This window comes from Lactobacillus sp. X-49, from assembly GCF_057063645.1.
In genome coordinates this window covers 57672-110614 of the sequence record NZ_JBXSQM010000005.1, presented here as the reverse complement: position 1 = coordinate 110614, position 52943 = coordinate 57672, and the positions used below count along the sequence as shown (strand labels likewise).

55 protein-coding genes and 2 pseudogenes (1 of these 57 only partly in view) are annotated in these 52943 nt (G+C 34.6%); 10 read left to right on the top strand and 47 right to left on the bottom strand.

Annotated elements, in window-relative coordinates; translation table 11 throughout:
- The 3 genes and pseudogenes from ACYIAQ_RS04085 to ACYIAQ_RS04075 all read left to right on the top strand — a co-directional run.
- A pseudogene (locus ACYIAQ_RS04085) lies at positions 1-177 on the top strand (IS30 family transposase); the annotation flags it as partial.
- 109 nt (positions 178-286) lie between these two features.
- Positions 287-1438, top strand: coding sequence for an MFS transporter (locus ACYIAQ_RS04080; RefSeq protein WP_483562515.1), 1152 nt, complete (start codon positions 287-289; stop codon positions 1436-1438).
- Positions 1439-2409: 971 nt separating this feature from the next.
- Positions 2410-3678 carry an SLAP domain-containing protein gene (locus ACYIAQ_RS04075; RefSeq protein WP_483562516.1) on the top strand — a complete coding sequence of 423 codons (1269 nt, stop codon included), beginning with the start codon at positions 2410-2412 and terminating at the stop codon, positions 3676-3678.
- A 633-nt stretch (positions 3679-4311) separates the two neighbouring features.
- On the opposite strand, the gene ACYIAQ_RS04070 is transcribed toward ACYIAQ_RS04075, so the two are convergent.
- The 11 genes from ACYIAQ_RS04070 to ACYIAQ_RS04020 all read right to left on the bottom strand — a co-directional run bounded on the left by ACYIAQ_RS04070 (position 4312) and on the right by ACYIAQ_RS04020 (position 12783).
- The gene (locus ACYIAQ_RS04070) at positions 4312-4818 is read right to left on the bottom strand and encodes a GNAT family N-acetyltransferase (protein WP_483562517.1); all 507 of its coding nucleotides are present in this window, start codon (positions 4816-4818) and stop codon (positions 4312-4314) included.
- Positions 4819-5298: 480 nt separating this feature from the next.
- Positions 5299-6066: an ABC transporter permease gene (locus ACYIAQ_RS04065; protein ID WP_483562518.1), complete on the bottom strand. Its 768-nt coding sequence runs from the start codon at positions 6064-6066 to the stop codon at positions 5299-5301.
- Positions 6067-6085: 19 nt separating this feature from the next.
- Complete coding sequence (locus tag ACYIAQ_RS04060) at positions 6086-6841, bottom strand: ABC transporter permease (RefSeq protein ID WP_483562519.1); 756 nt, start codon at positions 6839-6841, stop codon at positions 6086-6088.
- Positions 6831-7718, bottom strand: a complete 888-nt coding sequence (locus ACYIAQ_RS04055) for an ABC transporter ATP-binding protein (protein WP_483562593.1) — start codon at positions 7716-7718, stop codon at positions 6831-6833. The genes ACYIAQ_RS04060 and ACYIAQ_RS04055 overlap by 11 nt, the downstream gene beginning before the upstream one ends.
- A gap of 1093 nt (positions 7719-8811) precedes the next feature.
- Positions 8812-8973 carry a hypothetical protein gene (locus ACYIAQ_RS04050; protein ID WP_483562520.1) on the bottom strand — a complete coding sequence of 54 codons (162 nt, stop codon included), beginning with the start codon at positions 8971-8973 and terminating at the stop codon, positions 8812-8814.
- Between the two features lie 146 nt (positions 8974-9119).
- Positions 9120-9425 carry a nucleoside triphosphate pyrophosphohydrolase gene (locus ACYIAQ_RS04045; RefSeq protein ID WP_483562521.1) on the bottom strand — a complete coding sequence of 102 codons (306 nt, stop codon included), beginning with the start codon at positions 9423-9425 and terminating at the stop codon, positions 9120-9122.
- A 113-nt stretch (positions 9426-9538) separates the two neighbouring features.
- Positions 9539-10078, bottom strand: a complete 540-nt coding sequence (gene hxlB / locus ACYIAQ_RS04040; RefSeq protein ID WP_483562522.1) for a 6-phospho-3-hexuloisomerase — start codon at positions 10076-10078, stop codon at positions 9539-9541.
- Positions 10079-10104: 26 nt separating this feature from the next.
- The gene (locus tag ACYIAQ_RS04035) at positions 10105-10557 is read right to left on the bottom strand and encodes a PTS sugar transporter subunit IIA (protein ID WP_090092807.1); all 453 of its coding nucleotides are present in this window, start codon (positions 10555-10557) and stop codon (positions 10105-10107) included.
- A gap of 11 nt (positions 10558-10568) precedes the next feature.
- The gene (locus ACYIAQ_RS04030) at positions 10569-10853 is read right to left on the bottom strand and encodes a PTS sugar transporter subunit IIB (protein WP_090092809.1); all 285 of its coding nucleotides are present in this window, start codon (positions 10851-10853) and stop codon (positions 10569-10571) included.
- 26 nt (positions 10854-10879) lie between these two features.
- Positions 10880-12250: a PTS galactitol transporter subunit IIC gene (locus ACYIAQ_RS04025; protein WP_483562523.1), complete on the bottom strand. Its 1371-nt coding sequence runs from the start codon at positions 12248-12250 to the stop codon at positions 10880-10882.
- A gap of 5 nt (positions 12251-12255) precedes the next feature.
- Positions 12256-12783: an RpiB/LacA/LacB family sugar-phosphate isomerase gene (locus ACYIAQ_RS04020; RefSeq protein WP_090092812.1), complete on the bottom strand. Its 528-nt coding sequence runs from the start codon at positions 12781-12783 to the stop codon at positions 12256-12258.
- A 228-nt stretch (positions 12784-13011) separates the two neighbouring features.
- On the opposite strand from ACYIAQ_RS04020, the gene ACYIAQ_RS04015 reads away from it, so the two are divergent.
- The gene (locus tag ACYIAQ_RS04015) at positions 13012-13767 is read left to right on the top strand and encodes a DeoR/GlpR family DNA-binding transcription regulator (protein ID WP_090092814.1); all 756 of its coding nucleotides are present in this window, start codon (positions 13012-13014) and stop codon (positions 13765-13767) included.
- A 178-nt stretch (positions 13768-13945) separates the two neighbouring features.
- On the opposite strand, the gene ACYIAQ_RS04010 is transcribed toward ACYIAQ_RS04015, so the two are convergent.
- Genes ACYIAQ_RS04010 through ACYIAQ_RS04000 form a run of 3 tightly spaced genes read right to left on the bottom strand, consistent with a single transcriptional unit; the run spans position 13946 to position 16107 of the window.
- Entirely contained in the window at positions 13946-14686 is a 741-nt protein-coding gene (locus ACYIAQ_RS04010; protein ID WP_483562524.1) for an ABC transporter permease, read from the bottom strand.
- Positions 14679-15410 carry a lantibiotic immunity ABC transporter MutE/EpiE family permease subunit gene (locus tag ACYIAQ_RS04005; protein ID WP_483562525.1) on the bottom strand — a complete coding sequence of 244 codons (732 nt, stop codon included), beginning with the start codon at positions 15408-15410 and terminating at the stop codon, positions 14679-14681. The genes ACYIAQ_RS04010 and ACYIAQ_RS04005 overlap by 8 nt, the downstream gene beginning before the upstream one ends.
- Positions 15403-16107 (bottom strand): lantibiotic protection ABC transporter ATP-binding subunit, encoded by a 705-nt coding sequence (locus tag ACYIAQ_RS04000; RefSeq protein WP_483562526.1) that lies wholly within the window; start codon positions 16105-16107, stop codon positions 15403-15405. Before ACYIAQ_RS04000 ends, ACYIAQ_RS04005 begins: the two co-directional genes overlap by 8 nt.
- 844 nt (positions 16108-16951) lie before the next feature.
- On the opposite strand from ACYIAQ_RS04000, the gene ACYIAQ_RS03995 reads away from it, so the two are divergent.
- Together ACYIAQ_RS03995 and ACYIAQ_RS03990 are read left to right on the top strand one after the other, a co-directional pair.
- Positions 16952-18559: an ATP-binding cassette domain-containing protein gene (locus ACYIAQ_RS03995; protein WP_483562527.1), complete on the top strand. Its 1608-nt coding sequence runs from the start codon at positions 16952-16954 to the stop codon at positions 18557-18559.
- Positions 18560-18892: 333 nt separating this feature from the next.
- Positions 18893-19066 carry a hypothetical protein gene (locus ACYIAQ_RS03990; protein WP_483562598.1) on the top strand — a complete coding sequence of 58 codons (174 nt, stop codon included), beginning with the start codon at positions 18893-18895 and terminating at the stop codon, positions 19064-19066.
- A gap of 258 nt (positions 19067-19324) precedes the next feature.
- On the opposite strand, the gene ACYIAQ_RS03985 is transcribed toward ACYIAQ_RS03990, so the two are convergent.
- Positions 19325-19582 carry a hypothetical protein gene (locus ACYIAQ_RS03985; RefSeq protein ID WP_483562528.1) on the bottom strand — a complete coding sequence of 86 codons (258 nt, stop codon included), beginning with the start codon at positions 19580-19582 and terminating at the stop codon, positions 19325-19327.
- 307 nt (positions 19583-19889) lie between these two features.
- Between ACYIAQ_RS03985 and ACYIAQ_RS03980 the strand changes: the two genes are divergently transcribed.
- Complete coding sequence (locus tag ACYIAQ_RS03980) at positions 19890-20024, top strand: hypothetical protein (protein WP_483562529.1); 135 nt, start codon at positions 19890-19892, stop codon at positions 20022-20024.
- Positions 20025-20430: 406 nt separating this feature from the next.
- On the opposite strand, the gene ACYIAQ_RS03975 is transcribed toward ACYIAQ_RS03980, so the two are convergent.
- The 21 genes and pseudogenes from ACYIAQ_RS03975 to ACYIAQ_RS03875 form a co-directional block, all read right to left on the bottom strand.
- Positions 20431-20991, bottom strand: a complete 561-nt coding sequence (locus ACYIAQ_RS03975) for a hypothetical protein (RefSeq protein ID WP_483562530.1) — start codon at positions 20989-20991, stop codon at positions 20431-20433.
- The gene (locus ACYIAQ_RS03970; RefSeq protein WP_483562531.1) at positions 20957-21703 is read right to left on the bottom strand and encodes a hypothetical protein; all 747 of its coding nucleotides are present in this window, start codon (positions 21701-21703) and stop codon (positions 20957-20959) included. Before ACYIAQ_RS03970 ends, ACYIAQ_RS03975 begins: the two co-directional genes overlap by 35 nt.
- Entirely contained in the window at positions 21684-22346 is a 663-nt protein-coding gene (locus tag ACYIAQ_RS03965) for an FtsX-like permease family protein (protein WP_483562532.1), read from the bottom strand. Before ACYIAQ_RS03965 ends, ACYIAQ_RS03970 begins: the two co-directional genes overlap by 20 nt.
- A 33-nt stretch (positions 22347-22379) precedes the next feature.
- Positions 22380-23099, bottom strand: a complete 720-nt coding sequence (locus tag ACYIAQ_RS03960; RefSeq protein WP_483562533.1) for an ABC transporter ATP-binding protein — start codon at positions 23097-23099, stop codon at positions 22380-22382.
- A gap of 473 nt (positions 23100-23572) precedes the next feature.
- Positions 23573-24202, bottom strand: a complete 630-nt coding sequence (locus ACYIAQ_RS03955) for an ABC transporter ATP-binding protein (RefSeq protein WP_483562534.1) — start codon at positions 24200-24202, stop codon at positions 23573-23575.
- Between the two features lie 4 nt (positions 24203-24206).
- A complete protein-coding gene (locus ACYIAQ_RS03950) occupies positions 24207-26240 on the bottom strand; it encodes a DUF1430 domain-containing protein (protein ID WP_483562535.1) in 2034 nt (677 codons plus the stop codon).
- Between the two features lie 215 nt (positions 26241-26455).
- A complete protein-coding gene (locus tag ACYIAQ_RS03945) occupies positions 26456-26719 on the bottom strand; it encodes a lactococcin 972 family bacteriocin (protein WP_483562594.1) in 264 nt (87 codons plus the stop codon).
- 191 nt (positions 26720-26910) lie between these two features.
- Positions 26911-27105 carry a hypothetical protein gene (locus ACYIAQ_RS03940; protein ID WP_483562536.1) on the bottom strand — a complete coding sequence of 65 codons (195 nt, stop codon included), beginning with the start codon at positions 27103-27105 and terminating at the stop codon, positions 26911-26913.
- A 272-nt stretch (positions 27106-27377) separates the two neighbouring features.
- Entirely contained in the window at positions 27378-27869 is a 492-nt protein-coding gene (locus tag ACYIAQ_RS03935) for a hypothetical protein (protein ID WP_483562537.1), read from the bottom strand.
- Entirely contained in the window at positions 27859-28458 is a 600-nt protein-coding gene (locus ACYIAQ_RS03930; protein ID WP_483562538.1) for an ATP-binding cassette domain-containing protein, read from the bottom strand. The genes ACYIAQ_RS03935 and ACYIAQ_RS03930 overlap by 11 nt, the downstream gene beginning before the upstream one ends.
- A 12-nt stretch (positions 28459-28470) precedes the next feature.
- Positions 28471-29055, bottom strand: a complete 585-nt coding sequence (locus ACYIAQ_RS03925; RefSeq protein ID WP_483562539.1) for a hypothetical protein — start codon at positions 29053-29055, stop codon at positions 28471-28473.
- A 2-nt stretch (positions 29056-29057) separates the two neighbouring features.
- The gene (locus ACYIAQ_RS03920; RefSeq protein WP_483562540.1) at positions 29058-29876 is read right to left on the bottom strand and encodes a hypothetical protein; all 819 of its coding nucleotides are present in this window, start codon (positions 29874-29876) and stop codon (positions 29058-29060) included.
- Between the two features lie 6 nt (positions 29877-29882).
- A pseudogene (locus ACYIAQ_RS03915) lies at positions 29883-30743 on the bottom strand (transposase); the annotation flags it as partial.
- Between the two features lie 182 nt (positions 30744-30925).
- Positions 30926-31216: a type II toxin-antitoxin system mRNA interferase toxin, RelE/StbE family gene (locus ACYIAQ_RS03910; RefSeq protein ID WP_483562541.1), complete on the bottom strand. Its 291-nt coding sequence runs from the start codon at positions 31214-31216 to the stop codon at positions 30926-30928.
- Complete coding sequence (locus ACYIAQ_RS03905; protein WP_122018486.1) at positions 31206-31532, bottom strand: toxin-antitoxin system; 327 nt, start codon at positions 31530-31532, stop codon at positions 31206-31208. Before ACYIAQ_RS03905 ends, ACYIAQ_RS03910 begins: the two co-directional genes overlap by 11 nt.
- Before the next feature lie 276 nt (positions 31533-31808).
- Positions 31809-34991 carry a carbamoyl-phosphate synthase large subunit gene (carB, locus tag ACYIAQ_RS03900; protein ID WP_483562542.1) on the bottom strand — a complete coding sequence of 1061 codons (3183 nt, stop codon included), beginning with the start codon at positions 34989-34991 and terminating at the stop codon, positions 31809-31811.
- Complete coding sequence (locus ACYIAQ_RS03895; protein WP_483562543.1) at positions 34984-36069, bottom strand: carbamoyl phosphate synthase small subunit; 1086 nt, start codon at positions 36067-36069, stop codon at positions 34984-34986. The genes carB and ACYIAQ_RS03895 overlap by 8 nt, the downstream gene beginning before the upstream one ends.
- Positions 36070-37344, bottom strand: coding sequence for a dihydroorotase (locus tag ACYIAQ_RS03890; protein ID WP_483562544.1), 1275 nt, complete (start codon positions 37342-37344; stop codon positions 36070-36072).
- Positions 37344-38300, bottom strand: coding sequence for an aspartate carbamoyltransferase catalytic subunit (locus tag ACYIAQ_RS03885; protein ID WP_483562545.1), 957 nt, complete (start codon positions 38298-38300; stop codon positions 37344-37346). Before ACYIAQ_RS03885 ends, ACYIAQ_RS03890 begins: the two co-directional genes overlap by 1 nt.
- A 168-nt stretch (positions 38301-38468) precedes the next feature.
- Positions 38469-39008, bottom strand: coding sequence for a bifunctional pyr operon transcriptional regulator/uracil phosphoribosyltransferase PyrR (gene pyrR, locus ACYIAQ_RS03880; RefSeq protein WP_122018491.1), 540 nt, complete (start codon positions 39006-39008; stop codon positions 38469-38471).
- 173 nt (positions 39009-39181) lie between these two features.
- Positions 39182-40105 carry a dihydroorotate dehydrogenase gene (locus tag ACYIAQ_RS03875; protein ID WP_483562546.1) on the bottom strand — a complete coding sequence of 308 codons (924 nt, stop codon included), beginning with the start codon at positions 40103-40105 and terminating at the stop codon, positions 39182-39184.
- Between the two features lie 242 nt (positions 40106-40347).
- On the opposite strand from ACYIAQ_RS03875, the gene pyrF reads away from it, so the two are divergent.
- Together pyrF and pyrE are read left to right on the top strand one after the other, a co-directional pair.
- Complete coding sequence (gene pyrF, locus ACYIAQ_RS03870; protein WP_483562547.1) at positions 40348-41055, top strand: orotidine-5'-phosphate decarboxylase; 708 nt, start codon at positions 40348-40350, stop codon at positions 41053-41055.
- Entirely contained in the window at positions 41056-41691 is a 636-nt protein-coding gene (pyrE, locus tag ACYIAQ_RS03865; protein WP_483562548.1) for an orotate phosphoribosyltransferase, read from the top strand.
- 108 nt (positions 41692-41799) lie between these two features.
- Here the strand turns inward: pyrE and glnA are convergent, their stop codons facing one another.
- The 9 genes from glnA to ACYIAQ_RS03820 all read right to left on the bottom strand — a co-directional run bounded on the left by glnA (position 41800) and on the right by ACYIAQ_RS03820 (position 49796).
- A complete protein-coding gene (gene glnA, locus ACYIAQ_RS03860; RefSeq protein ID WP_122018495.1) occupies positions 41800-43137 on the bottom strand; it encodes a type I glutamate--ammonia ligase in 1338 nt (445 codons plus the stop codon).
- Between the two features lie 177 nt (positions 43138-43314).
- Positions 43315-44556 carry a methionine gamma-lyase family protein gene (locus tag ACYIAQ_RS03855; protein ID WP_483562549.1) on the bottom strand — a complete coding sequence of 414 codons (1242 nt, stop codon included), beginning with the start codon at positions 44554-44556 and terminating at the stop codon, positions 43315-43317.
- Positions 44549-45469, bottom strand: a complete 921-nt coding sequence (miaA, locus tag ACYIAQ_RS03850; RefSeq protein ID WP_483562550.1) for a tRNA (adenosine(37)-N6)-dimethylallyltransferase MiaA — start codon at positions 45467-45469, stop codon at positions 44549-44551. The genes ACYIAQ_RS03855 and miaA overlap by 8 nt, the downstream gene beginning before the upstream one ends.
- 72 nt (positions 45470-45541) lie before the next feature.
- The gene (locus ACYIAQ_RS03845; protein ID WP_483562551.1) at positions 45542-45946 is read right to left on the bottom strand and encodes a rhodanese-like domain-containing protein; all 405 of its coding nucleotides are present in this window, start codon (positions 45944-45946) and stop codon (positions 45542-45544) included.
- Positions 45947-46000: 54 nt separating this feature from the next.
- A complete protein-coding gene (locus tag ACYIAQ_RS03840) occupies positions 46001-46219 on the bottom strand; it encodes a YqgQ family protein (RefSeq protein ID WP_122018499.1) in 219 nt (72 codons plus the stop codon).
- The gene (locus tag ACYIAQ_RS03835; protein WP_122018500.1) at positions 46219-46899 is read right to left on the bottom strand and encodes a rhomboid family intramembrane serine protease; all 681 of its coding nucleotides are present in this window, start codon (positions 46897-46899) and stop codon (positions 46219-46221) included. The genes ACYIAQ_RS03840 and ACYIAQ_RS03835 overlap by 1 nt, the downstream gene beginning before the upstream one ends.
- A gap of 10 nt (positions 46900-46909) precedes the next feature.
- Positions 46910-47482, bottom strand: coding sequence for a 5-formyltetrahydrofolate cyclo-ligase (locus ACYIAQ_RS03830; RefSeq protein WP_483562552.1), 573 nt, complete (start codon positions 47480-47482; stop codon positions 46910-46912).
- A 54-nt stretch (positions 47483-47536) separates the two neighbouring features.
- Entirely contained in the window at positions 47537-47686 is a 150-nt protein-coding gene (gene rpmG / locus ACYIAQ_RS03825) for a 50S ribosomal protein L33 (RefSeq protein WP_081945351.1), read from the bottom strand.
- Between the two features lie 82 nt (positions 47687-47768).
- Entirely contained in the window at positions 47769-49796 is a 2028-nt protein-coding gene (locus ACYIAQ_RS03820) for a peptidoglycan D,D-transpeptidase FtsI family protein (protein ID WP_483562595.1), read from the bottom strand.
- 286 nt (positions 49797-50082) lie between these two features.
- Here ACYIAQ_RS03820 and ACYIAQ_RS03815 point away from each other — a divergent pair, with 286 nt between their 5' ends.
- Positions 50083-50997, top strand: coding sequence for an N-acetylglucosamine kinase (locus ACYIAQ_RS03815; protein WP_483562553.1), 915 nt, complete (start codon positions 50083-50085; stop codon positions 50995-50997).
- Positions 50998-51121: 124 nt separating this feature from the next.
- Here ACYIAQ_RS03815 and greA read toward each other — a convergent pair whose 3' ends face one another.
- Positions 51122-51598, bottom strand: a complete 477-nt coding sequence (gene greA / locus ACYIAQ_RS03810; RefSeq protein ID WP_122018504.1) for a transcription elongation factor GreA — start codon at positions 51596-51598, stop codon at positions 51122-51124.
- Positions 51599-51678: 80 nt separating this feature from the next.
- Positions 51679-52943 carry the 3' portion of a phenylalanine--tRNA ligase subunit beta gene (gene pheT, locus ACYIAQ_RS03805; RefSeq protein ID WP_483562554.1) on the bottom strand. The gene runs 1153 nt beyond the window's last position, so 1265 of the gene's 2418 nt are visible here — the last part of the coding sequence; the start codon falls outside the window, past its right edge — the gene reads right to left on this strand; its stop codon occupies positions 51679-51681.

Genomic DNA, 52943 nt, shown 5'->3' with positions numbered 1-52943 from the left:
CACAACCGGTTAATCAGGCGCTTCATTCCTAAAGGCAAATACATCAAGGATTATGATATGATCCAAATCTACGGCATTGAGGAATGGTGCAATAACCTGCCGCGCAAAATCTTAGCCTACCACACTCCCGATGAATTATATGAGAAAAGATTAGATTGCATCTATCAAATCAAGTAGGGTGTTCAACTTAAAATTGCAATTTTCGAAAGATTAACATATAAAGATTTTCAGGAATATCATGCTCTAATCGATGACTACAGCGAAGAATACTTAAGGAGACTGAAAAATGAAAAGTAAGAATTTATTACTAATTAGTAAAGTACTCAATGAAACTGGCGATTGGTTTTACTATTTCGTTATTGTTCTTATTGTTTTTTCGGTTTCACATGACCCGATTTATTTAGGCTTATTATCTGCATCATATACTTTACCTAATCTTATTTTTAGCAACCTAATTTCAAATATTTCTTCAAAGTTTAACTCAAAAAAATTAATTATATTTACCGAAATGTTGCGATTTATCTTACTTGTATTAATGTTCTTAGCCACTAATGTTGTCCTTCTGCTTTTGTTAGTTTCTAGTGAGCAAATGCTTGCCATTGCGAGTGATTTAAACTATCAAAATTTAGTAGTTAATGTAGTCAAAGGTAAAACGGCTCTAAAACTTTTTAACAAAAATACGAACACCTGGTCGTCAGTTGCCAGATTACTGGTTATACCCACTTATATGATACTAACCAAAATCATTAGCAATCGGGAGGTTTTACTACTTGATGCAGTTCTTACTATAGTTTCTGGAATATTGATTCTCCCTATTAGTTACATACGTAATTTACAAAAGGAGCATAAGGCTCCACATATAGAAAAAAAGAAAACTTTTACCTTTAATAAAAGCATATGCTTAATATTGCTTGTTGGGGTTCTAAATTTAGTAATCGGTTTCTCTGATTCATATGCAATTTCATACATTAATTTAAATAACAATAAGCTAGGGATAGGCTACTCTGTATTTGTCTTTTTAATGACTTTAGCTGAATTTGTAGCTAGTATACTTTCTAAAAAATTTGATGACGTAATAGAAAAAGACTTTACTGGCAAAGCTCTATCACTGTGTTCATTAATTATTTTTGTGTTTTTAGTTGCCGCCTCTTTATTTCATAACGTTGCATTCTTTATATTTTCGATGGCAGCAAGTAGAATGATTTACATGTGGATTAAACTATTTTCTTTATATTCATACCAAGATCGAAACAAAGATCATATAATGGATTATGTGGCATTACAAAATGTTGTAATGGGCTGTTTTTTAGTCTTTAATTCTTCAATTGGCTCAATTTTAATCAAATTATCCAATATTTATATATATATGATATTTATAAGTTTACTGATTTTTACAACTACATTGATCTTTAAATCTCTATATAAAAGGACCAATTAATATGAAATACTCAGTTATCAAAGGATTTCCAACAAATATACAGACTCCAACAATCAATTATATATTTTATATTCAGAACTTTTTAAAAATTATTTTTATAAAATGTGTATTTATCGTAAGTAAGCAAAAGACCCGCAAAAGCTGGCTTTTTATTTTCCCTTTACGAGAAGTCAGCCAACTTTCCAAGATGGTGCACATAATGTACTTATTCATTTTACCGGAATTGGCAATCATGGTTTACTTAAGCTATTAAGGTAGTATGTTTAACATGCAACATGACGTGCAAAGCAAGTTCAGTCACTTGCAAGACAGCTGAGTGATTCTCAAAAGGATTGCTTTCTTGTTTCTTTTAAAAAAGCGTATTAAAAATGGGATTTTACCAAGCTATCTACTTACCTTGGGGAAGTGATAGCAGTCCTTCCCTTATGCTCTTCACTAAAAGTTTGTGAAAAATAGGCGATTTTAATTTATTCATATAGCAATTTTACTTTTAAATAGTTAAAATGATTTGAACGCATTAAGCAACATCTCAACTAACAGCAAGAACACCACAGATCTCAATCTGACTATCACAATTATTATCTACAACATAACCAAAACCAAGATTTGAATAGTTAAGGTCACCATTAGTATACTAGACCACGTCCTGCTTAATTCCCAGCTATTCCTTGATCTGCTCCTCCAATACTAAACCTAATCACTACCGCTATACCCTCCAGTGGGGCCACACCACACTCCATAAAGGATACTTAGCTGCAACAGCTGTCCAGTCTTTTGATAGACATAGTCTAACCATTGTTCAACATTAACAGTAGTCCATTTATTAAGAGCAGTTGCTTCATAATCAAGTATTGGAATTGCTTGACCAACATAAGGCTTGAATGCTTGGAGAAAACAGTTATTGTTTAAACTTAGTTTGCTATTGAACTATAATGGGTATAATTATTATTTCTATTTATGAGGTGAAATACATGAAATTAAGTAAAAAAATCTTTCTTGGATCTATTGCTGGTATTTTAATTTTAGGGGCTGGATTCTCGGCGTTACAACAACTTAAATCTACCCCTATTACTGCAGCAACAACATCTAACAATAACACTCTAAAATTAATTCACGGTGCCTATGTCTATAATAAAAAAGGTAGGCGTCTTAAAAAATATTGTGGCAGTTGGTCTAACACTCACTTACGCAAAGGAACCAATGTACAATATTCCGGCACAGTCCAACCAATTGAAAAAGACAGCAAACAATACTATCTACTAAATGATGACAACTACAATCAATCATGGTTGCCTTATAAAAAAATCAAGGGTAAATATTATTACAGCATTGGTCATGGCGGTTACATTAATGCAGCTAACGTTAACGAAATTGACGGTCAACCACTTTATGTGGCAAATGCTACTGTTACTCTTAAGCCCGCAAATATTCATACTGGTTTAACTGGGGGATATATTGGATCAGGAACGAGCAGAACTTTAGTTAAACCTGGTCAGGAATTGAAAGTTGATTGTATTACTAAAATTCCAGATGGTAATTCAAGGTCAAAAGTTTACCGTATAGCTGGTACGACTGACGCTTTTATTTATATTGGAAATATAAAAACTCAACCTAGACAAAAATTAGCAACTTACACGATGTATACTTATGTTGGTTTAAAGCAAAATAGTAATACTTACAATATTGCAACAATTCTTAATCCAAAAACTACTAATAAAAATGTTACTCTTGCAAAAGATGAAGATATTCCCGTAATCAGAGAAATTTATGTTTGGGTACCTAACGACAATAAAGCAGAATTATTTTATCGTTTAAATTATTACACTCCTGAAGCTACAAGTGATTTTCATAAAACAATTGCTAATCAACTGTTTTATATTAAAGCAGCTGATACAATGTACTTATCGGGTCCACAATTAACACCAGCAAATACCCCCGAAGAAGCTTACACAGACGCTAAAGTTGCAACAATCACTGATAAGCAAGACTTACAAAAATTAATTGATCAAGCAAAAACAATTACAGCTAGTGCTAACTATAAAAATGAACTTTATGTAAATACTTATAAAGCTCGTTATGATGAAGCTTTAGAACAAGCTAAAACCGTCAATTCTTCAACTTCCGCAAGTATTATTGAAGTTAAAGAAGCCGTTTGGTATTTAACTACACAACAGCAAGCTTTATTGAACGCTTCAAAATTTGGCAATGGAGTTATTGAAGACACTATGCCTGTCAACTAAAGTTTAAGCGAAATTAGGTCATCTGACCTAATTTTTTTATGCCTTTCCCAAACATATGTTTGCCGAACATGCGTTTGGGTGATACATTAATCACGATTTCGAGATCATATTAACTTGTTTTTAAATTTTATTTTATAGTTTGAAAAGATTGAAAATATGAATGTTATTACTAACCCAGATGTATCATTAAAAACAGTTTTAAAGACTGGTGGCAGTAAAGGTGTATATTCGAAATTTAATGGTAATTTTGTTAAATACCCAAGAAAAAGCAGCTAGTAGCTGCTTTTTCTATCTATACCGCTTGCAACTTCCGATAATGTCTATTATCGGAAGTAAGCAAAAAAGCCCGCAGAACTAGGTAAAAAATAAGTTTGTAAAATTGGATCAATAAAAAAACAGCCTAAGTTTTTCTTAGGCTGAATTGCGCACTGAGCATCCCAAAAGACCGCTTTTCCCTGTACTACTTGAGCAATTTATCGAGTATGGCAACTACGATTCATGATTTCAAAACTAATAGCCGGACCTTAACCTTATAAAATCAAGCAATATAGCAAGCCAGTATCTCTTTGGTTATTCAAAGTATCTTTTATCATAACAATCCATACGGTTGCTATTATTGATATTGAATAGCCATTAGTTGTCCATATTGGACTTGCCCAATTTACAATCCTCCATTTTTTTAGTTAAGTTAATAAATTCATATACGCCATCGTTTGATTTTTGCATTTTAGAACCTTCTTTTTTAAATCCTGCTTTCTGATAAACTTTAATTGCACGTTTATTGAAGCTAGCCACTGACAGAAGTATCATTTTATAATTGAAATTTTTTTGTACAAATGCTTCGATTTCTTTTACAAAACTTAATCCTAACCCTTGTCCAGTTAAATCCGGTCTCAATCCTAAACCAATTTCCACCTTTTCCTCTGACAATTTTTCTAAGCAAAAATACCCCACAAGTTCATCTTTATCATCTAAAACCTGATAATACTTATTTCCTCGTAACTTTGAAGTAATTATTTCTTCAAAATCTTCTGGATCATTTTCCATATCATAAAAATCATACTGTCCACTGTAATGCCATTTTCTAGCAATCTGGTCTGCATTTGCTTGAGTTAGTTGTGTTATTTTTTTATATTTCATCTTTTTATCTTCTACTTCTTGTTGTAAAATTTATTAAAAATTCATAATCTTATAATATTTTAACATTATTATATGGGGTTGCCAAATATAATAAAAATAATTAGTATAACAAAAGCCTAAACAGCCGTAAACACAACTAATATTTCGTTAAAAGTGACATTTTGATCAATCTTAGTTCTAGCAACTGTTCTAACCAAGCAATTTTCTAAGTTACGGAGGGTTAAATTTAGACCCAAATTTGCTAGCTTGACATCTTGATCAGCTAATTCACAGGCTAGCAAATTTTTCGTTGTAATAAGAGCTTAATTAGGGCAAATTGCTCTCTATCATGGTCACGTCTATTGCTATAATGTTCAAATGACTTAGTAACGTATCATTAAAACTAGGTCGTCAGGTAAGTCTTTCTGTTCAAATAACAAACACTAACACTTTATATTTAGCTTGAAAAACAAAGAAATCATTATTTGCATATAGTATCTTCTAATATCGTTTTTTACGGAAGATCAGATAACCTAGAATAAAGAAAATGATAATGTAACACATTGACCCGATAAGGATTTGATTATTATTCAGGTGAGATGTTTCAACATACATTGAGTAATTGCCGAACTGGCGAGTTAAATTAAGCATATTCAATGGGTTCCATCTCATCACATTGACAAACTTATTTGAATTTAACAAATCACTAGAAACAGTTTGTCCCATGAACACTAGCAAAAAGCTGATAGTAACTACAATGGCATTATTATTAATTAAACAAGACAGTAAGAAAACGACCGTTATGACTAACATTGTAGTCACTAAATCGATTACGAATCCTGTAAGCATGTTTTCCCAAATTGACTGGCCGTATAGATAGGTCATTGTCCATACTGCTGAAGTTCGAAAAAGCGTATAATGCAAAAAAGCGGTATAAACTAATGCCAGTAAGTGCAAAAAGACATCATACAGAAACAGTACAATGTACTTTAATAAATAAACATAGACCTTATTAGTGGCTTTATATAACAGAGTTAAGATGGCATTATTCTGAAATTCCATCGAGAAGGTCGTAGCACCTATTACAACTAGTATAAACATAATCCAATCAGGTGCATCAAAACACAGTACCAATAACAGTTTGTTTTCTTCACCGCTCAGAGCATAGCCTGCCAAGATCATTAATACTAATAAAATTATAGGAGCAATCCAAGCTATTTTTTTGTGACGTAACTTATAAAATTCTTGTTTGATACTATAAAACATCATTTATTCTCCATCTTATAATTTAAACCCGTCGATTCTTGAACAGGTAATAGCCTATAATTGCAAACAGAATACCATAAATCAACGTAGTCACAATCAATTGCATGTTAGTCAAATTTGATTTAAGAATAATTGAACTTCTGGTCAACTGCTGGGAAATAAAAATCATATTAAGCGGGTTCCACTTAATAATCTTAACTAGTGACGGCAGAGACGACATCAGGCCAGCTGAAAGACTGGCGCCAAAAAAAGCTAGAGCTAAGCCAACACAGATTACTACTGCATTGATTTTAACAAGCATGGTCAACATGAAGGATAACCCAATGATGAAAACAGAGTAGATTATTTCACCAAACATATTAAGCATAAGAGCGTCTCTCAATGTATGTGCATGAAAAGTTGCGCCCCAACTAAATTCACCAGGCACAAAAAGCAAATTCAATATAAAAGTGAATAGAACAGCACCAATTGTCAGTATAAAGCCATAAACAAAAACGACAATAAACTTAGCCAGATAAATCTTGAGTTTGCTTGAATTTTTGTAGATTAGCATAATAATCGTATTATTGCTGTACTCCATGGCAAAAAATGCAGATCCCACGGCAATCAAAATAATTGGAATCCATTCGACTGATCCAAAACCAAATGCCAACGTATTCTTGGTAATATTCGTTGTTAGCGCACTGTAGACCATCAAAACAAGCATGGTCACCACTCCATACATTGCAACCTTTTGGTCGTAAAACTTATAGAACTCTTCTTTAAGATTAACGTCCATCTTCCTTACCTCTTTCTCGGTCCAGAATGTTAACGACAAGTTCCTCAAAGTTGGCTTCTAATGGCAGTATTTCTTGCAAGTGGATGTTATTTTTCAAAAGCACATCCTGAATAGCAAAAATGTTTTTTTGATCTACGACTAAGAAATTATCCTTGAGAGTAAACGGAATCTTTTCTTTCTGCAGCACCGGCATTGCTCGATTATTATCTTCCGTGAGCACTTTGTATTTTTGTTTACTAGTCTTATTAAATTCCTCAATTGGTTGGTCAACAATAATTTTACCTGAAGTTATTAGTACCACTTGAGTCATAATCTTTTGCAGTTCACTTAAAATATGACTCGAAATAAGAAAAGCTGTTCCTTGATTGGCGTAGCGTTTAATTAACTTGCGCACGCTAATGCTGGCTTCAATATCTAGGCCATTCATTGGTTCATCTAAAATTACTAGCTGAGGGTGATTAAGTAAAGCGATTGCAATCCCTAATTTCTGTTTCATGCCTAAGGAATAACCCTTGGCTTTATTATTAATATAAGAATCCATCTGCAAAGTGGAAACCAATTGAGTTAGATCTCTTTTATCACGGGCATATAATTCTAGATTCTGTCTTCCCGTTAAAAATGGATAGATAGCTGGATGCTCGATCAAAGCGCCAACCCTTTCTAAAGCCCTATGACTAGTCTCAGTGACTGGACGCTTACCAACGGTGATACTACCGGTAAACTTCGTCAAACCTAAAATAGTTTTCATGATCGTGGTTTTCCCCGCACCATTTGGCCCAATTAGTCCAACTATTTCACCTGCCTTAATCTCTAAAGAAATATTTTTTATAATTTTAGCTTTTCCTATATAAGTATTTACATTACTGACTTCAAGTATTCTTTCATTGACTTGGTTCATTTTTCAACTGATCCTTTAAAATAGCTTTAATTCATTTTACATTATATATCGTTATACTGTAACACTAATATAATATACTGGAACAAAGTAATATGCAACTTGCTTTTAAGTAACATGGAAAACAAAAAATAAATACCAATTAATATGAAATATTTTATTTATAGAAATTTCCTATTTAAGAAGATAAGTTTTAGTCACTGGACTAGTTTTCTTACCATACTCATGTTAAGGAATAGTAAGTGAGCCAATTCTGCTCTCAACTTTGTCAGCTTGTTACTAAAATTTTGGGTTTAGCTGAACTTGCCTTGGCTACATATATTTTTACCTTTATAATAAAATTTCCGATAAAAAATAAGTCCTGAAAATTAAGTAATTTTCAGGACTTATCTAATAATTAATATATTTTATGTGTTGGAGCCTTATCTACTACAAATGAGATAATTTGTTACTTCCACAGAACTTAATAGTGCTTGTAGATTGGTTAAAAGGTAATAAGACATTTTGGAAGAATTAATCATTTTGAAATTACCTTCTACAGTTTTAAATGTACTATTTCCTAACATTTGTGAGTTTTTAATATTAACATCACCGTTATTCAAAAAGCTTTTGTCTTAAATATATATTTATTCCATATTAATTGGAATTAAATTATCCTAAATATCCAATTTTTGCAACTGCAAAAAGTTGTTTAACTTTTAAAACCCATCTAAAAATATCTCAACTTTTAATTGATCATCATATTAGTCAAAAATCGAATTATATCTATTAAATCCAAATAATTTTTTAAATACGGCAATATTTATTTTAACTAATAAGTTACTATTTTATCTTATCAGCTTAACGATATTACCTATAATATCAAAAGCAAAGATTAATATTAAAGCAAATGAAGAAATGGATTTCATTGCGTAAGATAAATAAATAAGTGAATGGTTAAAGAAATTTGTTCCAATGAATAAAAATAAAAATAAAAAAATTTGCCCTATATCAATTAATACCAATATCATTATTTTTGTTTTATAAATAGCATAAAAATCTACAGCATTCCTAAACAAGCCCAATATCAGCAATATTAAAAAAATATTGGCATCAGCTGTTTCCAATATCCAAAACCAAATATCATATTCAGTATATGCTTGATTTTATATGGGAAACTTGCCGATATATTTGGTAAAAATATAAAAAACAATGAAACCATAATTCCCCAAAGAGCTCTGCTCACTTTGCCAATCATATTTGTATCCTCCTCTATTAAGTAAACATTTTACTTAATAAGTTGATTATCGTATTTTATATAGATACAATTTAATTATCTTTTATACAGCTTTACAATTCATCGAATCGTGGTGAAAACCTCAAAGGAACCATTTGGTGAAATCATTAATCAAAATTTTTAGTTTCCATCTCAATAAATTCTGTAAAGCCGCCCTTTTCTGCTCGTTTTTGGGCAACTACCTTTAAAAAATGTTCTTGGTCAATCCCTTTAAAGTCTAAATAAGCTCTTAAAACTTCATAAACATCACCAAGCTCTTCAACCAAGTTGGTTTCACTGGTAGCACTAACTACTTCGCCAGTTTCTTCCACTAATTTTTTCTTTAAGGCTGGCTCAATTTCGTCATGTGTTAGGTAACGATAACTGGCCTCTTTAGCAAATTCAGGTATTTTATCTCTAACTAATTTTTTCATTTTAAGTTCTTTTATAAAATTATAAAGACAATAGTTTTATCGATTATTATACTACACATTATTTTGTAAAATATCAAAAACTGTGAAATTAATTCTTAAACCTGTACACTAATTTATTCAATATCTGCATGATTTTTACGCATAGTCGCCTCAGTTGCACCCATAATTTTCATTAACTTGAGTGAAATTGCATCAAATAATAACAAAGACATCTGCTCAAATAATGATCCCATTGGTTGTAACGAAGTAATTTTCGACACTTTAGATTGAGCAACTATTTTTATCACTATATCAGCCATTTTTGCTAAAGGGGAAGCTATATCTGTAGTAACTACTGCAATTTTAACCCCATTATTTTTAGCAATGTTTGCCTGTGCTAGCAATTGAGTCGAATTTCCTGAAGAAGAATTGATAATCAGCAAATCTCCCTGTCTAGTATGTGGTTCACTAATTTCACCAACCACACTAATAGTAAAACCTAATTGCATCAGCCTATTTGCAAAAGCTCTAATCATAAGCCCTGAACGACCTGCTCCAGATAGATAAATACGATTAGCTTCTTTAATTGTCCGTATCAATTCATTTACTTCTTCATTAATTAAAGGATCTGGTACTTGTGCAAGTTCATCTAAAATGGACGTTAATTCACTCAATTTAATATTTCCTTTCCAATATTTGTTTAATTTAATTTAGTTTGTAGATTACTAGTTAACAGATCAAGTGGCAATTCAGCCAGATCCTGTATAAATTCTTTTGACTGAAACAATTTCATCAACTTACGAAGTATAGTTAGATGTTCATCTCCTTTGGCTAAGGCTAAATTAAATAAAAATTTACAGTCTATTTGCTGCTGTGCATCTTCCATTAATCCAAAGCTTACTGGCTTAAGCAAACGAACAAAACTAATTCCACTTACTTTGACCAAATTTGAATCACCATGTGGAATTGCAATGCCCATACCATCTGCTAGTTTTAAACCAGTAGGAAACTGCTTTTCCCGCTTTATACAAGCTTGCGAAAATTGAGAATAAATACCATTAGCCTTAAGCATTGGTAATCCCGCAAACTTAATTGCTGCTTGATAAGTAGAAATATCAGGTGTGCCTTCATTTACAAATATCTTAATTCCCATTGCGTATCCTTTTACTTTGTCAATTCATCTTTGATTTGCTTTAAAACTTCATCTTCACCAATACCAGTTAATAACGCCGACCCAACAATTACTGGTGTTTTTACACCAGGTCTATTCAATTTGGTTGACGAAACAATTAAATCCTTACTATTAAATGTGTCATCAGTACAATCCATTAATGACGCCTTATCCAAATCAGCTTTAACACCTTGTTCATCTAAATAATCTTTTAATCCAGCTAACATAATCGACGATGAAGCAATTCCATTACCACAAACTACTAAAACTTTTTTCATTTTCTTTTCCTCTTTAAACATTTTTACTAATTAATTGAAGAATTATCAATCTTAATTTGTTTTCTTTCTCGTTTTTTTAACCAATATCCAAATAAAATTACAAGAATAGCGACTGCAATATAACCAAAAATTCCAATATGTGAAACGCCAGCGAATAATCCTGTCAATGGATTAGCCGATGGATTTAAGGATGAATACATCACCCCTTTTTTAGCCCCTGCACCAAATTGTTGGAACACTTGATTTGTAGCAGGGGTCATCCATGAAGCAATGTATAAGCCTCCACCAAATAGGAAAACTGATGCAATCCAAGTTCTAATAATATTTCCTTTAAAAACAGGTACCATGGCAGCAATAAAGAAAACAAATTGAGATAAATCTCCCATTGGCATGACTTTGTTACCTGGAAGAACAACTGCTAAAATCACGATAATTGGGATAAGCAATAAGGCCGGAGCAATAACAGCAGGATTGCCAATAATTAAAGCAGTATCCATTCCTACCGTAATTTCACGATCAGGAAAACGTTTGACCATCTTTTTACGAACTGCATTAGAAAGTGGCACCAAGCCCTCCATCATAATTGAAGTCATCTTTGGCAATAATAACATTACTGCTGCTAAGTACATTCCTAACTGTAAACTGTTGATAATTGCATGATATGGGCTATTCCAACTATAACCAAACAATCCCAAGAAAACACCAATCAAAAAGCCAACCATGGTAGGGTCTCCAAAAATGCCAAATTTTTTCTGAATGCTTTCAGCCGTCGCATTCCAATGACGTACCCCAGGAATATGGTCAAATAACCAATTAAATGGATATGCAAAAAACAGATATGTATTGGCTACTGGATGTGAAATTGATACTCCTTTTGGTAAGCTATAAAATTCATTATTGTTCTTAGCACCAAGATCTGCACCAATCAAGGCAATCATATGAAAAATTGCTGCAGTCAAGACACCATAAAGGAAATTGCCTGAATAAGCATAGACAATTGCACCCATCGAAGCATTTTGATGCAAGTTAAAAACATCTACATTGACACAATCAGTTAACCGCAAGACTAACATAATAATATTAGTACACACACAAAGTGGGATAATAATGGCACCCATACTTGAACCAAAGCCCATCACTGCTGTTGCCGCACCCCCCACATCAATAGCTGATAAAGAAGAACCGGTTTTAGCGGCTAAACCTTTAATTGCTGGCTGCATTTTTTCAAGCATGAATGTTACAACCATACTCAATGCTATAAAACCGATTCCAACTTTCATTGCTGACTGTGCAGACTCAGACCAAGATCGCCCTAAGAGTTTCATAAGCAACAAAAAAATTACGGGAATAAAAATAAAGTTACCTATATCATTAATAAACTGAGTAATCATTGCCATAAGAATCAATCCTCACAATCATCTTCAAAGCCCATATTCCATGTAACAAAATCCGGTCTAGTTAATAACCGATTATCATCAGACTTAGCTTCTAATAAGTTCTTTTTCGAGTTTTCACGAGCTGTCTTAAAATTAAATGGCTCATCCAAAAAAGCATCAAGAATCATTTTATGATACGGCAAACCATTTACTCTCATTCCTAGACCAATTATTTGAGCATTATTGCTTAAGCGCGCACGCTTAGCCGAATAAGGATTAGTAACTGCTGTTGCCCTAATTCCCCAATGTTTATTTGCCTGCATGGTAAAACCAATACCCGTGCCACAAATATATACGCCTAAGCGACATTCATCTCGCTGGATTGCCTCTGCCATTTCATCAGCTAACTTAGCAAACGTATTCTGTCCATCGTTTGGAACTTTGACAGGATCAAAAACCACTTCATATCCTTTAATATCAATTAAGTATTTTTTTAGTTCCTCCTTTCTTTGGAAACCAATATCATCACAAGCAATTGCAATTTTCTTTTTCATAGTATCTTCCTTTCTAAAAGCCAATTTATTTATCCGCTTTCATTTTACAAAGCCAATTATAAACTTTGTTTTTGTTGTTTTCAATTACTTTTTTATTGTTTTTTTTAATAAAAACCAATTTATTTTTTGGCATTACTTGAAAGTAGACTTTAAAATTGATTTTTCTTTACTAACAACCAGTTTTTTAGTGGTATCATAATTACATGGTTAAAAGATTGAGGTAGAATTATGAAGTTAATGGCCGATCGCCGTAATAATATCCTAGAAGAGGTCTTAAAAAAGGGAACTGTCTCCGTTCACGATTTAGCACAAAAATTTGGAGTTTCCTACGAAACAATTCGCAAAGACCTAACGTACTTAGAAAGTCAAAAATTAGTTATCAAAGGACATGGTGGAGCAACTTCAATTCAAAATAATGTTGAGAATCCATTCAACATTCGTTCAGAAGAAAATATTGAGTTAAAACAAAAACTAGCTAAATTAGCTGTCTCATTGATTCCTAATGGTGCAACAGTTATGTTGGGGACTGGAAGTACTGTTTTAGAGCTAGCCAAACTATTAGTTATGCGTGATGATTTAAAAATATTCACAAACTCATTGCCCGCTGCTACTTATCTCTTAAGTTCAAATAGTGAGTGTTATTTATTAGGTGGTAAACTCCGCTCAAAAAGTTCATCTGTATACGGTGGTTGGACAGAAAGTATGCTTAAACAAATTCAAGTTAGCATTTGTTTTTTAGGATCAGATGGTTTTTATAATTTTGGAGGACCAACAAGTCCCTCATATTCAGATGCTTCAATTGACTCTGTAATTCTGCACCAAGCTCGTAAAAAATATATACTAGCTGATAAAACAAAATTTAAACGAAATAGCCTTTATCAAATTGCCACATGGAATAACATTACCGGTTTAGTCACTAATAAAGATGTAGATGAAGATCTTTTATTCAAAGTTAAGCAACAGACAGTTGTGATTTCTGCTTAATTTTGTCGATTTATTTGCATGCCATAAAAAAGATAAAGAAAAAACCAATTTAGACTTTTAATCTAAATTGGTTTTCGATTATGTAAATTACTTATTTCAGCTAGTTAATACCCTACTGAAAAACAACTTTATCTATATTTATACCTTTATATATTTTTAAAGCTATTAATTTTTATCATTATTCTGTTTTTTCTTGCCAACGGTTAAAGTAGCGCATAATCAGCCAGCTGGCGATAGCAGTTAGCAAAACGGGTACAACATAAGTCAATGCAGCTACTTTTTGGTAAGCAAGCGGAATGTTAGGCAGCCAAAAGACGGTCAAACGGCTTTGCCATGCCCAAGGAATGATTGGCCAAATAAAATCAAATAAGGAAGTTGTAGCCAACATTGCAATTACTGAGCCAAAGAAGCCTAAAACTAAGCTACCACCAACATTCCACTTCATTGCAGCCACTTCAGCAAGCTCATACTGCAAAAAGCCTAAAAGCGCCATGGCAATGCTAGTAAGCAATAATTTAATAAAAGAAATGCCAACCACTTTGAAACCAAAAGTTAGAATTAAATAATAAATTAAATTAGTACCAATAATTTCAATTACGTACAGCAGCCAGTAATAAAACAATTGCCCCGCTACTATTTTGCCCCTGCTGATCGGTTCGGTTAGCCAATTTTTAAAGTCTCCCGCCTTCTTCTCTCGATCATAGACTAAGCACACGACAATGCTAATCACAAGCGGTGAAGCAAGTGCCAAAAAAGTATTAAATATATTGATCATATTTTCTGAACTGGATAGATTTTTGCGACTGCCATAATACCAGCCAAAGATAACGGGGAGGAAAATTAAAGCAATTAAATGTAGATAAAGTAGCATGCTACGACGTAGTTTGATATTTTCCGCACCACAAATTCGTTTAAGCATTTTTAATCACCTGCTTTTGAAATGAATAAGCCGCCAAATAACTGAAAATAATAAATAAGCCAATTGAAGCAAAAATAGTCCAAGAAGAATTAGGTACAACTTCACCAGCTTTTAGTGGAAAACCATTGATATGTAATTTAATTAGGGCAACGGGAAGGAGGTTGGACCAGCTATACGGTAGGACTGGACCCCAAGAAAAGGTAGTTACACAATATATGCCAATCATAGAGCCAATAAAGGCTAGTCCAACCGTAACGTAAAGGTTAGATATTCTACTTAACCACGTGTAGAGGGGAATTTCCCACAATGTCGTTAAAAAAATTCCCCCGACTGCTGTTAGACAGGGCATAATTCCAACCCTAACCGGACCAATCAGACCGGTTAACAGCAGAAAAACGGCTAAAACCAGACTAATAACAAGTGACAGCAGCACACCATGCAAGATTCTTCCTAATTCATAAGTAAACAGATTAGTGGAAGAACTTAAAATTGTTTTATATTCCGTACTATTTTTTTCATGACGATCACTCAGCCCAATAATCAAGGCTAAATATAAATTAAACCAAAATAAGCTCCATTGATTAATCGTACTTTCAAGCACATAACCAGTAGAATTAAAAAAAAGAATGGTGAAAACTATAACCAAAAAGGGGAAAAGTACCGTTATGGGTCTAATAATTGTTCTTTTTCTTTTAAAAATTTCAATTTTTAAAGCTTTAAGCATACATAACACCAGCCTTTTCCAAAGTCGAATTAAACAGTTTTTCTAAATCAATTTCATGATCATATGGCTGTTCCAAAAGGAGCTTGCCTCCACCAATAATACCAATATTATCAGCTAGATGTTCTACTTCTGAAAGCATGTGACTAGAAATAATGATTGTGATGTCTTTCTGCTTGAATTCAGCAATTAAATTACGTAACTGTTGGATGCCTAATGGGTCTAGTCCATTAGTAGGCTCATCTAAAATCAAAAGTTTAGGATGTCCAACTAAAGCTAAACCGATTCCTAACCGTTCTTTCATTCCTAAAGAAAAATTCTTCGTTAATTTATTTCCAGTATTGTTAAGACCGACGGTTTGTAAAATATCGGGAATTTCATTTTCGCTTGTACCGCGCAAACGACAAATTACCTGTAAATTCTCTTCAGCAGTCAGATTGCTATATAAAGGAGCATTTTCAATTAATGAACCAATCTTAGCTAAGTCGGATCTTGTCCATTCATGACCAGCAAATTCGACTTGACCACTTGAAGCCGGGATCATTCCCGTTAAAATTTTCATTAAAGTGGTTTTACCTGCTCCATTAGGTCCTAAAAGACAATAAACTTTATTTTCTGGAATATGTAAATTTATTCCGTCTAAAACCAGTTGGTCTTTAAACTTTTTAACCAGATTTTTTGTTTCAAGTAAATTAGTCACGTTCAATATTCTCCTGCATGTGTTTAAATTTTATCAAATATTATATAAGCATATATCAAATTTATGATTTTAAATCAATTATTTAACAATATATCATATTATTAAAATTAACGAAAGTCCTCTTCCCTGTGGCTTTTATTAAGATAAGAAAGTAATCTGGAATATCCACTAAATAGTTACAACAACTTTTTAAGTAAAAGTTTTTTGGTAATATTTAACATTTGAAAAAAACTAGAATTTCAACAAATAAAGTAAGTCGCTAATCATTTGATAAGCCTGCCTGTAATTTAGTGTTTTATATTTTTTATAGAAATTATATACTGTGCTAGTTTATTAACCAAAAGTAAAATATCTTAATTTTGCATATTATTTGATAATTTTATGTCGAATTTTTCTTCTAAATCATACTCTTTAATTAGATTAGAATTTAAACTTAGGTCTTTAGAAACAATAATATTATCTTCAAGATATTTTTTAATAGTATTAATTACTTCTGATTAATATTTTTTACAGTCATCATTTTTATATTCCAAAAACAAACAGAGGCAGGAGCCTCTTTTCGTTAACAATCATTATTTCAGTTTTGACGTGACCCGTAATCAATTCCTTACTTGCATTATTCAACTGATCTAGAATTTCAAATTACATTGTAAAGATACATCGGGATTATTCATAATCTTAACCTCTTTCCCTATAAACAAGAGATTCTATGATTAGATTAAATTTAATAATATTTTTAGCATATTATATTTGCAAATATTTATTATTTTTTAATTAAATATTTACAAATTTATTAAATAACTATATAATAAATATATTAAAAAAGTTAAGGTAGGTAAATATAGTGAACTTTAAAACCATCGTTAAGTGGTTACCTAAATGGTTACTGCTTGCAATTTTCATTACAACACTTATTTCATCATTTGATGGTGTAGTATTAGCACAGGTGCTTTCTAATATTGCTAACTTTAATCGTAATTCGACGGTAAGGCAGCTTTTAACTTACGCGGGAGTAAGCTTATTGGCTCTGACAATTGTTTACTTAACTAAGGCTTTGAAGAAAATATTAATTAATACAGCAATTAAGCAAATGAACCTAAAGATAAAACATAATTTTATTTATCAGCAGGTCGTTAATGCTAATTTTATGGATGATACAGCGAAAAATATTTCTAAAATTTTTAATGACTTTAAGTTGCTCGAAACCAATTACTTTAATTTATTGTTTGATTTGATTTCATCATTGTTAATGGCGCTGGTCTCAGTAATTTATATATTAAGTTTGAGTATTCCAATCGGGTTTTTGGTTATTATATTTTCACTACTACCGATGTTAACACCAAAATTGTTTAGTAAGATTTTGACTAAATCTTCTGCAAATTGGCAAAACAACAGTAGCACTTTTTTGGGCAAGGTAACTGATTTATTTAAGGGAAAGAATACAATCAGAACATACTTAGCCGAAAAAACAATGTATGAAGATACTGACAATTATTTAAATAAAACTGAAATCGCTTATTTAAAAATGAATAATTGGCAAGCAGCAGCATTTTTTGTTGGAGCATTTTTATCAGTTATTAGTTATATTTTCCCGATTAGCGTCGGGGTATTCTTGATCATTAAAGGAAACATTACCTCGGCATCTTTGATTGCCATTTTTATGGCTAGTGATCGTGTTGTAGCACCGCTTAGCAGCATATCTGAATATCTCAATAAAATGAAAACGACGCAAAATATTCGTGAAAATTTGAAAGAACAAGTAATTAGTTTTGGCAATGCCCCAAAGGGTTTAGAAAAAGCACAACCTAAAATTGTTTTTGATGATGTCAACTTTACTTATGCTAACGGTAAAACAATTATTGCTAATTTAAATTTACTTATTCCTTATGGTAAAAAAATATTAATTACTGGAGCGTCAGGTGCTGGTAAATCAACCTTGCTTAATTTGATTCAAGGTTTTGTCAGCCCCACTAGCGGTAAAATTTATTTAAAAGATGGATCAGATAAAATAGCCAATATTCTTAATTCTGGAATGATTGCCTACATTAAGCAGAGTCCGAATTTATTTAATGATACTTTACGATTTAATCTGACATTGGGACAAGATTTTTCAAATGATGCTTGTTTAGCTGTATTAGATAAAGTTGGATTACTTACAGAACTTGGCCAAGACGCCTTAAATAAAACTTACGGTGAAGATGGTAAAGATTTATCAGGTGGACAAAGACAAAGAGTTGAGATTGCGCGAGCTTTACTGTTTAACAAAAAAATTATTCTAATCGATGAAGCGACATCGAATTTAGATCCGCAAACGACAGCTAAAATAAATGAAATCATCTATGGCTTAAGTTTCACAGTTATTGAAGTTGCTCATTATTATGATGCGCAGGAAGTCCAGCAAGCACAATTCACACGATATTTACTTAAGAATAAGACTCTAAAAGCAATTTAACTAAAAAATATTGCTAATAAAATTGACTAATATTTATATATATAATATAGCAAAGATATAATTTGATCATTATAATATATATTAGTATATGTATTATCGACATATGTACTCATTGTGAGAATTTTTTATTGCACAAAAATAAAGCTACCAAAATTAATCTGAGTAGCTTTCAAAACAATAATTATAAATTTAATTGATACAGCCCTTGTTTTCTCCATTTGATTCCAAACTTTTTTCTATATCTAGTAAACGTAACACGATTAATTCCAGTTACCTTGCTGACAGCAGTATTAGACGTACCACTTTGATAGAGTTTAAAGGCGTGTTGCAATTGTGGACTTATATAAGCTGATTGAAACAAAGCAAGCTGTTAAGGCCGCACAGAAACCTGATGAATACGTTATCACTAGACCTTCCTGGGAAACTGTTGGTCATGTTATGGCACAAGGACGGAGAGATGCTCTAAGTAGCGGGTTTGGATTTGGCAGTAATAGATATAGTCATTAAAATCAAGAGGTACTATTAGTGAAAAGAGATAACCCAGAAACTATATTGTTATTGGCAATATCAGCACCGATGCCCGTCTCAGTAAAAGTTTCAGTATAGTGGCTGTTGGTCTTTCACCATTTTTCCGACTTTTTGGCAATCAGTGGACCAATAATTCCTTGCAAAATTGCGGGTACAAAAGACGCAACCACAAAGATGAGGGCAATGATCCATGAAGCAAGGAAAGCAGACACGATTGCCGCCATAAACTGAATAACATCAAAAATAATAGTCAATTCTGTGACGAGACTTAACCAGATAATTAGAAGACAATTCCTTAATTTTAATGTTAACGTCGGCAATAATTTTGGAATATAAATATTGATAAATAATTCCAATCAAGCCAAAAATTAGTAAACCCCAGATAGCAGTTGTGGTTAACTTTAACAAACTGCCTTGAGGTTTCTCGGCGTATGAAATGAATAGTTTCAACATGTAGGCAACGAAAACAGCCTGCATTGAATTCAGAATAGACATAATAATGTATAGACCGACTTTAAACGGATTAGCGTATTTTAAATGTCATGATTACCCTCTTTAAAATATATCTATTCTCATTTTTAATTAACAACTTATAATAATCATCTAAGTAAGTTTATGATAAAGGAGGTCTCTAGAAATGAGTGCAAACGTTAAAGTTGATCACATCTCCACATTTACCAACTCTAAAGTTAGTTGGATTTTTTTCTAAGCTGTTAAATCATCATTAATATATAATATTAGCCGAGATCTATATTTAAGACCTCGGCTTTTAATTAAATGTTTATAAAGGAAAATGTTTATAATGAAATACAATCGTCCAAGAATCAACTCCATATATCCAATCTATAAATTAAATGATGAAACTTTTCGAATTGGCGCCCAAATCGGCATTACCCAAGAGTTTAAAGACCCTACTCATCAATTATATGGACTTTAGTCAATTTACTTGATGGTAGACCTACAGAAGATGTATTAAAACAAGAAAAAGCCGCTTTTCTTAACTTGAATTTAACTGATGATTATATCCTTGATGGTATAGATCTTTGAAAAGGATTAAAGTTTTTATATTTAAAAAGATTTTTGTAAACATTAAATCAAGATTTTAAAATAAAAGCTGATCTTATTAAAAGATCAGCTTTTTATATTTCATTTTATAGATTACAAAGTAGGATTTTTTCGTTTTAATTTCAATAGATAGATTTACACTCTTTCATTATTCTATCCTTTCATAAAATGCTTTTTACTTCGCAATTTGTAACGTTTATATTTACTTACAAGCAATTATCCTAATACTACTAATGATTGCTGATTGCTTACATACAAGTTATGGATAAAACTCTTACTTAGATACCTAATAAAGCTTTAGTTTTATGGTATGAAAAAACGTAAATTATACTATAAGCAATTAAAAGTAATAAACAAGTTGTAATGATTGGTTCCCCCACCATCTGAAAAGCACCTAAAAATTTTATTACGTCGTTAGCTAAAAAATTAAATCTGAATCCAATGAAAGCCATTAAACCATTCAATCCGCCCATAATTATAGGTGGTAAGAATATCAATAAGTTATTAGCAGTAGCCGCTTTGCGTAGCTGCTTTTTATTATAGCCGATATCACCTAAAAATTTGAATTCATCAGTCACACCTAAAGTATCCATGAGTATAGTGAAATAGAGAATACAACCAATAAATACAAAAAACAATACAGAGATAAGAGTTGCCATTAGGAATGCTGCACTATTATATGAAAGTGCATCTTTATTAGTTTTGTAGGCACTTAGAAATTGGAGCTTTAACACTTTGATTTTGTTGTAAAGTTCCTCATTGTCGCGTAGGTTGGCACCATTAATTGCATAAATTGTCTTACTGTTAGCATGTTGACTTTTTTTTAAACTGCTGGTCATTAACGGCTATGTAAGCATAATCACCTTTAGCGAATATGGGCCAGATATTGGTCTCTTTCAAATTGACTTTTTGCTTATTAATATTTACCATACCACGAGAATTCTTTATCGTATATGCGGTAAAAAGATAAGCTAACTTCTTAGAAAATTTAGAATTATGTTGCGGTTTATTATATTGTTGCTTTAATAACCCTTTAAAAGTGCTGAGATTAATAATTCTACATTTTTTGGTAGCCATTTTTTCACTTAGTACTATTGGTCGTTTTGCAGTCGCATTAATCACTTTTACCGTTTTAAAATCACCACCGTAATTTTTAGTGATTTGCTTCACCTTGGTCACTTGATCAGGCTTAAGTTTCTGGTCAATTTCAATAGCTGAAAGGACTGTTTTTCTTAAAGAAGCTTTTTGATAATTTATTAGTAAAAAGCAAGTTGCAGTAAGAGCAATAACAGCCGATATAACTAAAGACAATACAACTAATAGATTTGATTTAGTTTTTAATTTAAACAGCGATTCTGGCAAAAAGATATTATTCGTTGGTCGATACAGCTGATGATGGTTATTGATTTTACGATTAATAAAATAAGTTAAAGTGCTTTTGATAATTAAAAATGTGCCAATTATTACCAATGCTAATGTAATCAGTGCCATTGGTACAAAACCGATTTTGACCCACAAAGATTGTTGTTGTTTAACAAGATCTAAAACCAAGGCATAGCCTATTAATAACGAAATTATCCCTAAGTAAAGCTGTCCAAGACTTGGTCTTAACAGCCTTTTCGCCAACTTGATTTAAATTAGAGAGATTTATGATGGATAAGCGCTTAATCAAATGGTGATTATCAAAAAAGATAACTAATAACATAAAAATTGAAAGTGCTATTGTAATTAAGAATGGTAAAAAGGTGAACTGCGTTAGATACGGTATATCAAGCTTTAAAGTTGCAATCAAAAGTATTTTTATTAAACTATAAAACAAAATACTAAGAAACATACCAGCAAAGCAGGCAATTCCAATAATAATGGTGTTTTCTATCATTAAAATTGAAGTAATATTCTTCTTTGACATACCCAGCATTGAATAAATTCCTAGCTCTTCAGCACGCTGCTTTAAGAAAAAACGATTAAAGTAAATAATAAAGAAAATTGTAAATAAAGTAAATAATATCGAAGTAACATAAGACATGAACTCCACTTTTGCTGAACTTGATAAAGAATCAGCAATTACATGGTCTTTAGCGAAAATTTGCAGAGTGTTGAATAATCCTAGAATTAACGAAAGCGAGATAAAATAATTTTGGTATAAGCCAAAGCCGTTTTTGATATTGTTTTTAGCTATTACTTTGTAATTCATAATTAATCTCACTCCCCTAAGCTTCTACTTCGGCTAATTTTTGCGCCAATAGTTGTTGAAAAGCATCATTACTATTTTTTTAACAATTTGGTCAACAATTTTGCCATCTTTTAGAAAAATAACCTTGTTAGCATAACTGGCCGCTAAACTATCATGAGTAACCATTAAGATAGAAGTATTAAATTTTTGATTCACTTTTGCTAAATATTCCATGATTAATTTGGCTGCTTGAGAATCCAACGCACCTGTAGGCTCGTCGGCCAATAAGAGTGCTGGATTCTTAATGATGGCCCTAATTATCGCTACACGCTGTTTTTGACCACCAGATAAAGCCACTGGATATTTATCAAGTTGATCACTTAATCTAAAATATTCGGCTAACTTATCAATCTTTTGATCGATTTCTTGGTCATTTCTACCGAGTAATGACATAGGAACAGCAATATTTTGTCTTACCGTTAAGCTTTTTAATAAACGATAGTTTTGAAAAACAAAACCTAGTTTTTTCTTACGAAAATTGGCAGCTTCATCATCAGATAATTTGGAGATTTCATGATCATCGACATAGATTTTGCCTCCAGAAGCTGTATCTAACGTTGAAATCATATTAAGCAACGTAGTCTTGCCAGAACCTGACGCACCCATGATTGCTACAAATTCGCCAAAATTAACTGCAAAGTTAATACCGGCTAGTGCTTGATATCGCTTTTCATAAAATTTAGTAACATTATTTACTCGTAAAATTTCAGTCATAATTAATCCTCGCTTTCCGTCGCCTTGTACTATATATCTAATACAATAAATATAATAGAAAGCGTTGTCAACTAGTATCCTAGAAAGTAAGGAAAGAAATCCAAATGAGTTTAAATAAAACTTGAAATATTATTTTTTCTAATTAATTTTTATAAAGCTCTAATTTCAATATAGTTTTAATCAATGTCGTTGTAAGCAAAGAAATAATATAAAGTAAACTATAAAATCCTCTGACGCAAAAAATTATAGCAATGTATTACATGTAGTAATCGGCATACCATAACAATGCGGTGATACAAATAGCTAAAATTGAGCCAGCAATCAAAAAGTACATTGACTACTACAACACTAAAAAACTCAGAAACAAACTGAAAGGACTAACCCGATTGAATATCGGAAGTTAGTCCTCAGCTAGATTTTATTAAACTGTCCTAATTTGGGGTTCACATTAAGTTCAGGCGTGGAAGTCATTTTTACAGCTTAATAATTTTAGAACAATAGTCCGCTACCACAGGGTCATGGGTAACAATCACCAGCGTCTTGCCCATCATGTTCAACTGCCTTAATTCCTTCATAATAATGTCGCGGTTCTGCTCGTCTAGCGACCCGGTTGGCTCATCCGCCAGAATCAACTGGCTAGGCTTAATCATAGCCCGGGCAACGGCAACCCGTTGCTGCTGACCGCCAGAAAGCTCATAGACCTTGCTGTCTTTATAGTCTTCAAGACCAACCCGCCTGAGCGTCTCGTCAATCTGCCTTATCTTAGCTGCTCTGTCTTTTCTAACATATTTCTGAGCCAAGGTCAGATTTTGGGCAACGGTTTGATTATCAATCAATGCAAAATTTTGAAAGATATAATTAATCTTATTACGAATCTCCCGGCTTGCCTGCGTGCTGTTGGGCTTAATATTACTTTGCCCGTCGAAAATATAACTGCCGGAATCAAAACCATCAATTAGTCCCAAGATGTTTAACAAAGTCGACTTGCCACTACCACTGGCACCCATAATGGCTACCATCTCTTTGTCCTTGACTTCTAAATTCAAATTCTGAAAGACGATCTTGCGTCCAAAGGATTTGGTCAAATTGTGGATCTCAATCATTGTCTCACCCGCCTTTCAATACTTGAACAATATTCCGGTTCTCCTGGCCAATAAAGATAGCCAGCGTCACCAATAGGTCAACCCCTGCTAACAGCACACCAACCAGCAGTGCCCCAGAGCTTTTGCCCCAAAAGCAGGCTACGCCGATTTGAACTGCATATAGGCTTAGTAAGAGGGTGATAGCCATGCTATAACGGTCAATGACCCTAAAACCCAGCAGGCGCAAAATCGATAGCTCCCGCTCATTGGTTCTGAAATAGAGGACCGCACTGAAGGCCGAAACGACCAGTGAAATCGTAAAGGTAACGCCCAACAGAATCAGTGAAATCAGCAGGCCCCAGCGGTATGTAGTAGTAAGATAATTGGCAAGCGAAGCTGCTGTTGCAAACTTTAACCTGATGCCCCGCATGTATTCAGCCCGACCCAAACGCTTAATCAGCGCCCGGTTATGCCGGTTATTTTTGATTCTGATAGGATTACTCAGACCCGAAACGGACAGCTGCAGTTTGCTCCAGTGATCCAGGTGGTCCGAATCAATCAATTCATAGATTGGCCGCTTAAAAAGTTTAAGTTGTTCATTGAGATAAACCGGGGTCGCAGGTGCAGACCGATAATACACAATGTTTACTTGTGTTTTTGCCAAGTCTTTTCTTGACTTGTCTGAACGGTCAAGGACAAGTAACTTGGTCAGTTTAGTTACCTTATCATGGTCCTTCTTCATTTCAATCGGTACGTAAAATGTGTTTTTCAGCCCTGTAGGTGCAGTCAGACCCAAATGCTTAAGGTAATTCTGGTTAATCCGCACCACTTGGTAACTGTCCTTGGAGGTAAAGCTACCAGCGATTTTGAAGCGGGCCAGGTTTCTTTGCGGGTTAGTGATTGAACCGGACACAAAATAGGCATTGCTCCCTTTTTCCAGGTCATTAAAGAAGCGTCCTATCTTGATCTCATTTTTGCCATTATGAACATCGTCATTTCTAATGGCTTCGGCAGAAACAAGACTAGTTCGTTCCGCCGTCAGGTAGCTGCCCAAGCGGGCAACCCTGTCATATTGCCTGCTTTTTTCATTGATTTCCTTAACATTAGCCAAACCACCGATTAGCAATACTGTGGTCAATACAACCGTCGCAATTTTGATGACCAGTGTGATGGCCATACCCAGGTTGAAGTTGATGCCCTGCTTTAGCAGCGTGATGATTCGAATACTCCTAATAAGGGCAAGTGCGATAAGAATAGACAAGGCAAAAATCATGACGACAACTAGCTGGCTAACCAGCACCCACTTGGCAAAGCCCGCTGGCCAGTAAACGAAAAATAACCTGATTCCGATATCAAAGATTAAGCTAGCACCGAGAAGGGACGCAAGCGGCAAAGTGAACAGCTTCCCCACCACGTCCAAGTTAGATAGGCCTAACAGCTTGTACACACCGATTTGCTTAACGTTTGTCAGTGGAATTGAAAAAGTGGCAAGGACTGTTAGTACAGCCAGTATTAGGAACAAGGCCAGATAAATCATCAGCGATCTATTAATGTATTCCTTTTTGGAAAACACTTTGGGCGTCAATAGGTCTTTCTCGCTCGTATTAAAAAATGTAGCCAATTTGCGCACAACTACCCTGCGGTGTTTCAAATTACCGATAACCGTGTAGACGCCATTCACGGACTTGTCATCCTTGCCCCAAAACTTGTCGATGCTCTGCAGTTTGATACGCTCAGTTTTCCAGAACACGGGGATATCCCTGCCCTGTACATACACGGTCTTCTTGTTTGGAAATAGGTCAAACTTCTTATTCCGGGCGAAGAATTCATAATAAGGGAAACTGACCTTGCTGACCACAGCCGACTTGATTACGGTTCCCCCGTCATAATCAGTCTTGATCAGCGTCAAGCCATACCTGTTAGCTATGCGCTTAAAGAAGGGTAGCGTTTCGTCTGCCGTGCGTGGACTATTAGATAAGTACACCTTATACGAGTTTGACGTCTCCTCTATTTTTTCAATTCGATCTTGATCCTTGGTCTGGTAAATATTGATTACCAATAGACCTGCCAGAACGGACATCATTACCAAGAATAGGCTAACTACTTTTTTGATAAGATCACTTCCTTTCAGTTGTAATGGCATTAGTAAATAAAATAGTATTATTATATATATCAGTAAAAACTCTTGCATACTTTTAGAAAAGTAATTTTTTTCCTAATTAAAGTGTATGCAAGAGTAGTAGGCAATAATGGAAATTAATTAGTTATTTGTTATTATTCATAACTCCACCAATAATTTAGCCCTGTAGGTGGAAATTTGTGATAACTTGCTTGAGACCAATTTCCGGCATTAGCAACAGCCTTATCCCGATTACTTTTATTGGGTCCAACCGCTGAACCATGTCTACGAGCAGTGTGAAAATAATCGGAATAGCCAAATGTACCATTCAAGCCTACTCCATAGTTCCATGTGCCACTACTAACATTTTGTGCTAGTGTAGTGGTGGCTGTGCTAGCAAGTCCTAAAGAAGTAACTATAAGTAACTATAGGAACGATTGAAAACATCTTTTTAAACATGTAATTCGCCTCCTGATTTACTAATCCACATATCGCTTGTATAAAATATAACACAATATACCCAAAAAGCAACCGCTTACAAAAACTACATTATCGCGCATTAATACACCCCAAAAATTGTCTTAATTTCGGAAGCATATTTTTATCTAATTTAACTAAACAAGATAAACGTATTGGCAAAACCATCTATATATATTAGAACACCACAATTATTCTCTTGTATCCTTAATATTTTGGGGAGAGGATCACTAGCTTCTTCAAACGAAGCCGTATGAATTAATACTTCTGTATTCTTCCTTTCAAAAAAATTTCTATATTCTTGATATAGTATCATTGCATTACTCATTTTGTATCCCTTGTTCATTTACCCAAAATCAATCGAATCTAATAGATGTTCCCCAGATCAGTAAAACCAAGATGCAATCTGCCGGTTCTTCAGCGTTATATACACGGGATGGAAAATTCTTAACCCAAAAAAGATATCCATGACCAATCGCCAGAATTATTTAGTAATTTGCAGATTAATCAAAATAGATTTAAAGATAATAAAATATTTACCGATATTTTATTATTTTTGGAGTTATGGTTTAATACAAGATCAGAATGCAAATATTAATTTTATAAGCAAAAGATACTGATTCGAAGAAAAATTAAGCAAATAAGAATTCCTAAACTTTGCGTTATTAATGACCAATGATAAAGAGGTATTGTTGTTAAACAAATCCAAATTAATACCATTAGCGCTAAGGCGGTTAAAGAAAGTCCGAGATTACTATTAGTAATGGCAAATGTATGAACTATTAGGTAACCTGCAAGATATGGCCATCTTAACGGGAAAAACATTTTAAAGAGTGTTAGTATTTTAGGTTTACGAATCTCAATCTCGTTCTTAAGCGAATCGACCTCATTTCGAGGCAAAATGATAGAAACATAATCAAAAATCATCACATTAATACAAAGTAGCGCAAACTTAAGTGGCGTACTAATCCAACCAAAACTAAGTTGCCAGAGTTGCTCATCGGGGAGTTCTGACCAACTTTGTCTAGCTAAAAAGATTAAGAATGTACAAATTGCTGTATACAGCAAAAAAATGTATTTCTTATTCATCATTAAGAACTCCGGCTTGCAACTTCAAACGACGATCATAATTAATTTCATCTACTTTATCATGACTTGCCACAATAATTGTCTTATTATTCTGTTTTAGCTGCTTTAATAATGTAACAAATTGACTAACACTATCTTGGTCAATTCCTCTAGTTGGTTCATCTAGCAAAATAATGCTTTGATTTTCCATAACTGCTTGAATAATACCCACTTTTTGACGCATACCTACGGAATATTTGGCAATTGCTTGTTTGTCATCAGGATCTAGTTCAAATTCAGTAAGCAATTGCCGCACTTTAGTTTCATCATAACGATGGTTAAGGTTAGCTAAAAACTTCAAATTAGTTAACGCTGATTCATATTCTAAAAATCCCGGGTTTTCAATTAATGCCCCTACCACATCAGTTGGACCTATTTTCACTATCCCACTATCTGCCTTTAACAAACCTGTAATAATTTTAAAAATGGTAGACTTACCAGAGCCGTTAATGCCTGAAATATGAATTAACTCGCCAGGCATTGCTTTTAATGATACATCTTGTAAAACAACCTTTTTACCAAATGATTTTTTGATTTTTTCAATTTGTAACATAATCTTTCTCCATTAGTAACCGCCATAAATGTGGTGCATTGCCCGATATAGTGGATCATATAGCGGGCTATATAAAATTAAGAGCTTTTTTTCAATATTAAAATGATATATTAAATCTAAAACTATTACTAAAAATAACAGAAAATAAGGATGGCGTAATTGATAACCACCTACCAAAAGCCAAGACAAAAAAAGCAAAACAAATACATGTAGTAATAATAAAATTATTCCTAAGACTGGATTGCCGTTTTTAAAAAAAGGATAATTAGTTCCTAAATATGGCACGAATAAGCCCAATAAAAATATTAAGCAATAAAAAGTAGCTATTCCTAAGAGAATGACGATTATCTGATTGTTCTTTTTGCGCACACCAACAAATAACCGAATTTTACGTAGTGCTAAGACCTGTGAGTAAAAGAGGGTTAACATTATTGGCTGCAAATACAAAGATACCAAATTAGCATTAAGATACGTATTCAATAGTTCCATAGTACTAGGGTCACTTTTACTGATAAGAAATTGTCCACCCCACAAACTAATGAATGTGATCAATAATACGATTAAAATAAAACGATGACTAAAGCGCTTAGTGCTCATGCTTATTCCCTCTCTACTTTTTGCTTGTACCATACACTAATTAAAATAGCTGCAATCATTAAATAGATAAATGCTGCAATAATAAAGGCAAAAATTGGTTTAATTGGTGGAGCTTGACTAATAAAAGTATATTGTCCTGGTGCCACTAAACTAAATAAGAACCAAGTATATGAAAAAGTGCGCCAAATTAGGTTATTCATATTACCTAATGTTGGTAATAAAATTAAGATTAATCCTAAAAGTGGTCCAATTATTGGATAAAAAGCATTTTTGCGGATATAAAGCCCCAAGCTAAAAATTAAAATAGCAAAAATTCCCCAGCCAATAGCTGATAGCAAAATGAATAGCACTATTTCTGACAGATCATTTGTTAGAATATTAGCTGGGCGAATTGCATGTAAATATACTTGATCATTTGTTTTATACACAAAAGGAAAATAAAACCAATTAATTAAGAACATTTCATATAAATTAGTTACTATCGATAAAGCAGCAGCTGCCCCAAAAGTATCTTTAAGGCCTTGCTTTAAAAAAGTAGCATAACCAATTCTTTGTTGTACATTAGAAAATATATTATTATTTTTTAAGTAAACAAAGAAAGCTGAGCCAATAATTGTTAGCAAAGACATCTGGAAAATGTCTACTAGCATATTAGAGTTTCCTCCTCCAGATTGCAATGCAAAGAAAAGTCCAACTGAAATATTTCCCTTAGCACTCAAGATACCACTTGCACCATGAATACCAAGGAAAACATAGACCGTAATTAATAAAAAATATAGTATTAAAATAGTTATATACATTACCTTAGTTCTTTTTAACATAAATTATTCTCCATTCTTCATATGTTCCTTTTTCATATGCATAAAAGTCGCGTCATGGTCAGTCTTAGAATAGCTGTTACGCTCGCCAAATATTTCTGTTGCTACTTCATACTTTTTTGCTCTGGGGATCAAATCCTTACGCAACTTATGCAGTACCTTTTTAAGACTGCGTCTTTGGCGTTTCTTAGTTGAACCCCCAAGCGGGGTTTGGGGCTCAGCTGCGATTTCTTTATCTAATTGCTTAGTGGTAGCTTCTGTTTGTCTGGCAATCATTGCTAGACCATAACTAGTTTGGGCTTCTTCTTCCGTGATCGCTTGGATTACTTCTGTTTGAATCAGTTCATCATAAAGTTTAATTGCACTAGTTTTTAATTTGGCATGAAATTTTTCCACTGCTCTTTTCCAAACGAAAGTATACTTGTTGGCATCAGCTTCAATTTTAGTCCCATCAATAAAGATGGCATCTTTTTTAATTAAGCCTTCTGCCTGCAGGAGGTTAGTAAAATAGACAAAAGACTGTTTAATTAACTGATTGGCATGTTTACTAGACCTAAAGTTATTGATTGTGTGGTATGAAATATGCTTGCTGCCAGCAATAATCATCATTGGCAGATTTTCCTCTAGCATTCATTCTTTCAATTTTCCTGCCAGAGAAAACTCTCGTCTAGAATAAGCAAAAAGCAAAATTTTAAACATCATAGCTGGATGATATGCTGGCCGACCAGTAACTGGCTTGTCTTCTAATAGTACTTTGTCAGGAATAGAATCAACAAAAGTGCTAATAACCTGAACAAGATAATTTTTAGGAATAGAAAAATCTAAATTGAGTGTTAAAGCAGTTTGACCGGTGATATAATTTTGATACATGAAAAGCCCACCTTTTTATTTTTGGTACTGAATTAATAATATCAAGGCAAAAATGTATATGAAAAATCCGCTAGAACTTAAAGGTTCTAACGGATTTTTTGCTTGTTAGTGTCTAGTTTTTTCCCAGACTCTTTTTGGCTTAACTTAATGACATTGCTTAATTTCAGGATTCACATCAATCCTTAGATTAAGTTCTTCAATTTTTGATAAAAATTTTCATGTGAGCCGATTAAAAGTATGATAACTATTACTTCGTCTTGATCTATTTTATAAGCAATGCGATAACTAACTTTAGCATAGTTAAACCCTACGGCATAAATACCAACTAGATCACCTTTTTTGGCAGTTCCACTATAAGGGGTAATCGCAATATCATTATATATCTTATCAATAAATTTTTGCTTTAATTGCTTATTCTTAATTTTTTTAAGAACTTTGATTGAATTACTACTCAATTTAACTTTATAGGCCAACTTCTTTTTCAAGCTCCTCTTTGGTCATAATTGGTTCTGGCTCTGCATCTTGTGCTAACTTATTAATTGCTTCTGGAATCGCTTTTTTGGCTTCTAAAAACTTATCAATTAATTCTTGGCCAGAGTAATTTTGACTTACCAAGTCTTTGAGAATATCTGTATCAAAATCAAAAAAATCATCATTATCAACAAATTCATAAAATATACCATTATTTGTTATACGCGGGATAGTAGCTACTCCTTCCTTGATACCAAAGCTTTTTGGTACTGAAAGCATCACTGAATTTCCCTGTTTTCTAGTCTTTATAGTTCTCATTTTGCTCACCTCTAATGATATTTTATCATTTCACTTAAATAATTACTAGTAATTACTATTTAAGTATTTGATATACTTGACTTTGAGTAGAAAAAATACTAGCTCCGATCAAGTATCGCAAACTAGTCCTAAATTAAAGTTTAAAAATCTGGCTTAATTTTAGGGTTTACAGCTAAGCTACAGATCATTTATGTAAAAGTTATTTTAATTAGCGCTCATTTAAAAAATGCTTTAAATATAATTCTTAACTTAGGAATAATATTTAAAGCATTTATTTTAAATTAAACTAGCAGTCAAGAAAGAACGATTTTCTAATGCAATAAGTAGTGCGCGCGCTGTATCAAGACTAGTAATTAACGGAATGTTCTGATTAATTGCGGCTTGCCGAATTACAAAACCATCAGAATTTTGACCAAGATCATGACCCATTGTATTAATAACCAAGTCAATTTTGCCATTTCTAAACTCTGTTAAAATATTATTTTCTTGTTTAGAATAAAGCTTGCTTACCTCAGTTACATGTAGACCATATTTTCTTAAAAAAGTTGCTGTTCCACTGGTTGCAAAAATCCGATAACCAATCTCTGCAAAATTTTGCGCAATTGGCAAAATCGTTTCTTTGTCACGATTTTCAATCGTTAATAAAACATTCCCGCTAGCTGGAATTTGCATATTAGCACCAGCAAATGCTTTATAAAGTGCCTTGGGAAAACTAAGATCGCTACCCATTACTTCTCCCGTAGATTTCATTTCGGGACCAAGATAACTATCAACATTTGCCAACTTACTAAAAGAAAAGACCGGTGCTTTGACGCTAATCCTTTCGGGTTCAGCAGATAAGCCGTCATCATATCCCTGTTCTTGCAAGCTCTCACCCATAATTACCCGGGTTGCAACTTGCGCCATTTCAATACCAGTAATCTTACTTAAAAATGGTACCGTCCGACTAGCGCGTGGATTAACTTCAATAATATAAATTTCACCATTACGCTCAATCAATTGCAAATTCATAATTCCATGACAATTAAGTTTTAAAGCCAATTTTTTAGTTACTTGAGCAATTTTTTGTTTAATTTTTGGTGAAAAAGTTTGGGCTGGGTAAACTGCCATCGAATCTCCTGAGTGAACACCAGCATGTTCAATATGCTCCATAATACCCGGAATCAGCACATGATGTCCATCACAAATTGCATCAACATCACACTCACGTCCGTCAAGATAGTCATCAACTAAAATTGGGTGACTAGCAGCAATATCAACGTGATTTTGCAAATAATCTTCTAATTCATTAGGAGTATAAACAATTTCCATTGCTCTTCCTCCCAAAACATAGCTTGGTCGAACCAATACTGGATAACCTAACTGTTCTGCTGCTTGCATCACACCTTCATGAGTGGTTGCGGTTATTCCTTGGGGTTGCTTTAACTGCAATTCTTTAACAGCTTTATCAAATAGTTCGCGGTCTTCTGCACGGTTCAAATTGGCGACGCTAGTTCCCAATATCTTAACACCATTTTTTTCAAGTCCTGCAGCTAAATTAATTGCTGTCTGCCCACCAAACTGAATAATTACCCCTTCAGGCTGCTCTAAGTCGCAGACATTCAAAACATCTTCCAAGGTCAAAGGCTCAAAATAAAGTTTGTCCGAAATTGAAAAATCGGTTGATACCGTCTCAGGGTTAGAATTAATAACAATGGCTTCATAACCCATTTTCTGTAATGCTTTAACACAATGCACGGTGGCATAATCAAATTCAACTCCCTGCCCAATACGAATTGGTCCTGAACCGATAACTAAAACTGCTTTTTTATCCGTTTTTTGACTTTCATTTTCCGTATCATAGGTCGAATAAAAATATGGCGTTTGCGAAGCAAATTCTGCAGCACATGTATCGACCATTTTATAAACAGGAATAAGATTGTTATCGTGACGCATTTGGCGAATACTAGTTTCATCCTTGTGCCAAAGTTTAGCAACAGTTTGATCAGTAAAACCATATTTTTTGGCAATTTTAAGTGTATCAAGATCATTGGGATGATCTTGGATAGCCTGCTCCAACTCAACAATATGCTTGACAATATCAAGAAAATAAAAGTTGATTTTAGTTAATTCATGAATGTCACTTATTGAATAACCACGTCTAAAAGCTTCAGCTAAATAAAAGAGACGATCATCTTGTGCTTTAACCAGCTTTTTTTCTAATTCCTCATCAGTTGCATGATGAGCAGTTTGAGAATAAAAATCTTTTTGATCAATTTCTAAAGAACGAACCGCTTTTTGAAAGGCTTCCTCTGCTGTTCTCCCAATTGCCATTACTTCGCCTGTTGCCTTCATTTGGGTGCCTAAAGTCCGATTGGCCTTGGTAAATTTATCAAATGGCCAACGTGGAATTTTACAAACCACGTAATCAAGTGCTGGCTCAAATTCGGCAAAAGTTGTTCCCGTTACTGGATTTTTGATTTCATCTAAAGTCATCCCCACAGCAATTTTTGCTGCCATTTTGGCAATTGGATAGCCCGTTGCTTTAGAAGCTAAAGCTGATGAGCGCGAAACACGCGGGTTAACCTCAATCACATCGTATGCAAAACTATTGGGATCTAAAGCAAGCTGAACATTGCAGCCTCCCTCTATCTTCAAGGCTCTAATTAGCCGTAAAGCACAATCTCGAAGTAATTGGTACTCCTTATCTGATAAGGTTTGTGATGGTGAAAAAACAATCGAGTCTCCAGTATGAATTCCTACGGGATCAAAATTTTCCATACAACAAACAATCATCGCATTATCATCATGATCGCGCATCACCTCAAACTCAACTTCTTTATAACCAGCTATTGAGCGTTCGATCAAACACTCACCAACCGGTGATAATTCTAAACCGTTCTTTGCAACCTGAGCTAATTCAGTCGCATTATTGCAAATTCCGCCACCCGTGCCGCCCATTGTAAAAGCTGGACGAACGATTATCGGATAACCACATTTTTTGCCAAAAGCTAGCGCTTCGGTTACGGTTTTGACACTTTCAGATGGTGGTACAGGTTCGCCTAGTCTTTGACAAAGTTCCTTGAACTTCTCCCGATCTTCAGCTTGTTCAATTGAGTCTAGTTTTGTTCCTAAAAGTTCGATCTTTAATTCGTCTAAAATACCACTTTCAGCTAAGGACAGTGCCATATTCAAGCCCACCTGACCACCAAGTGTTGGCAAAATCGCATCAGGATACTCCTTACGAATAATTCGTGAAACTGAGTCAAGCGTTAAAGGCTCAAGATATACTTTATCCGCAATTGTTGTATCTGTCATAATAGTAGCTGGATTTGAATTAACCAATACTACTTGATAACCCTCTTCACGAAGTGCCAAACAAGCTTGTGTACCTGAATAATCAAACTCAGCAGCTTGACCGATAATGATTGGTCCTGAGCCAATTACCATAATTTTTTTGATATCTGTTCTTTTAGGCATGACGTTCTTGTTCCTTTCTTTGGTCAATTATCTGCATGAAGTAGTCAAAAATTCCGTCTTCATCATGTGGTCCCGGTGTGGCATCTGGGTGAAATTGCACCGAAAAGGCGGGATACTTTTTATGTTGCAGGCCTTCAATTGTACCATCATTGACTTCAAGATGAGTTACTAATAGTTGCTGCGGATCAATTGAGTCGCTTTTGACTGCATAACCATGATTTTGGGAAGTAAAACCGATATTCCCAGTAGCAATCTCACGTACGGGATGATTAAAGCCGCGGTGGCCAAATTTCATCTTATAAGTTTGAGCACCATTTGCTAAAGCAAAAATTTGGTGCCCCAGACAAATCCCCATTAATGGTACATGACGCTCAAGCTTTTTAACTGTTTTAACTGTCTCAAGCATTTCTTGCGGGTCACCTGGACCATTTGATAGGAGTACCCCATCTGGATGTAATGATAAAATTTTCTCTGCTGATACTGTGTAGGGAACAACAATACAATTGCAATCACGCTTACTTAGCTCACGTAAGATACTATTCTTCAGACCAAAATCAAGCACTACAATATTTCGCTTTGATCCCGGAACCGGGAATGATTTTGATGTAGATACTTTTTTAACTATATTTTTAGTCGGATTTAGTGTTTTCAACTCCTGGATAACTTGCGTAAAATCACCTTTACTATTACATATTCGGCCACGCATAGTCCCATATTTGCGTAATTTCTTAACTAGTTCGCGAGTATCAATTCCAGCAATCCCCGGAATATTCAAGTCGGACAAAAAATCAGGAAGTGTGGTTTGCATACGCCAATTATCTGGTCGGCGAGCAATTTGATGACAAATCACCCCTTTGATTCCCGGTTCAAGTGATTCATAATCAGCTAATGTAATACCATAATTACCAATTAATGGGTTAGTAAAAACCAAAAGTTGATTGGCATATGATTGATCAGTAATCGCTTCCTGATAACCAGTCATTCCTGTTGTAAAAACAACTTCACCTTGATTCTCTTGCTGACCGCCAAAAGCAGTTCCTTTATAAACACTGCCGTCTTCTAGTATTAAATATCTCATTTATCTGCCTTTCTTTTGGTAAATAATCTGGCCATCAACCATCGTTATCCTGGTTTCACCATAAACTTTTTGACCACTAAAGGGTGTGTTTTTTCCTTTAGAAAAATAATCTTGCTCAGTCATAACCGTTGGGGTTTTTAAGTCAAAAATAGCCAAATCAGCTGGTTGATCAATAGCAATTTTTCCAGCTGTATTAATACCAAAAGTTTGTGCGGGCTTTGTCGACATCCAGCTAAGTAATTGTTCTAGTGAAAAAATTTTAGTTTTAACAAAATGTGTGTATAACTGACTAAATGCAGTTTCACTACCAGTGATACCAAAAGCTGCCTGAGCAAAACCACCCTTTTTATCAGCAACAGTATGTGGTGCATGGTCTGTTGCAATGAAGTCAATTGTGCCATCCAATAATCCTTCAATTAAGGCTTGTTGATCTTCGCAAGCTCTTAGTGGTGGATTCATTTTAAAATTACTATCATTTTGTGTAATGTCATTTTCGTTCAGCAACAAATGATGTGGTGTCACTTCACACGTAACATTTATTCCGTGTGCTTTTGCTATCCTAATAAGTTCAACACTAGTTTTAGTAGATACATGACAAACATGATAATGTACCCCTGTTTTTTGTGCTAATAATAAGTCACGAGCTATCTGCGTGGTTTCTGCTAATTCATTTATTGCTTTTACTTTAAACTCCTGTACTTTAGGTCCCTGATTAATTACCCCGCAATTAAATAAGGAATCATCTTGCGCGTGTTCAGCAATAATCATATTATTTTCTTGCGCTTTTTTCATTGCTATATACATTGTTTGTGCATTTTGAACGCCGTGTCCGTCATTACTTAAAGCAAAGCACCCGGCTTGTTTCAAATTGGCATAATCAGGAATTTCTGAAGTCGTTTGATTAACCGTAATTGGTCCGTATTGTAAAATATGAACTTGACCATTTTGCTTATTATTTTTTATCATCCGAGCCATCAAATTAGCAGTATTAGGAACAGGCATTACATTAGGCATTGCACATACAGTGGTAAAGCCGCCGTGGGCCGCTGCTAAAGAACCCGTTCGAACATTTTCTTTAGCTGTTTGCCCAGGATCACGATAATGAACATGCACATCAACTAATCCGGGACTAACCAAGTAATTATCAGCGTCAATTTCACTGTTAGCTACCAAGTTACTTCCTATCTCTTTAATTATTCCCTTTTCAATTAACAAATCGCCTTTCTTTATACTGCCGTTAGTATAAATAAGACCATTTTTAATTACTGTCCCCATTATGAAAGGCCTCCCAATTTACGTCCGCGTAAAACGGCTTCAATCATCGCCATTCTCATGAAAACACCATTTTGCATTTGCCGGTAAAACATACTTTTAGGAGCCTCAACTAATTCACTGGCTAATTCAACACCTCGATTAATTGGACCAGGATGCATAATAATTGCATTTGCTTTTAGATTATTATAGCGATGTTGTGTAATACCAAATTGTTCATGATATTTTACGGCATTAAATGTCTGTTCATTTGGATCCCCAGTATGACGTTCATGTTGTACACGCAAGAGCATCATTACGTCCACTTGATCGACTAATTGATCAAGCTCTTTATACTCACCATATTGATCAAATTCGTGATCATACCAATAACTTGGCCCCGAAAAATAGACTTTGGCACCTAAACGAGTCAGCAGTTCCATATCACTTTTGGCAACTCTAGAATTTGTAATATCGCCCACAATTGCTACTTTCAAGTTTTTAAAATTACCAAAATGTTCATGAATCGTCATCATATCGAGCATACATTGTGACGGATGTTGCCCACTTCCATCCCCACCATTAATTATTCCCATTTTAAGATTTTGGTCAGTTTGAAGCTGAATTAATTTTTTATAATATTCGTTTTCCGGATGACGAATAACTTCAAGGTTTATTCCTAAAGCCTCCATTGTTAATGAAGTGTCATAAAGTGTCTCTCCCTTTTTAGTTGAGCTATGTGTTGAATCAAACGGTATTACCGTCAGGCCCAATTTTCGTTCAGCCATTTCAAAACTAGTCCGTGTTCTGCTGGAATTCTCAAAAAAGATATTGGTTACATAAACTGGCTGAGTTAGCCTAGGCTGCGGCCCACCATTTTTAAAATATTCAGCTCTTTCAATTAATGCCTCAACCTCACCAATACTGAGGTTTTCAACATTGACAAAATGTGTCAAAGTGACTAAATTTGTTTGTTTCATTATAATTTCTCTTTCTTTGATAAAAAATAAACCTAAAGCAACTTTAGCTTCAGGTTTATCATCAGGGAATTTTTTGTTTGGCAAAATAGTTATAGCCGCTCACAAAAAAAACTCAAACCCTTCTGACCCTCTCTGAAGTCAATTAAATGGCTGAATTAAAATATTTATTTATGACATTGGTTTTAACTCGACACTATCTTGATGATCTATTTCTTCAACGTTAACGGCAACTTGCTCATGAGACGACGTAGGAATATTCTTACCGACAAAATCGGCCCGAATTGGAAGTTCACGATGCCCCCTATCAACTAAAACAGCCACTGCAATCGAACTAGGCCTTCCTAAGTCCATTAATGCATCCATTGCTGCCCGGATTGTTCGACCAGTAAAAATAACATCATCAACTAAAATTACATTTTTATCGTTTACATCCACATCAACGGTTGTGGAATTAACTACTGGATCCTGTTTCAGTGATGCATCATGACGATCATCACGGTAAAGGGTAATATCCAATTGACCCAAAGGAACATCAACGCCCTCAAGCTTTTCAATCCGATCATGTATTCGCTTTGCTAAATATATGCCTCTAGTTTTAATTCCAACCAAGACCAAATTCTCGGTTCCCTTGTTACGTTCAATAATCTCATAAGTAAGTCGCGTTAAAGCACGCTTCATCATAAGTGCATCCCAAATAATTTTTGCCATTTTTTCTCCTTTTTATTTATCTATGAAAAAGCACCTAAATCTACAGGAGACTAGGTGCTTGCTCTAAAAGTTATCACTTAATAAGCTTGCCTTGTTAGCCTCACGGGACTAATTTTAAGGACGATTTTCTCTTTTAAATATAGGGGTTGCCAATAAAATTGTCAACTATTAACTTAATTAAATTTAACTTGACCAACTAAGTCATTGATATTGGTAATACCTAAGTCAGTTAGTACTGTTGGTAATTGTTGAATCACTTCTAAACACACAAATGGATTATGAAAATGAGCACTTCCAATTTCTACTGCATTAGCCCCTGCTAACATAAATTCAACAACATCTTGTGCAGTTTCAATTCCGCCAATTCCAATAATCGGTAAATCAGTTACCTGACGTACTTGATTAACTAAGTATAATGCAATTGGCTTAATACTTGCTCCAGAATAGCCGCCCACGTTATTGCCTAAGACTGGTCGCCGTGTTTGCAAATCAATCCTCATTCCCATAATTGTATTAATTAATGTAAGACCATCAGCTCCGCCACTTTCCGCAGCACACGCGATTTCCTGAATACTGGTTATATTCGGCGTTAATTTAATATAAATTGGAATATCAACAATTGATTTAATAGAACGCGTCATCTTTTCAACAACTGCTGAATTAACTCCAAAAGTCATCCCGCCATGCTTGACATTGGGGCAAGAAAAATTGATTTCTAATGCATCAACGAAACCAGAAGCACTTAATTTTTGGGCTACTTCTAAATAACCTTCCTCACTCTCACCACCAACGCTTGCAATTACGGGTAGTCCAGGATATTGTCGTTTGAGGTTAGGTAATTTTTCTTTTACAACCTCGTCAACACCAGGATTAGTCAAGCCAACCGAATTTAAAACCCCATTCTCTAACACAGAAATTTGTGGTTGAGGGTTGCCCTTTCGGGCATGCGGTGTTGTTGTTTTGATTACCACGCCACCAAGTTGATTTAAGTCAAACTTTTTTGCTATTGATGTATCACCAAATCCAAAGGTTCCGCTAGCTGGCATGATAGGATTTTTTAGAGTTAATCCTGGTAAGTTAACACTTATTTTTGTCATTTTTTCCTCCAAAATGTATGCTCACAGACATTACAATTATTTTGAAGTCAATTCTACACTTTTTTTAAATTTTGAAAAGGTTAAAAATTGGTTGTAATTTGTTGAAGAAGGTGGTAAGCTCAATTAAATTACTTTAAACGGTACAGTGAGACCGCAAGTTCAATATTGACTAAAATAAAATAAATGAAAAAGTCTATTTTGATGCGCTCAGTACCCAAATAGGCTTTTTTTGGAGGGTTTTAATGGAAAAAGCAGTTTTTGTTGCCTTAGACTTTGATACAGAAGATGAGTTAAGTAAAATTTTGACGCAACTAGGTGCCCCAAATGAAACTTATTTAAAGATTGGGATGGAACTCTTTTATCATGCAGGTGACAGCTTAGTTAAACAATTAGTTAAACAAGGCTACCACATTTTTTTGGATCTTAAATTACATGACATTCCCAATACAGTCTACGCTGCAGCCAAACAACTTGCACAGCTGGGTGTTTTCTGCATAACGGTTCATGCTTTAGGCGGAAGTGAAATGATTTCAGCTGCCAAAAAAGGCTTAATTGCTGGCACCCCAGATCATTTGGAAATACCCAAGCTATTAGCAGTAACTGAACTAACTTCAATATCAAATGAAATTTTAGCAAATGAACAAAATTGCAATTTAGCAATGGCTGATCAAGTACTTAGTTTGGCACAAACTGCCAAAAATGCTGGTGCTGATGGAGTCATCTGTTCACCCTTGGAAGTAGAAAAATTAAGGAAAGTTATTGGCGACAGCTTTTTATATGTTACTCCCGGAATCCGCTTGGCAAATAACCAGGCTGGCGATCAAAAACGAATTGCGACTCCTAAAAAAGCACTAAAGTTTGGTTCAAGCGCAATTGTTGTTGGGAGGCCAATTACACAAGCGGCAAATCCTAAAAAAATATATCAAACTATTAAGAAGGAGTTTAGTTAAATGAATCAAGAAAAAATGATTACTCAATTAGTTGAACAAAAAATCATTACTATTTCACCCAATAAGCCCTATACTTATGCTAGTGGAATGTTATCTCCGATTTATACAGATTTGCGTCTCACGGTGTCTTACCCAGAGTTACGTGACGCAATTGCTGATAGTCTTGCCAAATTAATTAAAGAAAAATATCCTAATGTTTCTATTATTGGCGGAGTTGCAACAGCTGGTATCCCTCATGCTTCTTGGGTAGCAGCTAAACTGAAATTGCCAATGATCTATGTTCGGCCTGAGCCAAAAGATCACGGTAAAGGCAGACAAATTGAAGGTTTATTTAGTTCAGATGATGAAATTGTTTTAATTGATGACTTAATAACAACTGGGGGGTCTGTTCTAAATGCAGTTCAAGCTACGCAAAGTGAGGGTGGAAAAGTGGTCGGTGTCGCATCAATCTTTACCTATTATCTTAAAGACACCAAGGAGAATTTTGCTAAGGCCAAAGTTGACTTCACTCCATTGTTAACTTACCCCAACTTATTGCAAAAAGAAAAAGAATTAAACTATATTACTCCTGAGCAATATGAAGCTCTTAAGACATGGCATGAAGATCCTTGGAAATGGGGAGAAAAATTTCAATAGCTTACTAGGCAGGTTTATCCTGCTTTTTTGTTAGAAGAATAACAAAAGACTCTTTATCAAACCTATCATTAGGTATTGCTAAAGAGCCTTTTTCAATTTAAATTTTACTTAATAACCCATATATCTATTTCTTTCCCAAGCGGAAACAGTCTGTGTATATTGTGACCATTCTAATTCCTTTGAACTAATGAAACTTTGAGTTAAATGTTCACCTAAAGAATCCTGAATCAACTGATCTTTCTTAAAAGCTTTCAATGCATTATGCAATGTTGAAGGAAGTGGTTTAATTCCAAGCTTATTACGCTCTTCTTCACTCATTTCAAATAAGTTGCAATCAATTGGATCCATTGGCATCTTTTCTTCTTTGATACCGGCAAGACCGGCAGTTAAGCAAGCTGCTAATAATAAATATGGATTAGCTGTTGGATCAGCTGAACGCATTTCTAAACGTGTGTTTACTTCTTCAGCAGAGGGCACCCGAACCATTGGAGAGCGGTTCTTAGATGCCCATGAAATATATACAGGTGCCTCAAAGCCAGGAATTAATCGCTTGTATGAATTGACGGTTGGATTACCCACGGCAGTGATTGCTCGAGCATGCTCTAAAATACCATTTAAGAAATACAACGCTGTATCTGACAAGTGGTATTGATTTGATTGATCATAAAAAGCATTTTTGGAACCTCTGAATAAGGACATATTGGTATGCATTCCATTACCAGCCTGTCCCTGCAATGGCTTAGCCATGAAAGTTGCATACAAGCCATGTTTCTTTGCAATTTCTCTGACAATCATCTTAAACATCTGCACCCGATCAGCCGTTGTTAAGGCATCATCAAACTTAAAATCAATTTCTTGCTGACCATCACCAACTTCATGGTGAGCAGCCTCAACTTCAAAGCCGATACTTTCGAGTGTTTCAACAATATCCCGTCGGCAGCTTGCACTTTCATCGTTTGAAGTTAAATCAAAGTAAGAGGCATGATCTGGAACCTCAGTTGTCCAGTTGCCATCTTCATCAAGTTTAAGTAAGTGAAATTCTGCTTCAAATCCTATATCAAAGGCAGAGAATCCCATTTCTTTCATTTGTTTAATAACCCGTTTCAAATTATTGCGCGGATCACCATCGAATGCCTGCCCATCAGTCATATGAACCGAACAAATCAAGGAACCAATTTTCCCCCCTTGACTATCTGTCCAAGGTAAAACTGACCAAGTTGAAAAGTCGGGATAAAGAACCATATCACTTTCTTCTAATCGAACAAAACCATCAATTGAAGAGCCATCGAAACGAATATCATTACTTAATACCTTTTCGAGTTGACTATTTGGAACCTCAACTGCCTTAAGTGTACCATTAATGTCTGTAAAAGCTAACCGTAAAAAGCGTATATCGTTATCAACGACACTTTTTCTAATATCATCTGCTGAAAATTTTTCTGTCATACTGCTCCACCTATAAAAATACATTTCACCATCTATTGGTATAGTCTAACTGATCATTTTTAATCCAGCTAGATCTGAATAAAGATTAGCAAATCGCTAAATAATTGTCAATTGGTCTATTCAGTTTTTATAATACTTTACTAAAGCTTTAGTTTTAATAAAGTTTAATTTTACTGTTTAAAAATATAAATCATTTACTGCATTGGTAATCGCCAGCTTGACGTGTGCATAGGTAAGACCGCCCTGCATGTAAATTGCATATGGTGGACGAATTGGACCATCACCTGAAAATTCAATACTTGCACCCTCTATAAAAGAACCATCGGCCATAATTACTTGATCTTCATACCCAGCATCATTACTTGGCACAGGATCAACAAAAGAGTTAATCGGCGAGTTTGCTTGAAGAGCTTTCGCAAACCTAACCATTTTTTCTTGATTATGGAAAATTACAGCTTGAATTAAATCTGTCCGTTCATCATTCCATTTTGGTGTTACTTCTGCACCCATCCGCTCTAACAACGCGGAGGAATATACTGCACCTTTAATCGCATTTCCTGTTACACTAGGCGCAACGAATAAACCTTCAAAATAATCTAGATTATTATTTAAACTTGCACCTTCTTCACGGCCAATTCCTCCAGCTGTTAGCCTAACTGCAGTATTTTCAATTAGCTCATGCTTTCCAACCACATATCCACCAACTTTAGCGAAGCCACCACCTGCATTTTTAATAAGTGATCCCGCCATAATATCAGCTCCATACTCAGTTGGTTCATGTTTCTCAGAAAATTCACCATAACAATTATCAACAAAAATAATACTGTCAGAACTAGTCTCCCGAATTAATTCGATCATCGATTTAATTTTATCAACTGTGAAACTTTGGCGAGTATCATAACCACGAGAACGTTGAATTACGACCATTTTAGGTTGATGATTTGTTAATAATTTTCTAGCTATGTCAAAGTCAACCTCACCATTTTTAAGATCAACATGAGAAAATTTAATACCATAAGATTTTAAGCTGCCACGACCATCACCAGCAATACCAATTACTTGTTGCATGGTATCGTATGGCATCCCTGTTAAATAAATTAGTTCGTCTCCAGGAAGAAGATTTCCGGCCATTGCAGTTGCTAACGTGTGCGTACCAGAAACAAACTGGGATCGAACCAAAGCATCTTCCGTATGAAAAATCTCAGCATACATTCGATCAAGCTTATCACGGCCGCTATCATCGGAGCCATAACCTGTACTGCCAATCAAATCAGCTTCGGCAACAGAATTTTTTTTGAAAGCATGTAAAACTTTATTTTGATTATAAAGAATATTATTGTCAATTTTCGCTAATTGTGGCGCAATTTGTACATCAATTTCATCTACAATTGTTTGTAACTCTGGTGACCAATTATTCATCTAACCATTCCTCGACTTTCTGTTCTATCTCTATTATACAATGCGAATCACTCAAAGGGTCAAACCACGTAACCGGTAATTGATGACGAAAATACGTCAATTGACGTTTAGCGTAATGTCGCGAGGCGGTTTTTAAATTTGTCACACACTCTTGCAAGGTCTTTTTATGGTCAAAATATGGGAAAAACTCCTTATAACCAATTGCTTGCAAAACCTGATATTCCCGATCACGGTTCTGATAAATAAACTTTGCTTCCTGCAACAATCCTTGCTTCATCATTTGATCAACTCTTAGATCAATTCGGCGATATATTTCTTCACGTTCAGCATTTAATCCAATAATTAAATAATCATAGCGAGGGAAAATTTTCTCCTGCTGCTCGGAAAATTTTTTTCCAGTTCGTTCAATAACGCTCAATGCACGCAAAACTCGCCTCGAATTATTAACGGGAATTTTGCTGGCAGCTACTGGATCTTGCTGCTTCAACTGATGCCATAGTTTTTCTGGCCCTTTTTGTTCAAAAAAATTCTGCCATTTAGTTGTTATCGCTTGCCCTTGATCATCTTGTTCACCTAATTGCAGCTGGTTTAATAGTGCATTAACATAAAAGCCTGTACCACCTACAAGTAAAGGTAATTTGCCCCTTTCTGCAATTAACTCTACTGCATTTTTCGCTTGACGCACAAAGTCTGCAACTGAATATGGCGCAAATACAGACTGTGTATCTACTAAATAATGTTTTGCCGTTTGACGTTCACTGTCCGTGGCCTTAGCTGTTCCTACCTCAACTTCACGATAAATTTGCATCGAATCTCCGGAGATGATTTCTGCATTCAATTTTTGCGCCAACGCAATCGCTAAACTTGTTTTGCCAATTGCGGTTGGACCAACGACTGCTACTACTTTTTGCATCTTTTTTTCCTTGCTATTTTTTATTATATAGAAAAAAACACGTTTGAAAAGTCTGCAAACATGTTTTTCTGATTAATATTTAGATGTCTTGGTTCGACCATCCCACTCGTCAAAACCACTTTTGAGCCACTTAATTGATGAAAAGTGCTTTTTTTGCAAAAATCTTGCTGCTCGCAAAGTTACTGATAAAGAATCGGAATACAAATAAACCGGTAGATCGGTTCTTAATTCAGTGTACTGATATTTCATCATTGTATATGGCAAATTGCGTGCACCATCTATATGCTTTCTTTTAAAAGGCTCTTTTTCACGTAAATCAACTATTTGGGCCTTACGCATTCCCTGTTTAAATTCTTCATTGCTCAGATCGCCATTACCTAAACGTTTGGTTTGAATTTTATTCCACAACCAAACTAAAACAAATGCAAGAATTATGACGACTAAGACAGTGTCTACAATAATTAAAAAAGATGACATAAATTCTTTCTCTTTCTAAATAAACTTCTAAAAATAATATACTACTAAATTGTTTTACGAACCATGCTTATCTTTAGCTAATTTTTCTTCATATTCATGCTCTCGCCGCAAAATCAACTTTGCAATTAAATAGTCATGTTTACTAATTAAGTGAGAACGATTAATATTATCAAGCTCAAGTGCCATTAATTCTATATCCCAAATGCGTTTTCCAAGATGGACCATGATACCATATTTTTCTAATAGTTGTTGGACATCATATAAAGTCTTCATTATAGATTTATTACCATACCAATTCTGATTGTTGCTACAACATAAACTACCAAACAGCAACCTGCAATAACCCGCCACTTAAACGAATATTGGTGTCTTGCTCGACTTCCAATAATAATTGCAATTAGAAAGCCAGCAATTAACCCACCTATATGTCCTTGGATATCAATATTTGGTGCAAATAAGTCAATTCCAATATTAATCAAAGCAAGCCAAAACGATTGACGACCCAGATAAACAAGAATAGGATTATCCCTATTTTGAAGTGAAACAGCAGTCATTGCACCAAATAAGCCAAATAATGCTGTTGAAGCACCCGCACTAATTGATCTGTCACTACCTAAGGCTAGACTTAACAAGTTACCGCCAACTCCAGATAACAAATAAAGAATTAAAAACCGCCAATGACCAATAATTTCTTCCAGATATAGTCCTAAATAATAGATCATTACCGCATTAGATACCAAATGCATAATACCGATATGCAAAAACTGGGCAGTAAATAACCGCCACCACTGTGCTCCGGCCACAGCTGCATAATTATTCAGCGCACCCATTTTTAGTAAAACATATGTGCTTTGCGAACCACCCAGTGCAGTTTCAACTAAGAAAGTTACAAAGAGGATCACTAAAATTGCCACTGTCATATAACAGCTTTTAAGAGTACGTACTTGATTCATTTTAACCTCATTAATCTTGCAAATTTGATTGCGACGTAATTATTGTTTGAATCGGAATATCTGTTGGCTCAATCTGCCACGTTGCCGTTTCAAAGATCATTTTTGAATTAACTAAGGCAACTGTTTTAGCTTGGGGATGCTTAGCGAGAAAACGGTCATAATATCCACCACCAAAGCCTAAGCGTTGGTGCGTATCAAGTGTAAAGGCTAAACCAGGAACTATGATTAAATCAAGTTCATTATTAATTGTAGCATTGGGATCTAATACTTCTTCAACACCATACTTGGACTTAGTTATTTTTGTCATGTAAGTATAAGAAATAAAATCTTGTGAATGCTCAGGATTATTATTTGCTTTTGCTAGATACACATCCTTGCCCTGATCCCACAACTGAGCAATTAGTCGAGACGTATCGACTTCGTAAGGTAAAGAAGAAGTAATCCCTATACTCTGACTTGTTGCTAACAATTCTGAATCCATAATTTTTTGAAGTAAAACATGATCTTCTGCTGCCTTTTCTTCAGTCTCTGCAAAATGATCTAGTCGTGTTACTTGTTTTTGTCGTAATTCGTTCTTATTCATGATTCTTCCATCATACAAAAATAGCAGGAGCATAGGTCCTGCTATATCAGTTTATTACTTAGTTTCACGATGAAGAGTAGTATGTCTTTCAACTGGACAATACTTCTTCAAACTTAAACGTTCCGGATGCTTACGCTTGTTTTTCTTAGATAAGTAACTTCTATCGCCACATTCGGTGCATTCCAAAATGATGTTATCTGCCATTTCTTTCACCACCTACTATTTTATTTTGACTGTATTAGTCTATCATCTTCTTATAGATTTTACCAGACTTATTAACAAATTTCTATTTTTTATGTAATTTAAAGTAATCTTGAACCATTGCCTTGGTCATTTGCAAAGTATACGAACCCTCCAATTCGGGATCAAGACCTGGGAAAATTACAGCTGTCGCAATTTTGGCATTATCTGATGGTGCATAGCCAACGAATGTTGCATTAACAAGTTCTGGCGGATTCTTTTGATTTGGGTGATCAGGATCATAATAGAATGTTTGAGCAGTTCCAGACTTGCCAGAGATTGCAGGCTTTACATCTTTAAGTCGATGAGCAGTACCCCATGAATTAGTCCCATGAACTACCCGCCAAAAACCCTGGCGAACAATATTTAGTTCATCTGATGTCCATGGAATTCTCAACTGTACATTTGGTTTTTTATTATAGTCTATATAAACCTGTTTGCCATTGTTAGCCGTTCGTCCAATTGATTGCACAATATATGGTTGCATCCTATATCCACCATTAGCAATGGTGGCAACGTACTGCACCATTTGAATTGGCGTATAGGCATCATAGTTACCATATGCTAAATCAAGAACTGAACCTGAAAGAATTTGACCTTGCTCATTAAATGAGCGACCTTGAATACCGGCAATTTCACCAGGTAAATCAACTCCTGTCTTTTGACCAAGACCAAACATATTGAAATTATGACGCAGCGTATCAAACGAAGTTTGTGGCATACTTATATATTCCTTCGGAACATATTTTGCATGAACCCAATTCATCGCTAGATGCATCATATAGATATTACTAGAGACTTCTAATGCCGTTTCAGCGTCTAATGCGCCAAAGGTGCCAACAGGATATACCGATTTTTTAATCGGCGTTCCGGGTAAATAAACCGGTGTATCAGGCAAGGTGTTACTGTATGGCGTGATCACTTTATTAATTAAGCCACCACTAACCATTGCCCCTTTTACAGCAGACCCCATTACAAATGACTGGTTGATCACACCTAATGCATTGTTGGTCATCTTATTTTTGCTAGGATCACGACTAATACCAGCAACTGCTAGTAATGCTCCTGTCTGTGGATCCATTGCAACTGCATAAGCACCATTAGAATATCTGGCAGCACCGGCTGCAAGTGCCGAAGAATATATTTGCTCTAACGATTTTTGTACTTGCTTTTGATATTGGGCATCAAGTGTTAATATCAAACTAGAACCTGCTTGACCAGCATAAATTGACTTTGTTTGTTCAATATCGCCCGCAGATTTAGTAGAAACCATGCTAGTTGACTTGCTCCCCTTTAACAGCGGCTCATATTCTTCTTCTAAATATGAGGTACCTACCCGGTCATTGCGAGAGTATCCATTCGTGAGATAATATTGTAAATTATCTCCTGGTAACCCAGCTTTCTCAGTTGAAACGGAACCAATAATACTTTGAATAGATGACCCATTCGGGTAATAGCGTTGCCAATCCGTTCCTATACCGACTCCCGGAAGTTCAGATAAATGTTCACCAACTTGAGCTATTTCCTTAACAGTTAAACCATTATTTTTAAGATATATCGTTGATAAACTATACGCACCAGATATCTTATTATAAATTAATGCAGCCGTTTTTTGACGAGAAGTTAAGTTAATCTTTTCAGATAAGACTTGCTCATTAATTCGTTGATTAATTAATTTATCATCTTGGGTATCTCTAATTGATTTAGGTACTTTGGACTCTTCTTTAACACTATTAGTTTTATTACCCAAATAATAATCGACCACCTGTTGCTTAGTCGGCTGTTCATCGTTAATTCGAATGTATTGACTTAATGCATTCGAAATTCGATAAATATCATCTGGTGTTGTTGCAGCACTCCTAGTATAAGTAATAGCATTTTTTGCTCTATTGCCAACTAAAATTCGACCTTTGTTGTCATACATGACTCCCCTAGGAACTTGGCTGGAAACAACTGCGGAACTTGACTTTTGAACCTCAGCTTTAAAGCGTGAACCATAACCAATTTGTAAATATGCCAATTGGGCAATCAATGTTGCAAAAAGAACAAAAATAATTCCCAATATAATTTTCATTCTGATGGGTGTTGAGGATTGCTTACCTGCATCCCTAGTTTCTCGATTTTTTTTAGTCAATTTCACGTAAATCAAACCTCACTAAACTAGTGCTATTTTAACAAATAATAATCTGCAATTCTATTGCTTCAATAGGTTTTGACAAAATTTTAACAACTTTTCAAAAAGCAATTTCCTAATCCCTACTAATTCAACACTGCTTAAAAAACCGCTTACAAAGATCTTCTATAAAACTTTATTTTGTTTTAGAATATCATTAGGAACTTTAAAAGAAAGAAGATATATTATGACACTTAAGTATCAAATCGGCGTCGATGCCGGTGGCACTCACACTACCGCAATTGCCTATGATCTAACTGGCAAAGAATTGGCAAGATCTGAAGCCGGCCCAGGTCAAGTTAATACCGATTATAACAGCGCGATCAATAATATTACCACGGCAATTAACCAACTAATTAATCAAATTAATGGTGACTGTCAAAGAATTTTATGTGGTATTGCCGGATTATCTGTAATTGGAAATGCTTCTGAAATTGCGGGAGAAATTTCGGCTAAGTCAAATAATTTGCCTACCAGAGCTATAACCGACTCACTCTTGGCCCTCTATAATGGCTTAGAAGGAGAAGATGGTGGGTTAGTTATTGCTGGGACTGGTTCAGTTTTTAATGGCTTACAAAAAGGTAGCATCATTACTACCGGTGGATACGGCTCAATCCTTGGTGATGAAGGGTCAGGTTACGCAATTACTATTTCAGCCTTTAAAAGTGCCCTACTTAGCTGGGATAAACGTCAGAAAAACCAATTAATTCCATTATTCAACCAGCTTTTCAAAGTAGATAATTTAGTCGATGCAACCGCTAAGTTTTATAAAATGAGCAATCCGCAGATTGCTTCGATGGCAGTTAGTGTAGCTAAACTTGCAGATAATGGTGATAAGAACGCCACCTCCATTATTAAAAAGCAGGCAGAGTTATTGGCGCGTGATATCATAATTGGAATTGATCGTTATGAAGAACCCAAGCCAATGAAAGTAGCACTAACTGGGTCGGTCTTAGCCAATAATCAGATGTTGCGCACCTTCTTAGAAGAAAAGGTCTGGGCTAAGTATCCAGACGTTCAGTTTACTATTTCTAACGGTGAAAATGCACGCGGAGTGGTCTTTGATAAGAGCAAAGATTATCGCTACTTCACTAGCCATTAAATAACAATTCCAATTCAAATAATAACAAACAAAAGACTAGAATTAGTTTTTATCAGTACCTTCTGCAAAAGTCTTGATAACTATTCTAGTCTTTTTATGGTTATGCAAATCAAACTAATCTGCGCTATTCTTCAACTTTATTGATAACTATATCAAACTTACCACCAGGTGTTGAAATTGTAACCGTCTCCCCCTTCTTCTTACCTAAAATGGCTTGAGCAATTGGTGAGTCATTTGAAATCTTGCCACTTAATGGATCAGACTCATCACTTCCAACAATTGTATAAGTTTCCGGCTCATCTTCACCAACTTCAGTATAAGTTACAGTCTTACCTACCGCTACTTCATCGGGATCAGTTTTATCCGCTTCAACAACATCAGCATATTTTAACATTTCTTCAACAACACTGATTCTGTCTTCAAGATGACTTTGCTCATCCTTAGCGGCGTCATATTCAGAATTTTCAGATAAATCACCATAAGAACGAGCAACCTTAATACGTTCGATTACTTCTGGTCGCTTTACTAATTTCAAATTTTTTAATTCTGCTTCAAGCTTTTCTTTACCTTCAGCAGTCATTGGATATGATTTCTCAGGCATAAAATTTTCTACTCCTTAAAGTTAAAATTTTCTATTTGCACTGGTCTATAATATTTATTTTCCAGCTTAAAGTCAAGCACCTAACGTATTTCAGCCTTAAGTTTATCTTGTAAGCAATCAGTTATAGCTGTCATTGCTTTAGTAACAACCTCATCGGTTAACGTGTCTTTCCTGTTAAGAAAAGTTAATCGATAAGCAATACTCTTTTTGCCTTGTGCAATATGTGAACCTTGATAAGTATCAATTACCCGCAATTTAATTAAATACTCGCCACTATTAGCTTTTATAAGGTCCTCAATTTCTTGGTTAGTCACTTCTTGATCGATTAAAACAGATAAATCACGATCAACGGCAGGGAATTTAGGAGCAGCTTTTGAAATTGTTTTCGGATTAATAATTAATGGTATTATTTCATCTAGATTAAGTTCATAGCCATAAATCTCATTACCATTCATCGCTTTATTAACATTTGTGATTTCATGACTAATCATTCCAATTAAACCGACATAATGCCCTTTTATATAAATTCCTGCAGTTCTAGTCGGGTGCATGCCAGAAATAGTTTCAGCTTTGTATTCAACTTGATTTAAATCAATTCCAATAGCAAGTAGCAAATTGGCTAATTGACCTTTGACAAAATAAAAGTCAATCTGCTCATTTTCATGTTGCCAATTGTCCCAATAAACATTACCCGAATAAAGTGCAGCAAGATGTTCATGTTCATTATACGTATCACCAGCAAAATCATAAACTCGCCCTTGTTCGTAGAGAGTTAATTGATTTTGTTTTCGTGCCATATTATAAGCAGCAGCATCAATTAATCCTGTTAAAAGATTTTGCCTTAAAGTAGAACGACTAGAATTAAGAGGCATTTGAACTTTTACTAGTGGCTGTGGTGTTTTAGTATAAGTGACAGCTTTTTCACTTGAGGTCAAAGAATACGAAATTGCTTCAATTAAGCCCTGTCCCTGGACCACACTCTTAATTCGCCGAATTACATCCTCAGTTTGAGAATAACCACCACGGGTTTCCGGTAAAACTGGTTGGGTAGATTTAATATTGTCATATCCGTATAAGCGACCAACTTCTTCAACTAAATCAGCTGGAATTGAAATATCCCATCGTCTCGCAGGAATATCAACTACTAAATCTTTACCAGCCACTTCAACATTAAAATTCAAGCGTTTAAAAATGTTTAGCATTTCAGATGACGAAATTTCGGTTCCCAATACTTTATTGATATAAGAAACAGTAGTTCTAACAGTGACAGATTCTTGCTTCTTATCACTTCCGGTAATTATACCCTCTGCAATCGTTCCATCCGCATCATTACGCAACAATAACG

Coding starts and splice junctions, on each gene's coding strand:
- ACYIAQ_RS03965 (WP_483562532.1), bottom strand. CDS start 22,346: ATGAATTACAAAGTAATAGCTAAAAACAATATCAAAAACGGCTTTGGC.
- carB (WP_483562542.1), bottom strand. CDS start 34,991: ATGCCTAAAAGAACAGATATCAAAAAAATTATGGTAATTGGCTCAGGA.
- ACYIAQ_RS03890 (WP_483562544.1), bottom strand. CDS start 37,344: ATGGGGACAGTAATTAAAAATGGTCTTATTTATACTAACGGCAGTATA.
- ACYIAQ_RS04020 (WP_090092812.1), bottom strand. CDS start 12,783: ATGAAAAAGAAAATTGCAATTGCTTGTGATGATATTGGTTTCCAAAGA.
- miaA (WP_483562550.1), bottom strand. CDS start 45,469: ATGCAAAAAGTAGTAGCAGTCGTTGGTCCAACCGCAATTGGCAAAACA.
- ACYIAQ_RS04080 (WP_483562515.1), top strand. CDS start 287: ATGAAAAGTAAGAATTTATTACTAATTAGTAAAGTACTCAATGAAACT.
- ACYIAQ_RS04070 (WP_483562517.1), bottom strand. CDS start 4,818: ATGAAATATAAAAAAATAACACAACTAACTCAAGCAAATGCAGACCAG.
- ACYIAQ_RS04060 (WP_483562519.1), bottom strand. CDS start 6,841: ATGGACGTTAATCTTAAAGAAGAGTTCTATAAGTTTTACGACCAAAAG.
- ACYIAQ_RS03885 (WP_483562545.1), bottom strand. CDS start 38,300: ATGAAACAAACAAATTTAGTCACTTTGACACATTTTGTCAATGTTGAA.
- ACYIAQ_RS04065 (WP_483562518.1), bottom strand. CDS start 6,066: ATGATGTTTTATAGTATCAAACAAGAATTTTATAAGTTACGTCACAAA.
- ACYIAQ_RS03820 (WP_483562595.1), bottom strand. CDS start 49,796: ATGAAAATTATATTGGGAATTATTTTTGTTCTTTTTGCAACATTGATT.
- ACYIAQ_RS04050 (WP_483562520.1), bottom strand. CDS start 8,973: ATGATTGGCAAAGTGAGCAGAGCTCTTTGGGGAATTATGGTTTCATTG.
- ACYIAQ_RS04015 (WP_090092814.1), top strand. CDS start 13,012: ATGAAGTTAATGGCCGATCGCCGTAATAATATCCTAGAAGAGGTCTTA.
- ACYIAQ_RS03905 (WP_122018486.1), bottom strand. CDS start 31,532: ATGAGAACTATAAAGACTAGAAAACAGGGAAATTCAGTGATGCTTTCA.
- ACYIAQ_RS03845 (WP_483562551.1), bottom strand. CDS start 45,946: ATGTCATCTTTTTTAATTATTGTAGACACTGTCTTAGTCGTCATAATT.
- ACYIAQ_RS03925 (WP_483562539.1), bottom strand. CDS start 29,055: ATGAGCACTAAGCGCTTTAGTCATCGTTTTATTTTAATCGTATTATTG.
- ACYIAQ_RS04010 (WP_483562524.1), bottom strand. CDS start 14,686: ATGCTTAAACGAATTTGTGGTGCGGAAAATATCAAACTACGTCGTAGC.
- ACYIAQ_RS03985 (WP_483562528.1), bottom strand. CDS start 19,582: ATGTCTATTCTGAATTCAATGCAGGCTGTTTTCGTTGCCTACATGTTG.
- glnA (WP_122018495.1), bottom strand. CDS start 43,137: ATGACAGAAAAATTTTCAGCAGATGATATTAGAAAAAGTGTCGTTGAT.
- pyrR (WP_122018491.1), bottom strand. CDS start 39,008: ATGGCAAAAATTATTTGGGATGCACTTATGATGAAGCGTGCTTTAACG.
- ACYIAQ_RS03975 (WP_483562530.1), bottom strand. CDS start 20,991: ATGACCAGCAGTTTAAAAAAAAGTCAACATGCTAACAGTAAGACAATT.
- ACYIAQ_RS03935 (WP_483562537.1), bottom strand. CDS start 27,869: ATGATGAATAAGAAATACATTTTTTTGCTGTATACAGCAATTTGTACA.
- ACYIAQ_RS03835 (WP_122018500.1), bottom strand. CDS start 46,899: ATGAATCAAGTACGTACTCTTAAAAGCTGTTATATGACAGTGGCAATT.
- greA (WP_122018504.1), bottom strand. CDS start 51,598: ATGCCTGAGAAATCATATCCAATGACTGCTGAAGGTAAAGAAAAGCTT.
- ACYIAQ_RS04075 (WP_483562516.1), top strand. CDS start 2,410: ATGAAATTAAGTAAAAAAATCTTTCTTGGATCTATTGCTGGTATTTTA.
- pyrE (WP_483562548.1), top strand. CDS start 41,056: ATGAATCAAGAAAAAATGATTACTCAATTAGTTGAACAAAAAATCATT.
- ACYIAQ_RS03920 (WP_483562540.1), bottom strand. CDS start 29,876: ATGTTAAAAAGAACTAAGGTAATGTATATAACTATTTTAATACTATAT.
- ACYIAQ_RS03955 (WP_483562534.1), bottom strand. CDS start 24,202: ATGATTGAGATCCACAATTTGACCAAATCCTTTGGACGCAAGATCGTC.
- ACYIAQ_RS03980 (WP_483562529.1), top strand. CDS start 19,890: ATGAAATACAATCGTCCAAGAATCAACTCCATATATCCAATCTATAAA.
- ACYIAQ_RS03895 (WP_483562543.1), bottom strand. CDS start 36,069: ATGAGATATTTAATACTAGAAGACGGCAGTGTTTATAAAGGAACTGCT.
- pyrF (WP_483562547.1), top strand. CDS start 40,348: ATGGAAAAAGCAGTTTTTGTTGCCTTAGACTTTGATACAGAAGATGAG.
- ACYIAQ_RS03875 (WP_483562546.1), bottom strand. CDS start 40,105: ATGACAAAAATAAGTGTTAACTTACCAGGATTAACTCTAAAAAATCCT.
- ACYIAQ_RS04035 (WP_090092807.1), bottom strand. CDS start 10,557: ATGGGAATTAAGATATTTGTAAATGAAGGCACACCTGATATTTCTACT.
- ACYIAQ_RS03940 (WP_483562536.1), bottom strand. CDS start 27,105: ATGAGTAATGCAATGATACTATATCAAGAATATAGAAATTTTTTTGAA.
- ACYIAQ_RS04030 (WP_090092809.1), bottom strand. CDS start 10,853: ATGAAAAAAGTTTTAGTAGTTTGTGGTAATGGAATTGCTTCATCGTCG.
- rpmG (WP_081945351.1), bottom strand. CDS start 47,686: ATGGCAGATAACATCATTTTGGAATGCACCGAATGTGGCGATAGAAGT.
- ACYIAQ_RS03815 (WP_483562553.1), top strand. CDS start 50,083: ATGACACTTAAGTATCAAATCGGCGTCGATGCCGGTGGCACTCACACT.
- ACYIAQ_RS03830 (WP_483562552.1), bottom strand. CDS start 47,482: ATGAATAAGAACGAATTACGACAAAAACAAGTAACACGACTAGATCAT.
- ACYIAQ_RS03930 (WP_483562538.1), bottom strand. CDS start 28,458: ATGTTACAAATTGAAAAAATCAAAAAATCATTTGGTAAAAAGGTTGTT.
- ACYIAQ_RS03855 (WP_483562549.1), bottom strand. CDS start 44,556: ATGAATAATTGGTCACCAGAGTTACAAACAATTGTAGATGAAATTGAT.
- ACYIAQ_RS04005 (WP_483562525.1), bottom strand. CDS start 15,410: ATGCTTAAAGCTTTAAAAATTGAAATTTTTAAAAGAAAAAGAACAATT.
- ACYIAQ_RS03840 (WP_122018499.1), bottom strand. CDS start 46,219: ATGAAGACTTTATATGATGTCCAACAACTATTAGAAAAATATGGTATC.
- ACYIAQ_RS03960 (WP_483562533.1), bottom strand. CDS start 23,099: ATGACTGAAATTTTACGAGTAAATAATGTTACTAAATTTTATGAAAAG.
- ACYIAQ_RS04045 (WP_483562521.1), bottom strand. CDS start 9,425: ATGAAAAAATTAGTTAGAGATAAAATACCTGAATTTGCTAAAGAGGCC.
- ACYIAQ_RS04025 (WP_483562523.1), bottom strand. CDS start 12,250: ATGGCAATGATTACTCAGTTTATTAATGATATAGGTAACTTTATTTTT.